The sequence below is a fragment of the Sporosarcina sp. So3-204 genome, assembly GCF_058068165.1.
In genome coordinates this window covers 1,614,801-1,672,471 of record NZ_CM176485.1, presented here as the reverse complement: position 1 = coordinate 1,672,471, position 57,671 = coordinate 1,614,801, and the positions used below count along the sequence as shown (strand labels likewise).

Below are 57,671 nucleotides of genomic sequence, written 5' to 3'. Positions count from 1 at the left end.
TTTGTAATCGCTACCACTTTGAACACTTGACCCTGACGGCGTTTTTGCTTCACCCTCATGATTATCCGATTCTCCGCCACATCCTGTTAATGCAATAACAAAAACACAAGCTATAAGAACACTAACCATTTTCTTCATTTTTGATTGTCCTCCAATTATCATATTCTTCATTTTTGATTGTTCTCCAATTATCATATTTATCGCCCATTTAAGATAGTATTAATTAACCATTATTTCAGAACAATGATGAATTTACATCAAAATAAAGCTATAAAATACAAATTCAATTACCAAACTAATAAAGTGGACAGTTTGCTTAACACCAATTATTACAAACCTATACAATTCAGGTAATCTTCTTTATTCCGGATAATGGACCAATTGTTGAAGACTCTTTATATTCAATACACTTATTGTCTTGTAGCGGATGATGGCCGACTCCAGAGGGCTTAACGTGAGCCCACTAATAACTCCCTTTACATAGCGGAACCTAGTTGATTGAAGTGGGAGACGGCGACTTCTGCGAGAAAAGCATGAGCTGAAAGCATATATCTGCAACGGAAACAACGTCGTTCGAATTCCACAGGCACCTATTTCTTAAAAATGATTCATGAGAAAAAATATTTTTAAAAGTAGACTTTGAAAGCCCCACTACTCAATCAACATACAATATTTTTCAATAATCGCATCTGTCAATATCCCTTCTTTATAAAAGCGATTGACATGAACACACAGCATCATTTCATTATCTTCATTCATTTCCATTTCCCACAATAAGCGATTGATAATGTCCGCAAACTCATTAGGATCAGCATACATTGTATTCCATGCACGAACTTGTAACTCTAAATCTTCACTTAATGCAGCAGCTTCAATGTCTTCTTTTGGAACAGGTTCATTAAAATGTGCGTATGGATTTTCATATACATCTGTATAAATAAAATTAATCGGATTGTATTCGCTTAACTTATATGAAAATCGTTCATTTTCTACCGTAACAACCATTTCATTCGGTCCAATTTCAATCGTTCCATTCTCAATTATAATCTCTTCTGATAACGATTGAATCCTGCATTTCACATGCGGTGTAATGAACCAATAACGATAATCTAAATCTAATGCTGCAATATATTCCGTAATTGACGTCTCTTCAGTTTTCGCTTCATCTCTTAACCTCGTATATTCTTTTGGACGGTAAAAATACTGAGCGTCAATACCCCTCGTTGTAATTGTCCACTCGGTTTCAGGACATTCAAACAATACACGAAACGCAAATCCGTCATCAATTTTCTGCAACTCGTCATATATAAGCCACTGGCCCACCTGGATTGGTAAATCAGTTTCCTCAGTTGTAACGCCTTTAAAAATGAGGTGAATAAGCGACATTTGAGAAAAACCACCATCGGTATTAACGTAAAGGTGCAGCGAATCCCCGTCTCTCTCCATTCTCTCAATCGTTGAATCATGGAAACTTTCTTGAAAAACGTCCTGAACAGCAGTTGATAAAAAAGGAATAGCTTGTTTTTTACATTCATATGCAGCATCTAAGATTAATTCAAATTTCTTATCTGCCTCCCGCATCCATTGCAAGTAATCTTCTCGTACTGTTTTAGGCAGTGACGGCTGATTTAATGTACCATTTTCTAGATACGGGATGAAACGATGAGGTAATACGTGGCGTAATTCACCCTTAACTGCATCAAGCTCCACTTTCAAACTTTCAAAAAGATCTTCCCCATCTTCCTGCGCTTCTCTTATTGCCATCTCCCATTCGTCGTCCGTTTCATGAATAGGAAGAAGATTATTTGTTAAAAATTGTTCTTTTGCTTCATTTGATACATTCCACATTAAATCACCATTTCCTATTTTCAGTCTCTTTACTTTCATAATTATCGATAATGTATCCTGTTTTTAAAATAAAAAAAGAGCGTTATTCTAAGTAACACAAACTTTGTATCTATCTTGAATGGATTTTTTTGTAATAACTTTAAATTCTTCTATCTCAGCAAGTCTAAAAGCTAAAGAATAAGCTATTTTATAATCCGGTGTGTCATAACCATCATACAATCTTGCATAAATTTCATTTGCCATCGAATCGGCCCATACATCTGCTTCGTATAAGCTATCGAATATAATGTTTTCTCTTTTCCATCTCAGTGTCATATTTTAACCTCCTACTTGGAAAATTGAAGTTCTGTTTGTGTTTTTGCTATTCGCTCAATAAAAAATCACTTTTTCCAACGACAGACGGATTTTCAAAAATTGGTGTGAAAAACAGAAATTAATCTCAATCATACTATATTTCTGCAGTTTGAAAAAACCTTGAAGTTGTCACAAGAGTTTACAACACAATCGTACCCAATTCTCTAATTAAACTCTATATTTCTTCTGGATAAATATAAAAATCCACTCCTATCGTTGTATCTGTCAGATAACAGAATTCAATGATTTCCTTATTAAAACTCATCTGAGGCTTTTCTCCACCATAAATACTGGGTACAATAATAATGAAAAATGTCACGTCGAATTGTTCTTTTATTTTCCTGAGGATTGGTATTTTGTATTTCAAGTTGCGAATCGTTTCTAAGCATTGTGCTTCAATGTCTAACCTGGCTACATCGGATTCTTCAGCACTCCAATTAGAAAACAAGTAGGTTGACCCATCTTTTCTCTTATCACCATAGGACCAACTGTTAGATGGTTGTATATCCAATATTTTTGTTATCTCAGTTGAATTAAAAATCCCTTTTTTTGTTGCTAAACCTCTTTTACCATTAATATTGTTGCTTTGTATAGAGAAGTAAGTATAGCTATTCGTTTTCTCCATTTTTTCACCTCTTGTATTTTTGATTACACAAAATCAATTACTTTAAATTGGCCCGATTAAAGCATAGATCAATTTATTTATTACACTTATTAGCTTAATAACTTTGTCTTTATATTAATTAAGGTCAGTTCTAAATACGCTCACCTTTTTCCTAATAAAACTGATAATCCAATAAAAATATACGGATATGATAAAAGCGTTAACTCAAGAAAACTAAACCCAAATAGCGAAGAATTTTCATCTACATAAGTACCACTCCCGAACATATATTTAGCGATAGACAAAATAATAAATAGTAGTCCAATGACATTAAATTTAAACTTGTAGATTGGAACATAAACTCCCGTAATATCACACCTCTTTAATAACATATCATTTTCAACAAAATGGCTCTATAACTGGAAAAGGTACAATTCTTCTTCAAGAATTGTACCTTTTCTAAATATCAACACAAAAGTTTATCAAAGTATTTGAAATAAATATTGTGCACTGTATATCAGAATCAAAATTATCAATAGATGCGTAAATGTGACTTTATGTTGATTGGAACTTTTAAGGTATTTCCATTCTAAAATAAATTGAAAACCAAAGTACACAATAAAATAAATGAGAATAAACCATTTTATAACAGGTGGGTCTGTTACTTCACCCAAAAAAAGAGCACATAAAAAAACGAATGTAATAATGCCTCTACCCCATCGATCGATTCTTTTACCCGGAGTTTCTGAAATATTCTTTTTTTCTACACCAAATAATTTATTTAAGAGAATTCCTGATAGAAAAATTAAAATTATTGGTACTATAAAAAGCCCGAAAAATTTCACGATATCACTCCTGATTTCATAACCTAATTTACTAGATAGAACTTTGGCCTAATTTTAGTACAATCCTTACGCAACAACTGCATGCTTTGGTGAAAAATCATTTGATTGTTAAAGTGAAATCTTTCCTATTTCTATTCCATTCTACTTTTATCACTAACTCTTCTTTTACACTTGTAGATGGACTATTAGAAACTGGTAATTTTTTTTGATATATACCTTCATTGTTTAAAGAAGCACCACTCTAACTAAAATTTATTAATTCGCTATTCTTTGTTTCAACTTTATAACTAAAACTCCCAATATTCAGTGTGCTATATTCTTTGTAATCAATTTAAATGTGATATGTTTCGTCCCCGTTACTATGATTGACAGTTACTTCAATCTACCTCTATTAGCATCTTTATTGAATTGGCTTGGCTTGTTTCAGCCCCAATGCGCCTTCAAAAATTGCACACGATTACAGATAAAGCATTCGAATCCAATTAACCTTCGATGCTTACTAGTTCTGCTTTTACAATATGATACTTGCTCAATACAACATTTTTTCCGTTGCCATCTTCCACAGCAATCATAGTTGCTGCAATACCGGAAAAGTTCCATTCAAGTGAACCTTTAATTCGAATGTTTTCGAGTAGTTCACCATTTGTTAATGTAACATGGTACAAATGAACCTTTTTATTCAAAATACATATACCTCCTTTTTTATTACCTATAATTTTAGATTTGTTTTTTTATCTTTGTATATACTACAACTTTATATTCAAGTCTTGTTTTATTCACTTTATTACCTTGTTCTCCAAAATAGAAAGTAAGAAGTTTTTTCGCTTCTTCTAAAGTATTAAAAACAAATTCTGTATCTATTATCTCGTATTTAAACCCCCGCTCTATCCACTTAGATACAGAGCTTGAAATATCATTTGGTGAAAAGCTACAAAACTCATCGTTACCGTAATTATCCACTATGATAATATGTCCTTCGTCTTTGACAATTCTTTCAATTTCATCTAATCCCTCATCAATGTCTGAAATTCCATCAAAAAAGAATGCCCAAGTAGAATACATCGCATCAAAGGTATTTGAATGAAATGGTATTGACTGAGCAACACCGTTAGACCAAGTCAAATTTTTACTTAGATCAATCATCTTTTCATCTGGTTCCATAGGAATGACGATACGATCTTCGCGTATTAACTTTTCCGCAGTATATCCATTTCCTGCCCCAACATCTAAAACAATACCATTAGGTAAGAACGAATCTAAAAACTGAATAACCTATCCATACATCTTCTTTCAATTTCAAATAAATCAGGTTTTATCCCACCATAAAAGGGAATTATTTTTTCCGTTTTATCATTTTTCATTGTTAGCCTCCTAATATTTAATTGTTTTCGGAAGGCTAAATTCCATAGTTTCTCCACTATCTTATACCTCCTTTAAATTTTTGGTGTGAAATATTTTTGCTTCGACATTATTTGTATATTGAGAATTACCTTGATAGCTTTTTAAGTATAATTATCTTCTAGTGTAGCATAAATTTTCTGAATTATAAGACACTCCTACAATTTTAGTTACGTTTTTTCTACACATTTTGGCACTGTTACTAAACAGGGTGCAAATTCTTCTGCAAGAATTGCACCCATTTGCTGAATATTATTCCTAGTTAAATTAATATTAAAAGAACAATCGTTGCCTGTGCACGCATAACTTCGACACTATTCAGAATTACATCAGAGTTGTGTTCTCCACAGGCAATAGTCACTTAAAAGATTTAAATCGTCAAGTGAAAAATATACTACGAGATCAATAATTGAGCTGTCAAACTACTTTTACTCGCCTGATAAATAAAGAACAAACAAAAGCAAGAATTGATATGATTGTTGCAAATATAAATGCATGCTGTACGCCTGAAATGATTGCTTCTGCTTGATGATCTGAAGTAATAAGATCACTTATATTACTTAAGAATTTAGTTTGCGTCATATTTAATATACTAATACCAATGGCTGTACCAATTGCTCCAGATGTTTGGATCATTGAATTAACAATCGCTGTGCCATCAGGATACCGGTCTAGCTGTAACGCGTTAATTCCGTTTGTCTGAGACGGTGTCGTAACCATTGACATACTCATCATTAATAACATAAAGAAGAATATGATTAAATAAAAGCTAGTCGTTGATGAAATTGTTGCAAAAAATAGCACAGCAATCGTACTCATAGCAAATCCAACTATAACCAATCCTCTTGGTCCATATCTATCAAAAATACGTCCACTGACCATAGACGAAATACCATTTAAAATACCGCCTGGCAACAGTAATAGACCAGCTTTTGAAGCAGATATCCCAAGCCCTGCCTGCATAAACAAAGGTAATAAAATATTAGAAGAAAATATAATTAGATTTGCAAACAAAGTTAATATAATCCCTAACATAAACATCGGATGCTTAAACACTTCCAAATGAAGCATAGGTTCCTTAATAGATAATTGACGAAAAATATAAATTATGAGAGCAAGTATTCCAACTATAAAAGCAACAAGAACAATTGGACTTGACCAACCTTCACCAGCATAGCTAAATCCAAATACAATACCGCCAAAACCAAGTGTAGAGAGAATGATTGATAAGACATCGATCTTTTTCTTCTGGACGGTGGTTAAATTCGGTAAAAAAAGAATCCCAAATATAAGAGCAAAAATAAGGATAGGTGCGATAATCCAAAAGATCATATGCCAATCGAGATAATCAATAATAACACCGGCTGAAATCGGGCCAATAGCTGGTGCAAACATCATCACAAGACCAACTAAACCCATTGCAGTTCCTCTTTTCCAAGGAGGAAATAGGATCAGAACCGTGTGGAATAATAAAGGAATTAATAACCCAGTTCCTATCGCTTGAATAATTCGTCCACTTAATAAAACGATGAAACTCGGAGATACTGCAGCAATCAGTACACCCACAATAGAAAAAATTAGACTCGTAATGAATAGATTCCTTGTTGGAAATTTTTTAATAAGTAATCCGGAAACTGGAATTATAATACCGAGCACGAGTAAATATCCCGTAGTTAACCACTGTGCTGTTGACGGAGAAATAGAAAATTCTTTGATTAGGTCATGCATCGCCATATTTAATGCCGTTTCACTAAATAAACCAATAAACCCACTAACAAGCAGGGCAATCATAATTGGTGCGACTTTCAACTCATTATTTTTTATTTTTTCTTGTATTAAATCTGCCACTAATTGACCTTCTTCCATTCCTGTTACTGATCGTAAAAAGCGAAATAACACCCAGCGACTGTCATCGCTAGATATTATTTCATATGTATTTTTTACTTACACTCAGAATATTTTTATATCCTATTTTATATGCAATCGTTGCTCTATAATAGGGTTGCCTCTTAAGATAAAGTATTACCAATTTTTTCCATCGAATAGAATTCCGTATTAAATACGACTGCAAAATCTATTTCTAACGTTGATCGTTCATTCCGTTCCATTGAAAACCCGGTGACTACCAATGCAGTCTCAGAAATAGGGAGATACGTCTTCACCATTAAAACGAACTTGTTGAACTTCAAGACTACCACCTTCAAATTCGTTCGCATTTGGCCAAACGTTGAAGTAGAGTTCCTCTAATGAATCCATGATATTATTTTCGAATATCACTTGCATATGGGCCTTTACTTGATGGCTCTCTACCTCGTATTCACCTTCAATTACATAATCAGGAGAAGTAGGACCATAATTAATAGAATCAGTAGATAATTCTCCAACCGAATAAGTTTCTTTATTAGATGGTTGTCCGGCCGAGTTCTATACACAGCCTGTTAGAACAAAAATAAGACTAAGTACAAGGATTACTAGTTTAATCATCAGTTTGGACACCCCTGTATCAAGAAGTTGGTCTATTTCTCGTAGCATGTCACTTCCAAAAAAGCACAATACCGATGGATCATTCATTCTAGTAAGCAGGCATTTAACTATGAAATTTCTAACAAACTTATTTTACTTATTTTATTCCTTTATTTTCACCTTTTCCTTTTACCAATAGGTTCGCTTGGTTTTGGGGCCGGATTGTAATTTTCCACATATAAACCTGAATACGTTTGGTACCAATTAAAAAGATGCTCAAAAATTACTTTTAACACCGCATACGCCGGGATCCCTAAAATCACTCCAGGTATACCAAATAATTTCCCTGCCGTCAGTAACACGACAATAATTGTTACTGGATGTATTTTTAAATTACTACCTAAAATTAATGGTTGAATTAATCGACCTTCAAGTAATTGTTCAATCGCAAATACAATAATTACTTTAACGAGCATTGCCGGTGAAGCAACCAATGCGATGATTAAAATTGGTATTATCGCCAAAAACGAACCCAAGTATGGGACTAAATTCAGTACGCCAGCCAATATTGCTAAAAGAACTGCGTATTCAAGACCAATTATTGCAAAACCAATCCAGAACATTAATCCGACAAAAAAAGCTACCAATAATTGGCCGCGGATATACTGACTAATTTGCGTATTGATTTCTTTCAATAAATTATATGTAACTAAACGCATCTTCGTCGGAATGAATTTCATTGCATGATACGGTAAATTGCGTCCATCTTTTAATAAAAAGAATAAAAGAATGGGCATTGTAACAAGTGCGATGACAACATTAGTAACGGTTCCTACTACACTGCCAATGCCAGAAAAAGTTGAATTCACGACGCTGTTCGCTTGCTCTGAAATTGATTTTAAAATACTTTGATTGATATCGGCCAATTGAACTTGTAATTGGGAAAATATATCATTTCTCAAGAAATTATCAAATTGAGTAATTACTTTGTTCCAATAAGTAGGCCAGTTTTCAATCAGACTCAATGTCTGCTCACGTATAATTGGAATAAGAATGATTATTCCCCACACAACTAATCCAATAATAACTACAAAAACGATTCCTATCCCCGCAACACGAGGTATTTTCTTTCTTTCCATCCAATCTATCAAAGGATTTACTAAATAAAATAAAATACCGGCCATTAAAACTGGTAATCCAATTACACTAAAAAATTCTTTAATTGGGTTAAATATATAAGTGATTTTCGAAAAAACTAGAAAATTCAATAAAATTAATAATGAAATCAATAAAATGGTCACAACTTTATTATTTAAAAACCATTTCCAGAACCAAGTAGCAATATTTTTTATATTTACTTTTTCCTGCTCCATATTCTGTACCCCGTTCCTATTTTATTGACTATCAATCAAAAACTAAAAGGGTATTTGAATGATTGTCCTTACTTTTCTAGCATACAGCTGTTTTATGGGTTTCACAACATTCAGAAATAAAGAACGGTCCTTACTGGCAAGCAAAGAATCAACAAGAAAATCATCCTATTTCTCCCTTTCCTCAATTAGATAATGAATAAATTCTATTAATGTATACCCAAAATAGTCACCTTTTTAAAGTCACTTTGAGCATGTACTTTTGGCATTTTATAAAAGACTAAATTGTTCAACTTCTTTTGGTGGCTTAGCGAATTTCTTCTATGTATAATAAAATATAACGCTACGAGGAGTGATAAAATGTGTACAACAATCGGTTTTTCATATTCAGAAGGGATCGTTTTCGGAAGAACCTTAGAAGTCGGCGTAAAATTGGACAATCATATTGTCTATGTACCAAAACATGCTGCGGGATTTATAAAAGATAAAGAAACCGCATACCCAACGAAGTATGCAGTTATCGGATCCGGCTTTTTTAAACAACCTTCCTTTGGTGATGGCATTAACGAGATGGGACTAATGGGTTCGAATAATCTGCTTCCAGGATACGCTTCCTTTTCAAAAAGTAATATAGAAGGAAAAGTTAACCTGACTACTTCCAACGCATTTTGTTATTTGCTAAGTAGATGCAAAAATGTAGAAGAAGTGCGTACAGAAGCGGAGAGTCTTGTTGTAATAGAACGCGGGGAAACGGAAGATGATGTTTCAACTAGCATGCATTTCTTCTTTATGGATGCCGACGGTAAAGGAATTGTCTTAGAACCAAAAGACGGTAAACTACTTGCCTATGACAACCCTTATGGTGTGTTAACGAATGCTCCAGAATTTCCATGGCATGTAACCAACCTGAAAAATTATATCCACCTCCAACCAGAAAACGTGCAACAAAGAATATTTAATGGCATATCGCTCTCTAAATTTGGAGAAGGTAGCGGAATGGTTGGATTACCTGGCGACTTTACGCCTCCCTCACGTTTTGTTAGAGCCGCTTCCTTCGTGTCAAACACACCAAAAAATCTTGACCGACAATCTGCAATCTTACAAGGTTTTCGTATTTTAGGTCAATCAGATATTCCAACAGGCGCAGTCATTGATGGACAAGAAGGACATACTGATGAAACCTTGTATACCGGGATGATGGATACAAAGGAAAAAGCATACTTCATCAAATATCATGACAATATTAACATCCAATCTTTTTATCTCGACAACTACAAAGATGAAAAAGAAATTGTCTATATCGATATTCAAAAGGGAATGGAACTTTAATTGTTCATTTAAAAGGTGTCTGTGCATCAAGCTCTCATGAATGTTTGGTGCATAGGCAGATATTTTAAAAATCAGATGACAACAGCGCATTCCTTCATCGCAATCGAATACAACTATTCCCCAACCAACAATAAGGAAACATCGCCGACTTCCGCGGACAATTCGACAGTTGGTCCACCTACTCCAATGGCTCCATTATTTATATTCGGCAAATTAATCGTTGTCGTTCCAATACTTGTCGAGCAATTCGTTTGAAGTGCTGGCGGTGGATTCACTACGTTTACGATGATATTCCCAACCTCTGCAATCGCCGTAATATTATTTAGTATTGACTCAAAATTCATCACAATATTCCCTACTTCGGCTTTCGCCTGAATAAATCCTTTCGTTTTATTCACCGTAATATTACCAACTTTTGTCGTCAAATAAAGTTGAGCGACATCAACTGCCCCTACTTCAATATTCGCGACGTTCGCAGTAACTTGTAAAGCTTCAAATTGCTTGTCTGGTAGCTCCACTGAAATGATAAAACCTTGTGAAAGTTTAGCTTTTGTCTTCACCTTAATCTCCACTTGATTTTTTTTCTCTTTAACCTTCAACTTATAATGCTTTGACAAAGTTCCACCTGATTTACTTAATAACTGAACGCGAATCTCTTTGCCTTCATAAGGCGATAGAATAACATCTCCGGTGTTCGTCGCAACACTTACATGTGTAATCCCTTCACTAGAAATCACTTTCTCAAAACTACCAGAGCCCGAACATTTATTAATTAAAAATAAAATCGCTAGCAACACAACAACACCGATAAGGATCTTAGGCATTTGTAAGTCGTTTTTTCTTTTCAAATAAATCCCCCCCATAATCCCACTGCTATATATATCCTATTCATCAAAACCTCCTATAATATCAATTAAAACCATTAAATAAAATAATTGCACTAGTAAATTAATGAAACTTTCCTCTCATTCAAACGTATTAAAACGATAATAATTATTTTCAATAAAGTTTTTATCCAGAATTCAAGCATTTTAAATGGGAAATAGAATGCTGTTTATTTATGTTATAATAGCAATATATTTATAGTCTAATGAGGAGGTATTATGCATGGGGTTATTCGGATTTTTTAAGAGTCAATTTATTGAAGTAATCGAATGGACAGATAGTAGTACAAATACGATGGTGTATCGTTTTCCCGTTCAAGGTAATGAAATAAAAATGGGCGCAGAATTAACCGTTCGAGAATCACAAGTCGCAATCTTCGTAAATGAAGGAGAAATTGCGGATGTCTTTGGACCAGGACGGCATCTTTTATTCACACAAAATATGCCCGTCTTAACGAAGTTGAAGTCTTGGAAGCACGGGTTTAATTCTCCATTTAAAGCAGAAGTTTATTTTATCAATACGAAGCAATTTATTAATCAAAAATGGGGTACGTCAAACCCGATTATGATGAGAGATGCTGAGTTTGGGATGATTCGACTTCGTGGATATGGGATTTATTCGTATAAAGTTTCTGAACCAACTGTTTTCTTAAAAGAACTATTTGGCACAAGCGCTTCATATGATACGAGTAATATCGAAGAGCAATTGAAGAAAATGATTTTGTCTGGCCTCACAGATTTATTAGCAGAATCAAAAATTCCAGCTTTGGATTTAGCGATGCATTATGACGAATTAAGCACACAAGGTAAAGAAAAAATGCAAGAGCGTTTTAGTAAGTTTGGTTTTGAAATCACTTCCCTATATATCGAAAACTTATCATTACCTAAAGAAGTCGAAGAAGCGATGGATAAAAGAACGTCGATGGGTGTACTTGGAAATATGGGTCAATACCAGCAATACCAGGCGGCAGAAGCATTACGTGATGCCGCACAAAATGAGTCAGGCGGTATGGCAGGTGCTGGAATCGGACTCGGTGCTGGTGCGGCACTAGGCGGTGTGATGGCGAATTCATTTACAGCCAATCAACAACAAGCAAATACTGCTGCCCCACTACACAGTCAATCAGATCAAATCAATTGTCCGCATTGTAATGAACTCAATTCAGCCAATGCAAAGTTTTGTAGAGAATGTGGGAAATCAGTTCAGTCGAAAAAAGTTCCTTGCATTAACTGCCAAGCAGAGATTAAGGAAGATGCGAAGTTTTGCGGTGAATGTGGCGCGCAACAAGTAAAAGAAAAAGTTTGCCCTAAATGCGACAAGAAAAACGCGCCTAACGCAAAGTTTTGTGGAGACTGCGGAGAAAGTCTATAGCATATAAAGAGGTGTTCTTGTGACTGAATTGGATAATGGTGCAGAAAATAAAATAGTTGAACAAACAGAAGTCAATCAATGTTCGTCCTGTGGAGGTAACACCATTTTCGATCCCAAAAGCGGAACTCTCAAATGTCCATTTTGCGGTACTGAAAATGAGATTGAAATAACACGAAAAAATGCAATTGAGCATGATTTTTTACATGCCCTAGAAAATGATGTGCACAGTTGGGATGATGAGAAACGTGTTTTCAAATGTGATAGTTGCGGCGCAGAAACGTTATTGGACAAAGATAAAGTAGCCGACTTTTGTTCATTTTGCGGTTCTTCTCATATTTCAACGAGTGAACATCACGCAGGCATTAAACCAGCGCTTGTCGTTCCTTTTCAAATCTCAAAAGATGAGGCAGTTGAAAAGTTTAAGGTTTGGATCAACAAGAAATATTTTGCACCTTCCAAACTAGCTCAGTCACATGAATTAGATAAGTTATCAGGTGCGTATATTCCCTACTGGACCTTTGATTCGGAAACCGCCTCTTCTTTCGTCGTGCAAATTGGAACGTATTATTACGTCACAGAAACGCGGACAGTAGTTGAAGATGGAAAGTCTAGGCAAGTCACTGAACAAGTACAGAAAATTCGATGGCATACAGAGAGTGGCCGTTATAGTGAGTTTTTCGATGATATATTAGTAAAAGCTTCTCGCAATGTTGCAAGTGGACTAATAGACAGAATTGAACCATTTCATTTAAATGCACTTGTTGATTATAAAATGGATTATTTATCCGGATTTTTAGCGGAAAGATATTCGATTCCTTTGAAAGAAGGATGGGATGATGCCAAAAACTTAATTGATAGCGGAATTGAAACCGGGATTCGAAGACAAGTGTATGGGGATGTCGTCAATATTATGTCAGTCTCTACAAATTATGAAGACATTACATACAAGCATATTTTATTGCCAATATGGATATCATCTTTTACTTTTAATCATAAAATTTACAGATTTTTGGTCAATGGCCAGACAGGAAAAGTAAGTGGGAAATCACCAATCAGTGCCTGGAAAGTTACGTTTACTATTTTAATCTTGATTGCGATAATTGGGATTGTCTTTTTATTCTTGAATTAATCTTAATTACCAAAAAGTATGTTGTTATCACCCTTTCAGTTTAGTAATAAAAATGTAAATTAAATAACGAATTAGGCCGCCAATTCACTTATAGAATAGCGGTCTTTTAAATACCTTTAAATGGCGTTGCTTAGACGTATTGCTCAACTTTTTACTCCTTAACCAAGTACGGACTTAAGTACGCGATTCCTAAACTAACCCCCAACGCGACTGAAAACGCCGTTAATACGTTGAGATCATCTTTAAAAATGAAATTAACCGTAATATTAATTACGAAAAGAATCGAAAAGTATTTCAAAAATTTAATATGGCGTTTCCTCAAACTCTTTCCTCCTAATTCAAATTCGTTCCATCGCGGTTTTTATAAAATTTCGGCTCTATTGAAGGTCAGCCTTTTGCGATAATTTATACCTGATGGTTTAAGAACCTGCGTAATTACTCACATTTTCATTTAAATAATTTCCTTATAAAATAATCAATAACCAATCCATATAATAATCACAGAAAAAAGTGTAATCAAAAACCAGGGAACAAGATTTCAAAGTTTTGATTGTCATAAACTAAGTCACCAAATGTCTTGAATAAAAAGCCCAATAAAAGATCTATTCCCAAAACAATATCCTTAAACGGATTAAAGCGTATTTCTTCGTTTTAATACATCCGCTTACTTCAAAAAGAATTTCTATTTCCACTCAACTAATGTTTTCCATTTTAAAATCTCATATCCATTTTTCTGTACAAAGTACTTTTTTTGCACCTGCATCTAACTTCACTTGTTTTCCAATAGCTAGTGGATGCATTGGGTGTGTGTGGCATGTATCGAATTCAGCTAAAATAGGAATAACCATTCCATCTAATTGTTCTATCAATAAGTCTAATGGTTTTTTGCCCGTACCTAAATCATCATACCCTTCATGTTTACCTAAAATAATGCCAGCAACTTTACCAAAAAAACCTTGCATTTTTAACATTGCAAAGTTTTTCTCAACAATCGAGGCATTTTTCAAACAGTCCTCGATTAATAAAATATCCCCTTGCTCAATTGTAGGGAAATAAGAAGAACCTATAAATCCATACATCGAATTTACATTACCACCTATTAATCGTCCTTCTGCAACACCACTATGACCAGTTACCCACGCATTACTAAAAAGCGTTTTCTCTGTTGTTTTTTCTAACCAGTTCACTGGCTCATCTGACCAGAATGGGGGCATAGGCACTTCATAAGGTAGATCTGTCTCTTGCATGAAGTATTGTTCGAAATATTGATAAGTATCATTTACTAGCGGTTCAAATTCACCAAACGAAGGAATTAAAGAAGGTCCATAATATGTTGTGATACCTGTTTTTGCATAAAGGGCGAGTAAAACAGCCGTTGCATCTGAATATCCAACAACTAGCTTTGGATTTTTCTTAAATGCTTCATAATCAATATATGGCAGTATACTATTTGAGTTTGTACCACCAATTGTGGACATTATCATCTTTATATTCGGGTCTCTTAGTAGCTCATTTAGTTCTTCTGCACGTGCTTTAGGGGATCCTGAACGATAAAAATCAGATTGTCCTGTCAATTTCCCTTCTACAATAACAAACTCTTTTGATTCTAAAAAAGCTTTCGCACGTTGAAAACGTTGCATCGAAGTAACCGTTTCGGGTGAAGATGGTGTGAAAATACCGATTGTATCTCCCTTTTCTAATCGTTTTATCATATATTATTTACCTTCTTTCCATTACTAAATAAACGCTAGCTTCCTGATAATTTGCTACATAATTTTACTTCAGACAAGCGTTAATACTCTTTGAACTTCAATAAAATAGCCCGAGAGAAAACGCAGCTCTTATGTGGAACTTGCACCCATTGGTTTAATAGAAATTATAATTTTAAAATAGATTAAAGTCCGCAAAACAATCAAAAAGCTATTAATGTTGCATTGTCATCATTTTCATCTGTAATATATTCAACTTGCTCGTACTTGGCAGCTATTGCTTGATTGTGAAGACTTTGAATCGTAGATTTGCTTTTTGAGTAGATGATTACATATGATGAATCCACAACAAGGAGTACAAACTGACAGTCGCTTTCTAAAAAATCTTCATATGTCTCAATTTTCAATCCTAATTCAACATTCTTATACGCTTTTAAATCTGTAAAAATTAAGTAATAGTCATCTTCGGAAATCCGTTTAAAAAACTCTTTACCTGTTAAACTAGGCATTCTATCAAATAGATTTTTACCAAGTGTACCATTTTCAATGATGTATGCTTCACCACTTCCAATTTGCCAATCCCATCTTGATACGTCAATTTCTTTTAGGATATCTAATAGCTGTTTACCATATTTATTCGGAATTTTAAAAGAAATACCTCGCATCCCTATCCCCATTTCACATATTCGACTTTTTATCTTAGTTGTAATTACTTCAAGTTTAACCCACTTGTTAACTTAAAAACGTAAAGGAAAAAATAGCCAGGCATCGTCAACATAGAGGACCATTAGGAATCCAATTAAAATGCCAATACACAAAAAAATACTACTGTGCATTTTGTTTTTTATCCAACCTAAGGAATGCCCAATTGCCAGAGTTAATGGGATAAAGGTTAAACCAACCGTTATCTGGCCTATTGAAAAACCTGCTAAAAAACTAAAGATATAAATCACAATAGCAGAAATCCAATAAAATTGGTGTTTACCTTTAATTGCAGCAAAAGTTGACACAACCGCTATAATCAAAGCTGAAAATGCAATTACAGAAAAAATTAGCACGCCTAACTCCCCCCTCTTCGTATTAACGTAGTTTTACTATTTCTTCAAATTACTGTTAAACAAAATGGCCTGAGTTTCAGGCACAGTGCTTCTTTCGGTACTGCCCATGATTGGTTAAGGTTGTTTATTAAAACTATAATTTAAATCTTTCTGAAACTATTTCAGCTACTTCTGTAGCACTTAAATAAGTGTTATTAATTTTTATGTAATTTTCATTCTTAATTTCGTCCCTATCAGAGTTTAATCTATGCTTTTTCATTGTTTCAGTTAGTTCTTTTTCTGACCATTCAACGTTTCTCTTGGTTGGCTTGTGCTGAAGTCGATGTGGGCTTTTATTACGTTCTATCCTTTCATCAATATCAGCTTCTAATTCCACAAAAATAATCGTGGCACCCTTAGACTTAAATATTTCACTTATATCGTCTACAAAGTCCCAGTCCTCTTGTTGGTCAAAAGCCCATACATAAGTAAAAATCATTCCTTCTTGATCACTCTCAGCTACTGACTTGAATATTTCTGTTCTAAATAAAGTTGACAATCTAAACATTTCTGGACTAAAACTGAATAAGGGCTCAAGTAATTCAATTGTCATATGGTTGTGAAATAATTTTAATCCAGTTACTTTCGCTAACTCTTGCCCAACTGTCATTTTACCAACTGCTTGCGGACCAAATATTAGCACAAATTTCATTAGTAATTACCCCCAACATATTTTATCTATTCGAACAATCTGCAGTGAAATGGCCCAAGTTTGCGATATAGACGAAATTGCTTATAACGTAAACGCCACCGATTTTAGTTGTCATACAAAATCAATATTTAGTTTTCTTTGAAACAAGATAAATTAGAAATGTGATGATTGCGGTATTTTGGATTGCTAAAACAACAACTCCTGATTCATCCCCTAAAATACCTCCTACAACCATAAAACTAATAATAGCTAAAGCAATTAGGCCAATAAATATCCAAACATATTTCATACAATCCCACCTCTTTTATTTTTCGCAACCATTTCACAATTTTTCCCGATTCACTAATAAGAAAAATCGGGAGGTTCTAAAGAAACTCTCCCGATCATTTATAAATATCAATTTATCCCATTTTAGAAGTCCTTTTAATTCATCTTGGCGAACGATACCAAAGTACCCTTATCACATGATTCGAACCCATTCTTTTCGTAAAAATGTCTTACATCAGGGGCTTCTTCTGTCATTAAAACCTTTTGAAGAACTTTATTATATTTATTCAGAACCTTTTGTATTAATTGAGTAGCAATTCCTTGATTTTGATAAGAATTTAACACAAGAATATCTTGAATATAGATAATTGTTAATCCATCACCAACAATACGAATTAGCCCAACTAATTCTTCATCATTCCAAACGGATATAACTTCTAAGGAATGTTCTAGTGCCTGTTGAAGAGCTTCTACATCATCTGTATAAGCATACCATCCCACGTCATTATACAATCTTTCTAATTGTTCCCTGCTTATCTTTTTACTATTATCAAAGTTTAACTTCATTCGCTTTCCCTCCCCAAAATGTATTATTTTGAAGGGTTGATCCTTAGTTTATCCACTGTCTTATACCTCCTTTAAATTTTTTCGGTATAGTTCTAATTTAACATTATTCGTATATTTTAACTTACCTCTATTATTTTTTAAGTATAAATTATCTTTTAGTATAGCATATGATTTCTGAATTCCAAGTTACTTTCCTGATTACAGTCATAGTTTCCCTCCTCTATTAAATGGCCCGATTGTAATTCAACCCTAATTCATTAAACGCCCCCGGTAGCATAACACCTCTTTATTCCATATCTTCTTGATTTTCAAAATCGCTCCATGTCCAATTAGACCAGTAAGTATTTGATTCACCCGATTTTATTAAATCCATATTATTCGACTCGATTGCTTCTGACAGACTTTGAAAAAAAATACTTTCGCTTGGTTTTTGTCCATCACTAATATTAGGGTGTTGCCATTCACTACTTTGATAAAATAGTGGTAATTCAATACTTTCATCTATCTCATCTAATAGAGATTCGATCGTTAACCATAATTTTTCTTCGCATTGTGAATTTAGATAACGTAGAAGCTTAGTTAAATTAAATGCTTCAGTATTAATTCCCAACTTTATGTATTCAGTCTTTTGAGGGGTTAATGTAACCCTTTCTCCCATGATAAGAAGTTCTAAATGAAACGGATTTACAATAAAGTTGCCTTCGTCATCATACCAGTATTCTTTATTTTCCAAGGTTACAATGTCCTCTATACCTGTTATTAATCCTCTCTGTCTAGTGACATTGCTATAAATATATATATCATTAGTTATCTCCTGATTTATGTCTATACCTACAACTTCAAATGCAATTAACCATTGTTCTTTATCACTAAAAACAGTTATCCTACACTGTGCCAAGTCAACATTATAATTATCTAGTATAGGGAAATTATAATCCTCAGTGTTTGCATCTAATTCTTGAAGAATTTCTTTTGCTTTCACACTGTCACTCCTTCCAACATTTATTTAATATAATGCAAGTAATGCCCCCGTTTAATGAATAATTGTATCTTTAAAACCATTTGAAGTCCATTTAGCATAATAGGTCTAAATTTATTAAGTACCCGTTTGAAGCACAAACCTTATCCTACCACTGCACCCAGATAGTTTAACAAGATTTTATTGATAATCTGACTTAGTTAATCCATATATATCTGAATCCTCAAACACACCTGATTTTATAGTGTCTCGTTTTAAAACCTCTTCGTTTTTTCATACCAATTGCACACAGACATAGAAAATTTAAGAAAATGTGCTATTAATCCAGAAGAGGTGTCTAAAAATGTCTAAAAGAGCTGTGGATTTTCAAAGCATTCTTGGTAAACGAATCGCAGGAATATTGAAGAGAAGAGAGCTGTAGGCTATAAATACAATAAAAGTTCTGCTCTTTTAAAGCAGTTTGATAAATTGGTTGTTAGTGAAAACTTAAGAAATCCATAATCCGTTTTATAATCGAATAATAGATTCTATTAGAATAAGTCTATGCAAACATTAATATATTAACAAATTACTAACGATTTAAATTTATCCGATTCTTTTCGCTCACTTCGCATACAGATACCGTAACGTCAGCTTCCAACGGCTACCTCCACTATTCCGTAAACTGGTAATCGCCATAAATAAACCACCTTTCAATGTGAAAGGTGGTTTGAATTTGTCGCAGCTTTTAAGGGTTTATTGAGTAAGTACAATAGATATCAACTTCTCAGTCCACGGCCTTTTTCAATCAGATACCAATTGATTCCATAAAGCACAATGACAAAGATAATCGAAATGAGAACAGAGAATAAAATCGGAACATCGATTACACCGAGAATCCCGAATCGGAATCCCGAAATCATATAAACAATCGGGTTGAACTTTGATACAACCTGCCAAAACGGAGGCAACATCGAGATTGCAAAAAACACGCCGCCTAAGTAGGTCAACGGCTGAAGAAGAAACGTAGGAACAATAGATACATCGTCAAATGATTTTGCAAAAATGCCGTTCAACAGTCCTGCTAAAGAGAACAAAATAGACGTCATCAAAAGCGTCAAGACGACAATGCTCCAAGAGTAGACTTGCAACGGAACAAAAAACAGAGAAATAATCGTGACCAGTATCCCCACCAGAATACTTCTTCCTAGTCCTCCAATCACAAAGCCCCAGATAATGATATGAGTCGGTACAGGGGCAACCAATAGTTCTTCAATGTTCTTTTGAAACTTTTGTGAGAAAAATGATGACGAGACATTTGAGTAGGAACTCGTGATGACCGACATCATAATTAATCCAGGGACTATAAACTCCATGTAGGAGAATCCTCCCATCTCGCCAATACGTTTACCAATCAAATTCCCGAAGATGACAAAGTACAAGGAAGTTGTGATGACTGGCGGGACCAGTGTTTGGACCCAGATTCTAAGATAGCGGTTCGTTTCTTTGACCGCCAAACCTTTTAATGCTGTAAAATATAGTTTAAACATGTACATCCTCCACTACGCAGTTTCTTCTGTAAGTTTTAAAAATAACTCTTCTAATCGATTGGACTTGTTGCGCATAGACAATACTTTAATCCCTTGTTCTGTCAATTGGGTGAACACTTCGTTGATCCCTTGATCACGCGCTACCTCCACAGAAAGGGATCCTTCGTCCATGAGTTCACTGTTATAGCCTTTGATCACCGGCACCCGTCCTGAAGATTCGATATCTAAAATAATTGTTTCAAACTGGAGCTTAGCCAGCAATGATTTCATACTGGTATCTTCAATCAGCTGCCCTTTTTGAATGATACCAATGTTGCGACACAACATCTCCGCTTCTTCTAAGTAATGTGTTGTCAGAATAATCGTCGTGCCGTTTGCATTCAACTCTTTCAGAAACGCCCACATCTCTCGTCTCAATTCGATGTCTACACCGGCCGTCGGCTCATCAAGTATAAGTAGACGCGGTTCATGCATCAAGGCGCGTGAAATCATCAGTCGACGTTTCATCCCTCCAGAAAGCATCTGTGCCTGAACATTTCTTTTCTCCCATAAATCAGACTGCTTCAAGTACTTTTCGCTGCGCTTCAATGCCTCTTTCCTTGACACGCCGTAATAACCCGCCTGGTTCAACACAATCTGCTGGACCGTTTCAAAAGGACTAAAGTTGAACTCTTGAGGGACCAGACCGATCTGCAGCTTGACCTGCATTAAATGTGTGTCCATATCATAGCCGAAGACATTGACTTTTCCTGATGTCTTATTGACGAGCGATGTCACAATCCCGATGGTCGTAGATTTGCCGGCACCGTTAGGACCTAAGAGAGCGTAGAAGTCTCCTTCTTCCACTTTCAAATCGATGCCACGCAAAGCCTCGACACCCCCAGTATAAACTTTTTTTAAGTCTGTTATTTCTAATGCGTATGTCATTCCTTTTATCTCCTTACTATCTTTTTAATCAGCTGCATTAAAATACCTATTTGCCAGTATGACACTAACTCTCCCATTATCAAAGCTTTATGTATACAATTTTTAAATATAATAATCTCTCTGGCTTATCAGGAAAGTTCATCCATGGTCCCCCCTATTCTGTTTGATACAGAACAATAAAAAAAGAAACCTTCTTAGCTGAATTATAACATTGAATTTCTAAATAAAATGTGTCTTTTTATTAAACTAAATGGAACGATTGTTGAACGGGTGCAAATCTTTTTCCCATAATCGCCCTGTTGGTTTAGTAAGCGAATCAATGTAAATCTTAAATAAATTGTACTAACTCTGGACTTAGTACGACTTTATGAATCCTCCAGCAATCAGAGTATTCTGTACCAATTTCGTGATCATGTAAACAAACCCTGTTCATTCCATCACAGCCGTCAAGACCACAACAACCATTTAATCTACTACTATCTGAATGGCGGTTTGAATTAATTAAATCCTTATTGTTTATAATGATAGAACCTTTTAATAGTTCGTAATCTGTTTCCCTTTGAATTAAATAAAACCCTCTAGGAATATAGTCTTGACCATCGTTTTTATTAATCAAATTCAAGTCTTTTAATTCCGTTAATTGTTCAGAAACTTCTAAATTACATGCTTTACAAATCAGTTTCAAATTGGCGTTTCCTCCTTTTATATGAAAAGGTGTTCCAGCTAATGCTACAAATCTGTTTTCATCAACTAAATTACCTGATTAAAGAAAGGACTAAAACTTACTTTTCGGATTAATCTTCAACCACATTAATTAAATCAGTATGAATGCTAATAAAGTATGTTTCTAATAAATTGTCTAACTTTCCATCAAGTTTGTGATATTCATCGTCTGCTTTTTCAATGACATTATAAAATTCATCCTCTTCCATCTCATTATTGTCTAAGGCAATGTGTAACCTCCACATTTCTTTCACATACTTCTTCTCAATAATTGCATAGTCGTGAGCATCAACTTTTTCAAGTATAGCTGTCAATTCTTTTAAATAACTATCAATGCTCATCTCTTCAATATACGATCCAAACCACGTGAGTAAGCTTTCGTGCCCTCCACTCTCCAGCTCAGAATAGTATTGAAACACAATAAATGCTTCATTCAAAACTATGTTTTTAGTTGGGAAATCACAATCACTTACGACTGTTACTACAGCGTTCCATATATTTTCCTTGTCCAATAAATCTTTTCTGTTCATCTTAGGTTTCATATTATTCCTCCTATTAACTATTTACTTGCAGGTATTTCAAAATAGCTGGTCTTTATTAGGCACAGGGCTTCTTCGGCAACTAAGCCCAATTATTGTTAAATACGTAAATTAACAAAAGTACAGTCAAAAATGGAAGATGGCAATATTTTAAATATCTTCAGATAATCTGGTGACTTCATTGAACAGTTCCATATTGACCATTGCGTCAACCACTATTTTATACAACTCTTGGTTATCTGGAAAGATATAATTGAGCTGAATGTCCCTAAGTAATGCAAGTCGTGAGGCAATTGGTGCGGAATCAAGGTATTCTTGCACCAACTTTAAATCAGGATTCATCTGCTCGTGAATTGGAAATAGTATGTGTTCTTCACCTTGAAGAAGTGGAGTAGTAACACCCAGTCTATCCTGTGTTTGAACACTTACATTTCTTTGTCGCTCTAGTTCCACGTTTTGAACATAACGATACGGATTGTCAATCATAGGTAGATCAATATTTTCAATCAAGAATTTTGCGGCTGTTTCTCTAACCAATTTTTCATTTTCAGATTCTTGATATGGAGCATCAGCGGCCTCTGCAGCCCATTGAACTCTAGCTTCTAGATAATTCTCTTCACTATCAAACTGGGTATAGATTAGTTCACTGTCCGTCAAATTAACCCTTAAAAATTCACGTAGATTCTTCGCAGCTATACGAGTAGGACGTTCAAAATCCATTGGCATAACGCAAACAACAGGTGCTGCCTCAAGATCCAGTACAGAACCATAGTCAGTTAGAAACCCATAATGAATACCGTCTACACCAATATATCCAAAGACGACTACATCACTTGGCGTGTTATAGTATCTGAAATCCTCAAGAGAAAGGTAAAAATTAAGACCAAGGTAAAATTGTTCATCATCACCAAGAACATTTTGTAAGTCAATTAATCTTTGGAGTGTAGGTGGTATTTCATATTTACCAAAATTGCTGCCCATTTATTTCCCCCCCAGTTTTGTTTTTATTATTTACATATCTACAACAACAAAACCGCCACTATTGCACTAAGTGACCCTATAAAGGCATCAGGCACAATCCTTACCCATAACTGCACCGGATTGCGAAATTTGAATAGTAATATGGAAAACTGACTTTACATAGCTTTGATTTCTGCAATAAGTAGCAAAAATATATAACCACCCACAAAAATAAAACCTATAATGAGACAAATTAATAACAGCCAACTCGTAGTCAAAAATATCTTTTCAACCCATCTACTATTAAGTATTTTCATTTTGCCTCCAAATTTGAAGCAGTATCAAATCCATTTTCTCCGCAATTAAATCACAGCACCTTGTCTTCTTATTAAGTAAAATTCCAACGTTGTTTATTCGCCTGTATTTCAGGTGATAATTAGCTATACATACGAAAGGATTGATTCTTTGAAAACTTTATTAGTTATTGCTAGCATTTCTTTTCCAATTATTATGTTTTATCTACAGAATAAAAATATGAAATTCCAAATTACTTTTAATATTATAGCTGTTATATCAGCTATTATTTTCGGGAATATTGCATCAACTTCCATATTCCAAATTCTAATCGACAATACTGTATTTATGACTGCAATTCATGGCATTTTTCTTAATCCCTTTTTCTTGATAACTGGAGCTTACCTTGGTGTATTCATCGTTTACAGACTACTTATTCTGACAATGGCTGAAAGATAGCATCTTACTCCATTTGCTTAAAACAGATATGTATAAACAATCACGCCGAATATGGCTACAGCAATCATAGAAAGACTTTTTGTTACGCTTTCTTCTTTTTTTATCAAGTTTACTACCCACATAACAATCCAGCCAAAGAACACTAAACCAATTCCTAAACCTTGAACTACTTTTAATCCTAAAGTAAAAACTGAACCAGTCACAAACATAAGAAACCGGATGAAAAGGGGTGCAATACTAAAAATGAATAATGGATTTTTAATCTCTTTTATGATTTCTTGGCGTTCATCTTCATTCATTTTTCTGAAAGAACGCCAAAAAAGCAGAACAGGCACTATCCATATAAAACCTAGAAATATCAATTGAAGCATTCTCATACAATAACCCTTTCGACTATATATCTTTATTTTAATACGGAACATTTTAGGCCGATTGTAGTACAGCCCTTTTGCATTTATCACACCCTGTCAGTGCTAATAACTATAATTGGTAAACCTAAATTTATTCCACGCTCTAATTCAAATTGAATATGTCCGAAATTATTTCATCACTACCAGGCGTAAACATAAATATTGAAAATGAAATACATAATAGTCCCACAAATACCAAGCCAAAATTTTTATTCTTAAATAGACCTTTAACTACTAAAAACATTCCTGCAAATAATATTAAGAAATACCAAAACCCCATAAATTCACCTCATTTCAAACTTAATAATATGACGTTGTAGTTTATTAAAGGTTCTCAATTTTCAGTTTAATGGAGGCGAGATATTTCTTTGAATGCAGAGTAAATCTATACTTATATTAAAGTTAATGGCCCGATTGAATAGCAGTCCATATACCACTACTGCCCACGAATGTTAAGGGGCAAGACATTTTTTTTAGCTTTCTTACTGGATTTGGTTATCCATTCCACAAAAATAAAAACAAAAAATGCAATGGCAGTAAGCCCAATATTGTCAACCAAACGAATTTCTGGTCGGAATAACCACTGTAATGCAGTTAGAAATACGATGAACATTAAACAATAAGCTAGTGCTCTTTTAAACATATATTCATCCCCCCTGTTTCAGAAACTGGCCCTATTATTGTAAAACACTATCGTGAATATCGCTTAAATAGCTTTATTAAATCTCCTTTTCTCTCCTTTTCTCTTCTTTTTATTTTAATTGATTAAATTTTTAAACCAGTTAGTCAATATAGGTATCTCATCATTATAAATTGTAGCAATGACATTTTTTCCATCTGTTATAATCAGGGAATCCAAAGGTACATTGTTTACCTCAACGACTTCAGATATTCCACTATCCGGCCAGTTAGTTCCACTTAAAAATGGTGGCTCTGCTCCAACTAAAAATCTTGAAGGGTCTTTTTCTAGCTGTGAAATCAGCTTGTGATTGAGATTATAACCTACAAATTCATACACTTGATTATTTACTTCTACGATAATTGTTAATTTATATAATGATGTTCTAAACAATCTTTTTTGTTCTTTAATGTTAGGTTTAATCTTAAAATTTACTTCTTTTAGTTTCAGTGGATTAGTTTTTTCTACATGAAAAGTTGCTTGGTCTAAATTCATAGGCACTTCCATAGTCTCATTCCTTTATTAACATTTTGTTGTTCAATAATCTAGCCCGAATATAGAAATAGGGTGTAAATCCTCGTTACAGAATTGCACCCATTTGTTGAATAATAGAAATGACGCATATTCCACAAGTGTTCACGTATGTAGAATAAATTTATCATCACTTCATTCATTAGGATAAAGGTTCTGATATTTTTCTACTGTATGTTTAATTAAATCTTTTAAAACATTGGTATCTATATCAGCTAATTTATTCACATAAATACAAGCCTTACTCTTCGTGTGTTTGCCGAAGTTTTCTAATAATTCTTCCCTTTCTTCACTTTCATAGTCCAAATAAAGACAAATCTTTGCCTTTCTTGGTGAAAAACCCACTAAAGGCGCATTTCCTTTGTGTCCTGATGCATATTTATAGTGATAGCAGCCAAAGCCTATAATACTAGGACCCCACATTTTTGCGTCGTAACCAGTCACCTCTTCAAAGATTTCTAATAACTGATAGGCATCTGCCTTCTTCTTCTCATTTTCCACACTTTCAATAAAGCCAGTTACACTATTGTCATTTTCTTTCATCTTCGGTTCATACATATATACCCTCTCCTCTTCTATTTTCTGTGAATATACCTGTTTACACTTCAGCATTATTAATGGCCCTATTGAAGCACAAACCTTCTGCATTAATATGCCCCCGATAATTGAACAAGAAACTAGACACTAATCTTGATATATTTTTTGTGCTTCATATTTAAATCCATAATATTTATAATTTTGTTTCTTGTACATTTCCCTAGGGGTATCTTCTCCGTCGGCCACTAATATTACAATTTTTTTCGAAAATGACTCCATTACAAATTTTTGTAACCGGCTGCCAATCCCCTTATTACGAGACGATTCGTCTACAGATAGATCATCGATTTCGACTGTTTCGTCGGAGATAATAACATCTACAGAGCCTGCCGGGAAACCCTTATAAAACGCTAAAACTTGCTGAATAGCTTGATCTTCAAATTGACGTTTTATAAGGTCAATCTTTTGCTTCGCAAATTCAGTTCCAATCTCTAAATCATTCTTATATCGTAGTTTAAGAAGTACTTCTAAATTTTTTTCTGTCACTAGTTGAATATCTATATCTGAGTTATTTCTTATCGGCGGAAAGTGTTCCGGTTCAATGGCATATAGCTCCAAATAACCTAATTCATAATCCATATCAGTTAGGTATTTGCTTAACTCTTCCGTTGGCTTTATATTTGCGGGTAAATAGAATTTCAAATGCTTTTGTCCTCTACTCAAATGATAATCGCTTAAGTAATTTTCCACCTCTTTAAATTCTTTTAAAGATGGTAATGTTTTAAATTCAATAAAATTACTATCATACCTGGTTAACATCTCAGGATAGTGAAAATGGGTATATTGAGTATTTTCAGCTGCTATGTTCCCAAGTGTATAAATGTCTTTAAATGTTATTTCTTTCATTTTTGTACTCCTAACTTTAAGGCTGATGCCCCTTTTTCTACCTGATTACTCAATTAAGTGGATCGATTGCTGAAGAATAATAAAAGTTTTCATGCTTTAGTATTAGTATACTAAAAATTCCATAAAAAACCTTTTAATAAATAAAAGCACCTATAAAGTTAATAAACCTACTTTATCATAATGACAATTCTCTTCTTACGATATGAGTTTCTAAATCCGCTAATCTTACTGGAATCGGTAGTCGACTTTTATCATTTATACAAGCCATCACGATTTTCGTACTTGTCGCTAAATTAATCCCGTTACCACAAGACACCAAAAAAGGATTTACGCCCGCATTTTTTTGTATGTCTTCTATTATAAAATGATTTTTCAAAATCACTTCAAGCAACAGTTCATCTTGGATACGCGTAAATTCTTTAATAAGCTCATTTGGCAACAGATTTTCATGAGTCATTTGTAAACCACTACCCTTTAACAATATTTACCCCATCAATTAGATAAAGTGTACCCTTCGTAATGGCATTATAAAAAAATGTCCTTTACAAAGAATACACTTTATTGGTAGTTCATTTTGGTTTCATTTCTTCATAAAGAAATTCCGTCCCACCCGTTCCACAAGTCCAGGTGCGATTGCATACAGTTTACTTGTAATGCCCATATACCAAGGTAAATTCACATCACGAACTGGTTTTTCTATGACGCGGATAATCGCTTCCACCACCGTGTCAATCTGAAGCAAATGCTTGCTTAATGCCTTCCGGTAATTCCCTGTATCATCAGCAAGATCAAGAAAAGGCGTGTCGATGGGTCCAGGATTTATCGTAGTCACGTTAATCCCATACGGCGCAACTTCCATCCGAAGCGCATTCGTATAGCCTAGAATGGCATGCTTAGACGCCGCATAAACAGAAGCCTTGGGTGTTGCGACTTTTCCAGCTTGAGAACCGAGATAAATTAGATGACCAGCTTTCCTTTGCATCATATTAGGTAACAACCGTTTTGTCAGTTGCATCGGTGCAATTACATTCACATCCATCATATTCTCCACTTGTGTATCAGCAAGTTCATGCGCCAATCCAAATGTACCGACACCAGCTGAGAAAATGATGATATCTGGTGTGCTTACTTGCGCAGCTAACTCTTCAAGGTCGCCCAGTTTCGATATATCAGCCTGAACAACGTTAGCACCTTCCTCTTTTAATTCAGCCAAGACGTCGACAGAACGCCCTGTTGCCCATATTTCATATTCCTCTTTTAATAACCGTTTTGTCAGTGCAAGACCAACGCCACTCGTTGCGCCAGTGATTAAAATCGACTTACGCTTTTGCATAATAAAGAATACCGCCTTCTTCTTTTTGTACTGAAATCATTTCTTTACTTAAAAGGTAATCGGTTTGACCAATCGTTTCAGACAAAGTAAGACCCAGTTCTTTTTCATACACTTTAGGAAATAATTCTGCCGTTAATTCAAAAACAGTTCTTGGACCGTTATCCATCATACCTAACACTTTCATCGCCCGTTCATGTTGTTTATGAAGTCGGCCTTCAATTAGCGCATGTGCATTGAATACTTCAGCACCATGTCCCGTGTATATAGTATCCACAGGTAATGTCAGAATCTTTTTTAGTGATTCATTATATTGCAGCAAAGATAGTGGTCGCGCATCATTTTGCTCCAACGGTGGTTCGATTAATGGATTAGACGATACATTCGCAAGTACATGGTCTCCGCCAATCATCGTTTTTGTCGATTCATTCCAAAAAACGATATGACTTTGTGCATGCCCTGCAGTTTCGAGCACTGTCCAACCTGGATGACCTGGTAATTCATCTCCTTCAGAAAGAACGATATCTAGTGGTTTTTCCCCCATGAACACGACAGCATTCTTCATTTTCTTAACCATATGTAAATACTGCTCAGGAACGCCTTCTTCTATAAAGCGCTGCATATAAAATGCATCATGGTAATCAAAAAAAGCTTGATCACGCTTTAGCCATAAATCATTATACGCGTGACCTAATAAACGCGCATTCTCAAAAGCTTCAATCCAGCCCGCGTGATCCGGATGATGATGCGTTAAAATAACTTGTTCAATATCGCTAAGTTTGTACCCCGCTTCTATAACACCATTTTTAATTGCTTCAAAAGCTTCTGGCGTTTTAGGACCGACATCAACAATTGAAAGTGCATCACCTTTCATGAGATACGCATTAACATCGCCTACAGCGAATGGAGTTGGAATAACTATTTTATGAATCATATTTTAATCTCCTTTATAATGAATGGCAATTCATTCCATTGTACCTGTTTAGCTGTTGGACGTCACTAATTTGTTCTTCAATAACGAAAATTCAGATGTTTGACTTTCCCCATACAGCATGTGATAATCGTATTAATTCATGATTACGTTGGCATTGATGAAGACGAGTAGTTGTGGTGATGGAGAAAAGAGAGTGTGGTCCTCGGCTGAAAACCACATCCCCCCTCCCACTTCGAACCTCCTTCTGAGCCGCTGTGGAAACACAGCCGTCCCCCTTCGCGATAAGTTGGGAACAAGTTGTACCGGATTTCCGGTAAATTTAGGTGGTACCGCGGAAACATACGTTTTCGTCCTCATTCACAGGGGCGATAGCGTATTTTTTTATGGACTAAAGGAGAGATATTATGAAAACAATCGTATTTGCAGGTGCCGGTACAATGGCAGAAGCAATGATAGGCAGCATTGTAAAACAAGGCACAATTAATCCTGAAAATATATACATTATGAATCGATCAAATAAAGCTAAACTCGTTAAATTAAAAGAAAAATACGGTGTCTCTATCGTCAGTGATGATCGTAAAATTTTAAAAGAAGCAGATCTTGTAGTCCTTGCGATGAAGCCAATAGACGTTCAAGGCGGAATGGAACTCATCAATCCTTATCTAGGTAACAACACGGCCATCCTTACAGTCATGGCAGGTGTTCCCATTAAAACAATCGCGTTAGGTCTCGGTTCACGTCCAATTGCGCGGGCGATGCCGAATACGTCAGCAACTATTGCAAAGTCAGCTACCGCAGTCTCTTGGAATGATGCGATGACTGACGATATTAAAAGACTCGTACTGGATTTACTTGAAGCCATCGGAATTGTAGAAGAAGTCGAAGAAGATAAATTGCATATTGTCACCGCGTTATCTGGAAGTGGTCCTGCGTATTTTTATTATTTAGCAGAAGCACTTGAAGAAGCAGCAATTAACAGAGGCCTTTCAAAAGACACAGCACGTGCACTTATCATTCAAACATTTGACGGTGCATCTGCTATGTTAAAAGAAACAGGTATAGAACCAGCATTACTTCGAAAAGGCGTTACAAGTCCTGGCGGCACAACAGAAGCAGGTATTAGTATTCTTGAAGAAAGATCTTTCAAAGAAATTGTCGTGGAATGTTTCGAACATGCAGAAATGCGTTCTTTTGAACTTGGAAATCCAGTTAAAATAGACTAAACTACGGAGGTTGTCGAATGGCTAAATTATTTGAACCGTATACACTACGTAATTGTACATTTAAAAATCGCATCGTGATGGCCCCAATGTGTATGTATTCTTGTGAAGCAGAAGATGGCATGATTACAGACTGGCATAAGACGCATTATACAACCCGCGCAGTAGGACAAGTAGGGCTCATTATTGTTGAAGCAACTGCTGTTCAGCCTGCGGGGCGTATTTCTGCTCAAGACCTTGGTATTTGGCATGACGACCATATTGAAGGTTTAACCGAGACTGTACGTTTAATGCAGCTATATGGTGCGAAAGCTGGCATTCAACTTGCACATGCAGGTAGAAAAGCTACAGTTGACGGGGATATCTCCGCACCATCGGCAATTGCTTTTGATCATCATTATAAAACACCCGTTGAAATGACGACTGAACAAATTAAAGAAACAGTTCAAGCTTTTAAAGACGGCGCAATTCGTGCACAAAAAGCTGGATTTGACTTAATCGAAATTCACGGCGCGCACGGCTATTTAATAAATGAGTTTTTGTCACCATTAACGAATAAAAGAACCGATGAATACGGCGGATCCGCAATTAATCGCTACCGTTTCCTACGCGAAATTATAGACGTAGTTCGAAGTGTTTGGAACGGTCCACTTTTCGTTCGTATTTCAGCACATGATTACACTGAAGGCGGTATGACTGCAGAAGCATACGTTGAAATGGCCAAATGGATGAAAGACCAAGACGTTGACCTAATCGATGTCAGTTCAGGCGCTGTCGTTCCAGCACAAATTGATGCATATCCAGGTTATCAAGTACCCTTTTCAGAAATAATTAAAAAAGGCGCGGATATCGCAACAGGCGCTGTCGGACTTATTACAACCGGCATACAAGCCGAAGAAGTATTGAAAAACAATCGTGCCGACGTCGTTTTACTAGCTCGCGAGTTATTACGCGATCCATACTGGGCATATACAGCTGCAAAAGAACTCGGCGTATCTATTGAAGCTCCTAAACAATATGAACGCGGTTGGACTAAATAAAAAAAGAGTACATTTACTTATAACCCGTTCCGTTTACTGGTACAAATACTAAATTAACCACGAAAAAAAGTCCAATTCAAAATTGGACTCTTTTTATTGCCTACATCCCAACCTTTATGGCTAAGTCATAGCAATGATTATGATTATTATTATTTATGTATTTTGTACTTCAATCATACAACGAATATAAAATAAACCAAAAAGAAACTCCTGCAGAAATAGAAGCAAGAAAAGTATAAATCGTAAAATTATGTTTATGTTTTTCATCTAAAATTGCTCGAATTGCGTATATGGTAAAGAAGATTGTAAAAAATCCAAGTAATGAATATAAGAAAAGCATCTTAAATCCCCCTTCAAAACCAACTTCTATAACTTATCCTATTAAACTAAGTCTAACCCTATTAATAAACAGGGCAAATTCTTCTAGAATCGCAACCATTAATTTTTGATGAATACTAAAATCTTTTTCATTTTTTAAGATTCAATATTTTAATTACACCATAGTAAATAAGCCAAAATATTAGCGGTATAAAAACAATATAGTTTTTTTGGGTGTCAGGTAATAAAATTAGAGTTATTATAGATATGATAATACTGGGAATAAGTAATATCCAATATAATTTTCTTTTAGTCAATTTATTTTCTAGTGAATGATTAGACATATCTATTACTCCTCTCTAACCTTATCCCAATATGGCCGATTGAAGCGCGATTATTGGTAACAAAAAAGCAATTCATAAAGATGCTTATTAACTAATTGTACTTAGATATAAGTCAAGGGAGTCTTCAACTTCACGTTCTACTAATGCTATAAAATCACTATAATCTTCTGTCGTATGTGCTTTATCAAGCGCTTCATAATAGGCCAATCGATTTTCCACTTTAATAATGACTGGAGGGAATCCATCTTTCATTACTTCTAAATTCAGCAAAAGCCTTGAAGCGCGTCCATTTCCGTCTATAAATGGATGAATGCCAACAAAAATAGCATGCAACATAGCTCCACGCTCAACAGGATGGAGGTAGATTCCTTCTTTTTGATACCAACTCATCATTTTCTCCATTTTTTCTTGAATCAAATAATGCGCTGGTGGTATATGTGTAGCGCCAGAAATAAAGACCTGTTCTTTACGATATACACCTGCATACTCGTCAATAATTCCTTTTAGAATTAAACGATGCAGGTTTTTTATTTGCCATTCAGAAAGCGATTCTTTCATTTGGACAATTTCTTCAACATAAGAAATGGCATCACGATGATTTATTACCTCTAAATGTTCTCTCAATGTCTTACCACCGATTGTAATTCCCTCAAGAACCACTTTCGTTTCGTTCATGGTTAAAGTGTTTCCTTCAATCGCATTCGAATTATATGTCCACTCTAGAAATAACTTATCACGTAAACTTTTCAATGTATATTTTGGTAAAGGACGTGCAGCATCTAATTTCGCCTTCTTTTTATTAATAATTTCAAACAAATGATTAACCTCCCAAGTATACAAGTAGAGTATTTCTATTATTGTAACGCATATTGGAAAGTTTCTATACCTAATTGATATTCATCTTACTATTAAAAATAGACTATGTGATTATAGCTAAAGATTTATTTAGCACCTGTTTTGTCGTTATCACGTAAGCGCCCCCGATTAGTAAAACATGCAAAACAAGAAAGTAATTAGATAAAGTGCAACTCCGACAATTAACATCTCGGCAAAAATATAGTAAATACATTTAAGTATAAATTCAAAGAAATCATGGATAGCTCCACCTAAGTCATCCATAAATCTCGCCATTTATATCCCTACATATTTTGGACTGTTTATTGTATGGAATTTTGAATAATAAAAAAGCACCGCTAAATGCGATGCCAATTGACGTTTTAATTCGATGTTAATTTACTTGTTATATTAACTTTTGTACCACTCAACTAAACAAGTTAATCTCACGGTGTAGGTTATTTTATCATTCACAAATATACTTCTAAACACGCATCACTTTTCCATCTTTCCATTCAAAAACAGCAAAATCCTCAGCAATAAATAGTTCAGGAAATATCGCCTGCCCTTGTTGTTTCAATTGCGTAATATCACTTGGTAAAAAACGCGCACTAATATGATTGGCAATCAGCGCTTTTGCACCCGCTTGTTCAGCGGTTCTTGCCGCACCCGATATCGTTGAATGGCCATACTCTTTCGCTAAATCTTCAGTCGTTGAATCAAAAGTCGCTTCATGAACAAGAATATCTGCATCAATTGCTAACTCGACTGCAGCAAGACAATAACTCGTATCCCCTAAAATCGTCACTGTAAATCCATTCTGAGGCGGTCCTGTAACATCCTCACTTCTTACAATCCGACCATCTGGTAATGAAACATCTTCCCCATCTTTCAGTAACTTCAACAATGGCCCTTTCGGAACGCCGGCCTTCGTTACTTCCTCAATTAACAGTTTCCCTAATAATGGTTTTTGTTCAATGCGAAAACCGAAACAAGGGACACCATGTTTGAGACTTTTTGTTACTACCCGAAAACGTTCATTTTCAAAAACAAGACCTTCTTCAATCTCATGCACGACAAGTTCATAATTCAAATGACTTTTCGTAATTCGTAACGTTGTTATAAGCCACTCTTCAAGTCCGACTGGACCGTAAATATCTAATCTTTCATCTCCACCGAGAAATGCACGTGAACTGATAAGGCCAGGCAAGCCGAAAATATGATCCCCATGTAAATGTGTTATGAAAATTTTAGCGATTCTACGCGGCTTAAGCGAAGTATGTAATATTTGGTGTTGTGTCGCTTCGCCGCAATCAAAAAGCCATAAACCTTCCCCTTCTGCATTTAAATTAAGAACTGCCGATGACGTATTCCGTAATTTCGACGGCATGCCTGCGCCTGTTCCTAGAAATTGCAATTCCATGCCCTTCGTCCACCTTTCTAGTACTGCCTAATATTATTTTCCTCGTTTAATGGAACCTTCACCAAACTTCTGCTCAATTTCAGTGACAATTGATTCCATTTTGTCCTCTTTTGCATGCTTCTCATAATTGTAAATAGATAATTGCTCATGTAGTTCATTCATTGGGATTACATTGGTAACCGTTATTCCAAGTAGTCTAATCGGCTCTTCATCCCAATGTTTTTTAAATAAATCTGCCGCTTCTTGATAAATCTTTTCTTCATTATATAAAGGGTTAAGCACAGTGCGACTTCTTGATTGATTTTGCCAATCCGCCGTACGAATTTGAATCATCACAACAGTGCCGCCAAGTTGCTGTCGGTCAAGTCTTTGTGCAACCTTATTTGCAAGCCACTTTAAAACTTTCAGGCATTCATCCAGATCTGTTTCGTCAATTGGTAATGTTGTAGAGCTTCCGACACTTTTACGCTCTGCAGCCGCTTCTGGATCTACTGGGCGATTATCTATTCCTAGTGCCCGTAATCTTAATCTACTCCCATTTTTACCAAGCGAAGTTCGAATGAGAAGTTCCTCTGCTCGTGCAAGATCACCGATTGTTTTAAGGCCATGTGTATTCATCTTCATTTCAGTACTTTTCCCAATTCCATGCATCTCTATAAGCGGAAGTGGCCACAACACGCGTTCTACTTCACGCTTTCTTAAAATCGTAATGCCCATTGGTTTTTTCATATCTGAGGCGGTTTTTGCTAAGAACTTATTGGGTGCGATACCTATTGAACAAGGTAGATCTAACTCCAGAAGTATACGATTTTGGATACCTTCAGCAATTGAGACTGCATTCGTCAGGCCTCCTATTGCAGTTATATCAATATAAGCCTCGTCAATCGACACAGGCTCTACGAGATCCGTGTAGGTACGGAGTAAATTAAACAAGGCAGCTGAAGCAACGCGATACTTTTCGAAATCAGGTGGTACGATTACTAAGTCAGGACAAAGTCGTCTCGCTTCTCCAACCGTCATTGTTGTGTAAATACCTAGCGCCCGTGCTTCATAAGAGCAAGTGACAAGGATTCCCCTACGCAATTTCGGATTCCCAGCAACAGCCATAGGAATCCCTTTTAAAGAAGGATCATGCGCCTGCTCTACTGATGCAAAAAAGCTATTCATATCAAGATGAAGAATGACCTTTGCCCGTGTTTCACCGACATTTGACATCATCCATCAGCCATCCTTTTTATTCAATAGTATAACGCAAAAACCGAGCAAATAACACTGCTCGGCTAACAACTTATAATTATTTTGCGACTTGTGCTTCTACATAGTCATTTATTTCATTAATTCCTGGCAAAGACCTAGATAATATCTCAGTATCTACAATTGTAATCATTCGATTTTCTAGATTTGCAACAGCAGTGAAATAAGGCGTTTTCGAATTAGCCAAAAATGCCGATGTAGTTAATGTACTTACAGGTATATCAAGTATTTCCTTCGCATCTAGTACGAGTAATCCTATAAAAAAGTCTTTAATTTGCACAACAACTATGCGTGATTCCTCATTGTCCAATGCGCTTTTATTGTATAATATTTGTTCAAAATCAAGAATTGGAACAAGCTCGCCACGAATGCGCATGAGTCCGAGCATATACGCCGGTAAATGCGGTATCGGATTTACTTGCTCGAGTTTTTCAATAGAAACAGTCGAATCAATGGAAATGGCATACTCTTCATTCCCACACCTTACAATAACCGCTTTTAAGACACTCATCTATTTGACCTCCCAATCATTTGGTCGTTGTTACACTAATAATTGCAATGAGCAATTCTGTTAATTTATTTAGTTCTTCAACAGGCATTCGCTCACTCTTCGTGTGAATCTCTTCGTAACCAACTGATAACGTGAGCGTCGGGATGCCGGCTCCATTAAATACATTACCGTCACTTCCGCCTCCACTTGTTAAAAGTTCGGGTGTTCTACCTACAAGTTTAACTGCGGACATTGCAGTTTGCACTGCCTCAGACTCTTCTCCAAAACGGAAACCTGGATACATTTTTTCAACTTTGGTCTCAGCAGTCCCACCCTTTTCTACTGCAACTTGTTCAAAAGTAGTAATCATGTGTTCCAGTTGCTTGTTTAATTTATCTGGATCGATAGAACGTGCTTCAGCTAAAATTTCCACTTCATCACAGACAATATTTGTTGCTTGTCCACCAACAAAACGGCCAATATTCGCAGTCGTTTCAGAATCTATACGTCCTAATGTCATCGCTGATATACATTTTGCGGCAATATTAATTGCAGAGACACCTTTCTCCGGCGCAACTCCTGCATGTGCTGTCTTGCCGTAGATGTTCGTCCAAAGCTTCGCTTGATAGGGTGCACTCGTCACGATTCCTCCAACTTTACCATCACTATCGACCGCATAACCATACTTCGCTTTAATAAGCCTGGCATCCATCTCTTTTGCTCCGACAAGACCGCTTTCTTCACCAGCAGTAATGACAAATTGAATATCACCATGAGGCAATTTTTCCTCTTTCAAGACACGCGCCATTTCAAAGAGTGCGGCAATTCCCGCCTTGTCATCCGCTCCCAAAATCGTAGTACCATCAGAATAAACATAGCCATCTTCTCTAAGTTCTGGTTTTATCCCAATGCCCGGGACAACGGTATCCATATGGCAGGTGAAATAAATCGCGTCTACATTGTCAGTATTACCTTTCATAGAAGCAATCAAGTTCCCCGCACCATGCCCAGTACGTGCTGCAGAATCATCTTCTATAACATCAAATCCAAGTTCTTCCATTTTTTGTATTAAAAGATCTGCAATTGCACGTTCATCTTTTGTTTCCGAATCAATTTGAACAAGTTCAAAAAACTCGTTTAATAATCTCTGTTCATTCATAAAAATACAGCCCCTTACAATGGTATATTACCGTGTTTCTTCTTCGGTCTTGACTCTTTTTTGTTACGCATCATTTCAAGCGCTTGAATGAGTTTAATGCGTGTTTCTCTTGGATCAATAACATCATCAATCATGCCGTGTGATGCTGCGACATACGGATTAGCAAATTTCTCACGGTATTCCGCAATTTTTTCTGCACGCATTGCATCAGGATTATCTGAATTGGCAATTTCACGTGCAAAAATAACGTTTGCAGCCCCTTCAGGACCCATCACCGCAACTTCTGCATTTGGCCATGCAAATACGATATCTGCACCGATTGATTTAGAATTAAGTGCCACATACGCACCACCAAAAGCTTTACGTAAAATAACAGTCATTTTTGGAACAGTTGCCTCTGAATAGGCATATAAGATTTTAGCTCCGTGACGAATAATTCCACCGTGCTCCTGTTTAACGCCAGGGAAAAATCCTGTTACATCTTCAAAAGTAATAATTGGAATATTAAAAGCATCACAAGTACGGATAAAACGCGCCGCCTTATCAGATGAATCAATATCAAGGCCACCAGCCATTACACGGGGCTGATTACAAACAAGTCCAACAGATTCACCCTTAATGCGAGCAAATCCAATAACTATATTACGTGCAAACTCAGCTTGAACTTCCATAAATGAATCCGCATCTACTACTTGCTCAATCACTCTACGAATATCATATGGACGAATTGCTTCAAACGGAACGACATCCGCTAACTCAATACGGTAATCATCCTCATCGGCCGTTTCAATAATTGGTGCTTTTTCTTCATTGTTTTATGGTAAATAAGAAAGTAATTTCCGTACATTTTCAAGAACTGTTTGCTCATCTGATCCGCGGAAATGTGCATTTCCACTAATTGTATTATGGACTTTAGAACCGCCAAGTTCCTCTGAAGAAATCTTCTCACCAGTTACTGTTTCAATTACTTTAGGTCCCGTAATGAACATTTGACTCGTTTCATCCGTCATAAATACGAAATCTGTAATAGCAGGCGAATAAACAGCACCACCCGCACAAGGTCCTAAGATAACTGAAATTTGCGGAATGACACCAGAATAGATTGCATTTCTATAGAAGATTTCACCATAGCCATCAAGTGAGAGAACGCCTTCTTGAATACGCGCACCGCCAGAGTCATTTAATCCGATAAACGGCGTACCATTCTTAGCAGCTAAATCCATCACATTTGCAATTTTCATTGCATGCATTTCACCAAGCGCGCCACCGAAAACAGTGAAATCTTGCGAGAATAAATAAATCGGATTACCGTTCACTTTTCCGTAACCTGTCACAACGCCGTCCCCAGGACCTGCAAGTTTGTCCATACCAAAATCTTGATTACGATGTTTCACAAAAGGATTTAGTTCTACAAAAGTGTCCGCATCAAGCAATAATTCAATACGTTCTCTTGCCGTAAGTTTACCTTTTTCATGCTGACGATCAATTCGAGCCTCGCCGCCACCTAGTTCGATTTCTCTTTTTCTATCATAAAGTTCATTAATTTTATCGTAAATATCCATTTTATTAGCCCCCTTTATTTTTTTCGCACAGTTCAAATAAAACACCAAATGATGATTTAGGATGAAGGAAAGCCACTTCGGCGCCCCCCGCACCTTGTTTAGGTTCATCACTTAACAACTGAACACCTTTATCATGTAATTCAGCCATCCGTGTGCGAATATCCTTCACACCGAATGCAATGTGATGAACACCTTCGCCCCTCTTAGCGATAAACTTCGCTACAGGACCATCTTCACTCATTGATTCTAAAAGTTCTAGCTTCACATTACCTGCATTAATAAAAGCGACGCGGACTTGTTGACTCTCAACTTCTTCAATCGCCAACAGCTCCAAGCCTAAAGTATGTATATAATAGTCTAGTGTTTCATCGATATTTTTTACTGCAATACCAATATGGTCAACATTGTCCATAAGAACCACCCCTTTCCTCTATTGTACATTCTTACCCATTAATTCGCTACATCTTGTAGAATCTTAAATATCTGTTAAAATAGAGTTAAGTTCTTAATTGAAGGAGCAATGTCAAATGAGTAATAAAAAAGTACGAAAAGCGCTCGTATTAATAATGGTTGTTGCAATGTTTATTTCAGGTTTAGGTATGGGTCTTAGCATGTTAGTCTCTAACTAAAAAACTGTCCTTCTAGGCAATCGCCTGGAAGAACAGTTTTTTAAATTCAGTTAAATTTCTTCACAATGCGCATCAAATTGACCTTGAAGATTTGCTACTACTGACATTGGATCATGTCCTTCAATTTCATAACGCCCAACTTCAGAAACAAGTTTTCCGTCTTTTAATAACACAAAAGCCGGTGATGATGGTAAATAATCTTCCCCGAAATGCATACGCGCTTGTGCAGTCGCTTCTTTATCTTGTCCAGCGAATACAGTTACAAGATGATCCGGACGCTTATCATAGTGAACAGAATGTTGCGCTGCAGGACGTGCAATGCCTCCCGCACAACCACAAACTGAATTCACCATAACGAGTGTTGTTCCTGGACGCTTAAAAGCATCCTCAACTTGTTCAGGTGTTTGAAGCTGCTCATAACCACTTGCATCCATTTCAGAACGTGCGCGCATTATTGTATCATTCATTAATAAATTAAAATCCATAGCCATCTTCAAAACCCCTTTCTATTTACATTTTCATCATATCAGCCTAAACAACGACTTGCAAAGGACTTGCATAAGCAATTGACTAGAATTTAATCATCCACCCATGTGGAAATAATGAAATATTTCGTAATCTATTTCCCGGGCAAGCGCAGAATCTGACATGATGTGAATAAAATACGTCTAAATTCAGACAAATTCAGACAATTCAAACGTTTAAATATGAACTTTATTTAAGTAAACCTATTTCTTTAAACGGGTAATAACGGAAAATAACTTTACCAAACAGCGCATCATCCGATACAAAACCGAAATAACGACTGTCTTTACTAAATAAGCGATTATCACCCATAACGAACAAATAACCTGCTGGTACTTGTTGTTCCCCCGTCAATTCTTCAAGTGAAAAATCACCCGTTAATTTATTGACCAACAAAGCTTTTTTCTTTTCAGCCAAATAAGGTTCTGGAACAACAACGCCATTTATTAATAACTCGTCATCTTTCATCTCAATCCGATCACCTGGAAGTCCAATTACTCTTTTAATATATTTTTCATTCGAATCAGGTGCATCAAAAACGACCATATCAAATCGTTCAACATCACTTATTTTACTTACAATAATACGATTACCATTCTCAAAAGTTGGTGACATAGATTCTCCCATTACAATTGTTGGGGAGAAAATAAATTTATGACAAATGAGTACAAAAGCAACTGCAAATACAATTGCCTTCACCCAAGAAAAGATTTCTTTTTTGACACCCTCACTCACTTTCAGCCCTCCCTATATAAATCAATACGCATCTCAATGATGCTTTATGTCTATTTGAAATCTATATTCTTGGTGATCAATTTTATGTTCCCTCAAACAACCGATCCACAGCACTCGTCACAGTCAGTTCACCATGAAGAAGGGCTTTCTCTAATAAAGCCACTTCTTCTTTCTTCCCTTTTTCTGCAAAGAAAGTATCAATCAGGCGATCATTTATCATCGAACGGAACCAATCCTTCGTTTGTGCATTCCTTCGTGTTTCCCAGTGCTGAATGCTTTCCATCGTCTCTTTAAACGTCAACACCATCGACCAGACATCTTCTAGTCCCGTTTTTTTAATCGATGACACAGGTAATGCAGTGGACATCCATCCAGGTGAAGCAGGCTGTAGGAAATGAAGCAGCTGACGATACTCTCTTACCGTCTTTTTAGCTAACCGTAAATTATCTCCGTCTGCTTTATGGACTACAATCGCATCTGCCAACTCCATAATGCCTTTTTTCATCCCTTGTAATTCATCCCCAGCACCTGTTAAAACGAGCAGCATGAAAAAGTCTACCATGCCGCGGACTACCGTTTCACTTTGTCCAACACCAACTGTTTCAATTAAAATAATATCGTAACCCGAAGCTTCACATAACAACATCGTCTCACGTGACTTTTTATGCACGCCACCGAGCGTACCTGAGGTTGGCGACGGTCGAATAAAAGCATTTGGGTGTCTCGCCAGCTCTTCCATTCGCGTTTTGTCCCCTAAAATACTACCGCCTGTAATTGACGAACTTGGATCAATCGCAAGGACAGCCACTTTATGCCCGGCATTACAAAGCATCAAACCAAATTCTTCGATAAATGTACTCTTACCAGCACCAGGAACACCCGTAATACCAAGTCGAATACTATTACCCGTTTTCGGCAACAAATTGAGCAATAACTTTTGCCCGACATGTTTGTCTTCCATTGTAGTACTCTCTAGCAGCGTAATGCCTTTCGCCAAATGAAGCCGTGAGCCTTCTAAAATATTATCCGTCAACTCATCAACTGAAACAGTTCGATTCTTTTTAACAAAACGCTTCCTCGGTGCCGCGGTCATCCCGTCATGTGAAGAATTAATGCCGTCCATCACGTGCATTGCACTATCTAAACGTACATCATCTTTATTCTCCATTATTCCGCCACTTCCTCATAACCGAGTCTGCGGTAAATTTCTTCAATAACTTTTTCAGCGGCAACAGGAATAACTGTTCCAGGACCAAAAATTGCAGCAGCACCGTTTTCACGTAGGAAAGCATAATCTTGTGCTGGAATAACGCCGCCCACAACGATTAGAATATCTGCACGTCCAATTTCAGTTAACTCAGCAAGTAATTCTGGTACAAGTGTTTTATGACCTGCAGCAAGCGAACTTACCCCGATAACATGCACATCATTTTCAACTGCTTGTAACGCTGTTTCTTTAGGTGTTTGGAATAAAGGACCAATATCAACGTCAAATCCTAAATCGGCAAAGGATGATGCAATTACTTTTGCTCCGCGGTCATGACCGTCTTGCCCCATTTTAGCAATCAGAATCCTTGGACGACGACCTTCATTTTCTAAAAAGTCATTGGACATCGCTTTGACGGCTTCAATTTCCTCTTCATTAGAAAAATTGGAACTATATACGCCACTCACAGAACGAATTACAGCCTTATGTCGGCCTGCCACAGATTCTATGGCATCCGAAATTTCACCAATTGTCGCACGTGCACGCGCAGCATCAACAGCACAAGCAAGCAAGTTGCCTTCTCCAGATCGAGCCGTTTCGGTAATGACTTGAAGAAGATTCGTAACTTCAACTTCATCACGTTTTGCTTTCATATCATTAATACGGTCAATCTGTTTCTGTCTAACGACTGTATTATCTATGTCCAAAATATCAATTGGGTCTTCAATGTCCAGTCGATATTTATTCACGCCTATAATTGACTCAGCCTTCGAATCGATTTGAGCCTGTCGTTTTGCAGCTGCTTCTTCAATCTTCATCTTAGGTAGTCCAGTTTCAATCGCTTTTGCCATACCACCAAGTTCTTCAATTTCCGCGATTAATTCCCACGCTTTTTCCATCAGCTCTTCTGTTAATTTCTCAACATAAAATGAGCCACCCCAAGGATCCGCAATTTTCGTCATCGTCGTTTCTTCTTGCAGGAACAACTGTGTATTACGCGCAATACGCGCAGAAAAGTCTGTTGGTAAAGCAATTGCTTCGTCAAGTGCGTTCGTATGAAGGGATTGTGTGTGTCCCATCGCCGCCGCATTCGCCTCAATGAGTGTACGCGTAACATTATTAAATGGATCTTGCTCCGTTAAACTCCAGCCTGACGTTTGTGAATGTGTGCGCAGTGCAAGTGACTTTGCATTCTTCGGTTCGAACGACTGAATCATTTGTGCCCACATTTTACGTGCCGCGCGCATTTTCGCAATTTCCATAAAATAATTCTTTCCAATGGCCCAGAAAAACGACAATCTTGGTGCAAATAAATCAATATCTATACCTGCTTTTAACCCAGTCCGAACATATTCCAATCCATCTGCAAGCGTATATGCTAGTTCAATATCCGCCGTCGCACCCGCTTCTTGCATATGATAACCAGAAATCGAAATCGAATTAAACTTCGGCATACTTTTAGAAGTATATTCGAAGATATCCGCAATTATTTTCATCGACATTTCTGGTGGGAAAATATACGTGTTTCTAACCATATATTCTTTCAAAATATCATTCTGAATTGTTCCTGCTAACTTATCGGGTGTTACACCTTGTTCCTCAGCTGCAACGATATAGAATGCCAATACAGGGAGTACTGCGCCGTTCATCGTCATCGACACAGACATTTGATCTAGCGGAATACCGTCAAATAAAATCTTCATATCTTCTACAGAATCAATCGCAACACCGGCTTTTCCGACATCACCGGTAACACGAGGATGGTCTGAGTCATAGCCGCGGTGCGTTGCCAAGTCAAACGCAACGGAAAGGCCTTTTTGCCCCATCGCAAGATTTCGTCTATAAAATGCATTACTTTCTTCTGCAGTTGAAAACCCGGCATATTGACGAACTGTCCACGGTCTAGTTACGTACATTGTCGGATAAGGCCCTCTCGTATTCGGTGCAATACCTGGATAATCTTTTAAGTGCGCTACATCTTGCACATCTTCTTCTGTATAAACAGTTTGAATATCAATGCCTTCATTTGTCGGGAAAGGCTTATCAGTTATAGGAGCGCCTTGGATAAGTGATTCTGCACCCTCTAATGGATTTACATCCTTAAATTCAGGTTTTTTCATCGTGCATCCACCTCTTTCCAACCATTCTTAATTTCCAATAATTTCTCGATACGGTCAAGACCGCTATATATAAAACCATTCAGCCCAGCAGTCAACCACTTAGCAGAAAGTTCTGAATCGAATTTACCAGCAATATCAATCTTTATCCCTTGAGGCAACCCTGCTAATAAAGCAGACATAACTTCTTCGGTTTTATCAGTTGTACCACAAACAATAGCATAATCCGGTTTTTCATTTGCAAGCCACTCCAGCGCTTCTAAAGCCGTAGTAAATTCTGGACTTTTATCAGCTTGAATGCCACCCGTTGCTAGAAAACCACTAACAAAATCAGCACGTGATTTAAATTCTTTTAATGGACCAAATGTACATAACACTGTTTTGGGTTGCTTAATCGCAAAATGAGCACGCAACACTTCAAAAGGTTCAGCTAAACGCCCTTCAATAGTAAGACCGTTCGTCCCTTCTAATGTAGCTGCATCAATATCCGCATAAACATTCGTTCCAATAAGTGCTGTTTTGCCCGTAGCAACGTCCTTTAAACGCGTTTCCTGACAGGTTTTTAATCGCTCAGCCAATGCGCCACTTTCAACAAACGCCTTATACCCACCTTGCGCTTCTATGTCCAAAAATAATTGCCAAGCCTTCTCCACAAGTTCTCTCGTCAATGTTTCAATAAAATAAGATCCCCCTGAAGGATCGATTACTTTATCAACAAGCGCTTCCTCTTTAATGACGAGTTGGACATTTCTTGCAATACGGATAGATGCAGGTGTTGTCCTGGTTAAAACATTATGTGGTTGTACTGTAATCACATCTGCTCCTCCGAGAACGGCAGACAAAGTCTCGTTTCCAGCACGTAGCAAATTGACATATGGATCTAACTTCGAATACGTTCGTAAAGAAGTTTCAGCTAATAAAGGGATATGCTTCGCGTCTTCACCGAAAGCCGTTCCCAATGCCTTCCACAAAACGCGATAAGCACGGATTTTTGCAATCTCCATAAAGAAATGTGTATCTACTGCAAATCGAATACAAAACTTTTCACTAAATTCATTGAACGACTCATAATCAGATGCCAATTCAGCAGCTTCTGAAAGAGCGACCGCCAATTCAGTTACCGCATCCGCACCGTCGTAATGCGCATCACGTAAATCCGCAATGATTGAACGAACGTTTGTAAATCCTTCTGGTAAACTAGTCGTAATAAGCGAAACAACACCTTGAACTTTATATCGTTCTTCCACAGGCACTAGATTAAATATAGCTATAATTGGATCGTTTTCTTTAATATTTGATAAAAAGATTGGATAACTTGTTAAAAGACTCGCTAATTCTGAAAGTGATTCATTGTCCCAAACTAGAGGTTGATTCCCATCATAAAAAATCGCCTCATTACCGCGGCCAATTGAAATAATCAATTCTGCAACAAAACTTTTCCCGTTGCTTGCATATTGCTGTTGAGCGACAATCCAACCAGTAGTCGTCTTTGCTTCTCTTATAGTAGGTATAGTATTATTTAATGCTTCATCTTCAATATAGAGCGGTTGAAGATCAATGCCTTCAGGTGTTTTAGTAATGAGCTTTTCAAAAGGTTGCCCTCTCATCGACTTTAGCGCAATTTCCTGCCATTCCTCATAATTAGCTTCTTCAAAAGTTGCTGTTTTCATCGTATGTATTGTCATTTAGCAATCGTACCTCCCCAAATAATCAATCTACCTTTATTTTACATGAGCTAGAACTATTTTGTAAGTATCAATACATCAGTTGTGTTTAAATTAAACTCTAATTAACAGAAATTTCTTTGTATAAAAAAACCTAGAACCACTAAAGCGGGTCCTAGGTTCGTTATATTAATAAATAACAGTGTCTTTAGCAGAAATATTTTCTAAAATTTCTTTCACTCTTGCTAAGAATCGCCCACAAACTAGACCATCTAATACACGGTGGTCAAGGGACAGACAAAGGTTTACCATATCCCGCGCTGCAAACATATTACCTTCCATAATTACAGGGCGTTTCACAATTGATTCCACTTGAAGAATGGCAGCCTGTGGATAATTGATAATCCCCATTGATTGGATTGAACCAAATGAACCAGTATTGTTCACAGTGAATGTACCATCTTGCATATCAGCAGACGTTATTTTTCCTGAACGCGCTTTTGTTGCGAGACCATGAATCTCTCGGCCGAGTCCTTTAATTGTTTTTTCATCTGCCTGTTTAATGACAGGAACAAATAGGGAATCTTCATTCGCAACTGCAATCGAGATATTAATATCTTTTTTCTGAATAATTTTGTCGCCTGCCCACATCGAATTCATCATCGGGAATTCTTTAAGTGCTTGAGAAACGGCATCTACAAAAAATGCAAAATAAGTTAAATTAAAGCCTTCTTTTTTCTTAAAGTCTTCTTTTACTGAATCTCGGTATTGCACCAGATTAGTCACATCAACTTCAATCATCATCCAAGCATGTGGCACTTCCTGTGAGGCACGGACCATATTATTCGCAATGGCACGACGTACACCCGTAACAGGTATTTCCGTATCCCCGACAGCAACAGGATGATTCACTTGAACTTTAACCTTTTCCGGTTCTGGTTTAGAAGGGGCAACAACAGGTGTGTCTGCTTTTTGAACTCCGCCACTTTCAATGAGTGCCAGCAAATCCTTCCGCGTAATACGTCCACCAAGACCAGTTCCTTTAACAGTTTTCAAATCAATATTATTGTCCTGCGAAAGGCGGAGCACTGCTGGAGAATAGCGTCCACTTGCATCATTTCCCTTAGAATCATTTGCCATTGGTACAGCTTTTACAGCTTGAGTTTCTGATGCAGAAGCTTTTTCACCTTCATCAGTTCCCTCAGTTTCAATGACACAAACAAGGGCACCAACATCTAAAGTTTCGCCTTCTTTGGCAATTAAATCCTTTATCGTTCCCGTAAATAATGAAGGAATTTCAGCATTTACTTTATCTGTATTTACTTCTGCAATTGGATCATACTTCGTAATTTTATCGCCTGGTTTCACTAACCACTTTTCAATTGTTCCTTCAGTTACGCTTTCACCGAGTTTCGGCATTAAAATATTTTCGATAGCCAAAAAACTTCACCTCCGTTTCGTTAAAATTCAGCAAGTTCCCGTGCCGCTTTTTCGACTTTATCTGGATTCATCATAAAAAATCTTTCCATTGTTGGTGAATAAGGCATCGAAGGCACATCAGGCCCAGCAATTCTTTTAATCGGTGCATCTAGGTCAAATAAGCAGTTTTCCGAGATAATAGCTGCAACCTCACCCATAATGCTACCTTCCATATTGTCCTCTGTAACGAGTAGTACTTTACCCGTCTTAGAAGCCGCTTCAATAATTGCTTCCTTATCAAGTGGATAAATCGTACGTAAATCCAGGACATGTGCTGATATGCCATCATCTACAAGTCTTTCCGCAGCCTGTAGAGCAAAATGAACACATAATCCGTAAGTAATAATTGTGATACCGTCGCCTTCTCTTTTGACATCTGCTTTCCCAATCGGAATTACATAATCGTCATCAGGAACCTGACCTTTAATTAAACGATAAGCGCGTTTATGTTCAAAAAACAATACGGGATCATCATCACGAATCGCTGCTTTAAGTAAACCTTTTGCGTCATACGGTGTAGACGGCATCACAATTTTCAAACCAGGTTGGTTAGCAAACATCGCTTCTACTGATTGAGAATGATAAAGCGCGCCGTGAACGCCGCCTCCGTATGGTGCACGAATAACAATTGGACAAGACCAATCATTATTTGAACGATATCGAATTTTCGCCGCTTCAGAAACAATCTGGTTTACAGCAGGCATGATAAAGTCTGCAAATTGCATTTCCGCGACAGGTCGTAATCCATACATTGCTGCACCGATTGCAACACCAGCAATTGCTGATTCAGCAAGCGGAGCATCAATTACACGGTCTTCACCAAACTCGTCATATAACCCTTGTGTCGCTTTAAAAACGCCACCCTTTAAGCCAACATCTTCACCAATAATAAACACACGATCATCATTAGCCATTTCTTCTTTCATCGCAAGTGTAATCGCATCGATATAAGACATAATCGTCATGATTGGTCCCCCCTTGCTTCAGCATAAACATGAAGAAGTGCTGATTCAGCATCCGCATACTCAGCATTTTCAGCGTAATCAGTCGCATCGTTAATTTCTTGTAAAATTTTAGCTTCTAATTCCTGCTCCAACTCTTCAGTTAAAATGCCGACTTCTTTTAAATAATTAGCAAATGCCAAGTTCGGATCATCGCGCTTCTCATTATCAAGTTCTTCTGCAGCACGGTATTGTCTATGGTCATCATCAGAAGAATGAGATGTTAGACGATAACAAATTGCTTCTATTAGACTCGGCCCTTCTCCGCGACGTGCACGGTCTGCGGCTTCCTTCGTAACACGGTAAACTTCAAGCGGATCTGTTCCGTCGACTGTTACACCTGGCATACCATATCCAATTGCACGGTCAGAAATATTTTCACAAGCAACTTGCTTCTCAATAGGTACAGAAATCGCATATTTATTATTTTGAACCATAACAATCGTAGGTAGTTTATGAACTGCAGCAAAGTTCATACCTTCATGGAAATCTCCCTGATTTGTAGATCCTTCACCAAGCGTCGTAAAAGTAATAAAATCTTCTTTTTTCATCTTACCAGCTAGTGCAACACCAACCGCATGCGGCAACTGAGTTGCAACTGGAGAAGAGCCTGTTAAAATACGATTTTTACGCTGACCGAAATGACCTGGCATTTGTCGACCACCCGAGTTAGGATCTTCCGCTTTAGCAAAAGCTGAAAGCATCAACTCTCTTGTCGTCATACCAAAATGGAGTACAACAGCCATATCACGATAATATGGTGCAATCCAATCCTTTTTATTATCGAGTGCAAAAGCCGCACCAGCTTGCGCAGCCTCTTGCCCTTGACATGAGATTACAAAAGGTATTTTTCCTGCACGATTTAACAGCCACATTCTTTCATCGATTCGACGAGCACGAAGCATTGTTTCATATATATTCAGAACATCTTCATTCGTCAGCCCAAGCTGATCATGACGATTTTCACTCATATTTATAATCCCCCTTTTACATATGAATTGCTTTTCCATCTACTGCAAGCGCGGCTTCACCCATTACTTCGGCAAGTGCTGGATGTGGATGAATTACACTTGATATCTCCCAAGGTGTTGCATTCAATACCATAGCTAGACCTGCTTCTGAAATAAGTTCTGTAACATGTGAGCCTATCATATGAACACCGAGTATATCATCAGTCTTTTTATCTACTATTATTTTCACGAAACCATCAGAATTACCATTGACAAGCGCTTTTCCAATAGCTGCAAAAGGAAACTTTCCGATTTTATAGTCGTATCCCTCTGCCTTTGCCTGTTGCTCAGTAATGCCAACACTAGCAGCCTCAGGACTTGAATAAATACAACGTGCTATTTTAGTGTAATCAATCGGTTCATTCGTTAGACCAGCAATATGTTCAACCGCCGCAATACCTTCATGTGCAGCGACATGAGCCAATTGTAGGCCACCAATCACATCACCAATCGCATATATATGATGTTCTTTCGTTTGAAAAGTTTTTCTTGTTTGGATAAAGCCGTCTACTACTTCAATTTCAGTATTTGCAAGGCCAATACCTTCAGAGTTTGCTTTACGCCCAACTGAAACAAGAATCTTTTCCGCAGTAAACAATTCTGTTTCGCCGTTTACTTCCGCAGAAATCTTAACTAAACCTTCACCTTTAACAAGTGTTTCAGGTAGAACCTTAGCATTTGTAATAAATTTGATTCCATTTTTAGTCAGTAGTTTTTTCATTTCTTTAGATATATCTTCATCTTCACTTGGTATAATGCGGTCTGCATACTCAATGACAGTCACTTCAACACCAAAATCATTCAGCATAGACGCCCACTCAATACCAATTACACCGCCACCAATAATAACAATACTTTGCGGTAGTGCTTCCAGCTTTAATGCACCATCAGATGAGAGAATATTTACTTCATCAATTTCCAACCCAGGCAAAGTACGCGGGCTTGAACCTGTCGCAAGTACTAAATGCTTTAAAATCAGCATTTCATTCTCATCGCCGTTTGTCATCTCAACAGAAATCGTCCCCGGCATTGGAGAGAATATTGAAGGCCCAAGCATTCTACCTAACCCTTCAAATACATCAATCTTACCTTTTTTCATAAGTGAAGTTACACCTTGATGAAGCTGTTTAACAATCTGCTCTTTTCTTGCTTGAACGCGACTGAAATCAAGCGTTACATCATTCGTTGTAACACCATACTCAGATGCCTTATTTTTTGCTAAATCATACACTTCAGCACTTTTCAAGAGCGCTTTACTCGGGATACAACCTTTATGTAAACAGGTTCCTCCGAGTAATTCTTTTTCTACTAGCGCTGTTTTCAAACCTAATTGCGCAGCGCGAATTGCAGCGACATAGCCACCTGTTCCGCCACCCAATATGACAACATCATATTCTCGTCCCAATAAAATTACCTCCTTTAAAACAAAACTTCACATTTTGTTTTTGCTATCTAGCATAAATCAGGGACAACAGACTGTCTGTTGAAAAATACTGCATGTAAAGCACCGTAAGATCTCCAAAAGCTAAGTCAGTTAACTAACTATATCAATCACCAAGGAGATCCTTACAGACCTTATTTCATTCTTTATTTATTCTATATACATTTTCTAGATGAAAAAATCCTTAACGTCTTGAATAAACACTTTTTTCTGTTTGTAAAAATGTGCTACGTGTTTTTGCAACGCGTGCAATACGCTCTTCCGCCAGGTGGTCTGCTGCTTGATAAGTCGGAATACTATCGCGACGTGAAATTGCAAAAATATCACCAAGTATGTCGTAAATACCACCAACACGCTTCAACGCACGTTCATAATTATAACCAACAAGTTCATCTGCAACATTAATAACGCCACCTGAATTAATTACATAATCAGGTGCATACACAATGCCCATTTCATGAATTTTATCGCCGTGAATATCTTCTTTTAATTGGTTATTTGCAGATCCTGCAATTACTTTAAATTTAAATTGTGGAATCGTTTCATCATTGATAATTGCGCCCAGTGCACAAGGTGCAAATATGTCTGCGTCCACCGAATAGATCTCATTCGGTTCAACAGCAACCGCATCAAACTTGTCAACAGCACGTTGAACGGCTTCCTTATTAATATCAGTGACGATTAACTTCGCACCTTCTTCATGCAAATGCTCGCATAAAGTAAATGCAACGTTCCCCACACCTTGTACAGCAATCGTTTTATCCGCTAACGAATCGCTACCAAATGCTTCTTTAGCCGCTGCTTTAATTCCTTGGTATATTCCGTAAGCTGTCATAGGCGATGGATTTCCTGAAGAACCATTACCAGCACTTACCCCAGTTACATAATCAGTTTCCAAATTAATATAATCCATATCCTCTTCTGTCGTGCCAACATCTTCTGCAGTTATGTATCGTCCACCTAATCCTTCAATATAACGTCCTAGTGCACGGAATAATTCTTCGCTCTTATCTTTTCTAGGATCTCCGATAATGACCGTCTTACCGCCACCTAAATTCAAACCTGCTGCCGCATTTTTATATGTCATACCACGCGCAAGGCGAAGTGCATCTTCAATCGCTTCTTCATCAGTATCATAAGTCCACATCCGCGTACCACCAAGTGCAGGTCCTAGTGTTGTATCATGAATTGCTATAATTGCTTTTAATCCAGAAGTTTGATCGTGGCAAAATACTACTTGCTCAAAGCCGTTTTTTTCTAATTTACTAAAGATTGTCATTAAAATTTCCTCCTTTATTGATTACCATTTAATTTTGAAGTCTTATGAAGAAAATTGCAAGCACAAGTGTGCAATTATACGAGATCAAACTTTTCAAGTTTATAATATAATGAACGAAGTGAAATTCCTAATCTGTTTGCAGTGACTGATTTATTATTATTATTTTCTTGTAATGAATTTAATAAAATTGTTTTTTCATAGTCATCCATTATTGTAGCAAGCGTATTCTTTGACTGGAGTAAGTAATTATCTACTCCCTTTTCAGGTTCTGCTAAAGATTTATTAACATCATCAAACTCCAATACAGTCTTGCTTGAATCCATATAAATCAACGCACGACTTAAAACATTTTCAAGTTCTCTAACATTGCCAGGCCATTCGTAACTTTGTAACTTTTCCTCGGCCTCTTTTGAAATTTCTTCTATATTCATACCTAGTTCTTTATTAAGTTTAATCAAAAGATGATTAGAAATTTCTAATATATCCTCTTGCCTTACGCGTAATGAAGGTATTTGAATCGCCATTCTACTCAGCATATAGTAAAGCTCTTCTATAAATGAGCCATCAAGCATCGCTTTTTCAAGGTTTTTTGAACTTGCAGTTATAAAACGAACTGCAACAGACTCATTATTGTCTGTAGAATTTGAATAAACCATTCCCTCTTTCAAGTAAACAAGTAATTTACTTTGAATTGCATGTGGTAAGTCTGCTATTTCGTCAAGAAAAAGTGTGCCATTTGCCGTTTCTCTAAACAGGCCTTTCTCTTCACTCAAATCACCACTACCGAATAGTTTCGCCTCCAAAATAACAGGATCAATAGCCGAACAATTCACACGTATAAACTTATTCGATTTCCTATCACTCTCACTATGGATTGCATGCGCAAATAATTCTTTCCCACTACCAATCTCGCCCCGCAATAAAACCGGCACATCATTTCCAGAAGCTAAACGAGCCATCTCAATGGAAATATTGATTTCCTTAGAACTCCCGTAAACATCCGCAAATGTATATGTAGACTCAAGTTTTCTAATAATAGACAACGCTTGGTCAAGTTCACTCATAAGACTACGAATTTCAGTCATGTCATGAATAACGCCAACGCTTCCCTTTATTTCTTGGTCTACAATTATTGGCGCAACATTCACAATCACTTCTTTGTTTTGATCGCCAACACGCATATTTACGCCTCGAACTGCTTTTTGCGTTCGCAACACTAGCATATGAATACTTTCACCTTCACTAATATCCGCAGTTGCCGGCCTGCCAATGACCTCTTCTTCTGTTAATCCCGTTAAACGCGTGTAAGCAGGGTTAACAAGAATGCCATTACCATTTTCATCCACTACGGAAATGGCATCGTCACTAGAATGAATAATCGCTTGAAGCATCGTTTGTACTTTTTTAAGATCAGTAATTTCTTCAGCAAGCGTAACAACTTCTGTAATATCTTTAAAAATAGCGAATGCCCCAACCGTATTTCCTTGCTGGTCAAAGAGCGCATAGCGGGAAGTCACTATTTTCAAACCATTGGCTAACGTTTGTTTTCGATTCGTTTCTGATTTTCCTGTATGAAAAACATGTGGAAGCTCCGTCGTAGGAATAATATCCAATATATTTTTTCCAATCGCTTCTTTTATAGGAATCCCGATCATAGTGGCAGCGCTTTCATTGAAAAAGTCTACTTCGCCTTTTTGATTCATCCCTATCATGCCTTCTTCAATCGAATCAAAAATCATTCTTTGTTTGTAAACTTCCGAATACATTCGCTTGTTGACTGTTGTTTCCTCTTGAAGTAATTGAATAAATAACTTTATAAATGAAGCATTCATTAATGTTGTTTCCGCATTTTTACTTTTTTGTATATCATCGTAAAGTTCGCTGTTTCCAGTCGTTTCAATAATTAAGCTTAAATCCGCAGACAAATATTCCTTCCAATCACGCCCAATTACATAATTACTCGAAAGGGTACGCTCTTGATTTTTTTGATCCATGTCAATTACAGCAATCACTGTAATGAATTTATAACTTTGCAGAAGCTCAAATATTTCAACACCATCTGGACCTGCTCCGATTATTAGGATATTTTGCAAATACATTCATACCTCTCTTTGTTAAATGCAATATATTGCAAGCATAAATTCATCATACATCATTGCCATGTTCTTGACAATATATATTCAACAGGTAAAATTATATTTAGCGATATATGTTTAACAGAAAAACGCCTGAATAATTGACGTCTTTCTATAATTAAGGAGTTGTTTAAATGGCACGTCTTGCTGCTTTTATTGTATTACTCATTCCTGGGATTTTTGCCGCTGGTGGCATTAAGCTTATGAGGGATTCTTTATATGGTGTTTTATTTAATCCATTTACAGTAAGCTGGTTGCAGTTTGTAGTAGGATTTATATTATTTGCTGCCGGAATTTCTTTCTTTGCAGGCTTTCTTCTAAACCGTGATCGAAGAAATGGCAGAGTTCAGAAACGTTTTGCAAAAAAAGAAAGTTTGTGACGACTAACGTCACAAACTTTCTTTTTTCCATTACTAGATATTCAGTACCCCATCAGTCAATTTAAATAGTCCATTTGTTTTGTTATGAATAAGTTTGTAAGACTTTCCAATTTGAATAATCGTTCCAGGAAATGCTTCTTTTGTTACTTCAATTTGTGCTGGCACAGCATTTTTAATTCGAACTAACAGCTTCTGAATTTCAAAATCTAGTGCCTTTATCGTTTCTTTATTTCCATTAATTGCATCGCTAATCTTTGTAAGAGCTTCATTTTGATCATAAGATAAGTTATTTTCAAATTTAGAAAACTGTTCCATATGTAGTTCGAGCTGTGCAACAACTTCATGGCGATTCTTTAAATCAAGCGCCATTTCCTGTATTTCTATTTGCAATGCCGATTTATCGACACCAGATGCATGTAAAAGAGTTTTTCTTTCATGTTCATTTCCTACAATGGCACACTCAATACTATCAACCGCTTTCAGTGTACCACCAATGATCCTACCTCTATCTTTATCCACAACTATTCGCTTTGCTTCAATATCGCTACTGAATAAATAAAGCCCTGCATGTACTTCTTCAGCATAAAGTTTGCAGTTATTTGCATGCTTTAAATAAATATTACCTTTTGCTTCAATAATTGTATCTCCTCCACCAAAGACACCGCCTTTTATAAATATATCGCCTTTCGAAGAGTAGATACTCTCTGCATTAGTGACGCCTTCAATACTATCAATCGAAATATCACCCGTTGCATTCACTGAATAACCAGCATAGATTGTACCAAGAATTTCTACTGAACCATCAAAAGTGACGGCACCCGTCTCCGGTCCAATATCGCCTTGTATCACCAAGTGTTTGCCAACGCCTACTATGTTGTTGGAAAATTCCAGTGCACCACCGTATTTAGCGCGTAGGATAACTTTATCGCCTTCAGTTTCTTCAGTAACTGACTTTCTGTCGTATTTAAATACTGCATCTTTACCTCTTGTAGCGACAATTTTATTTCCTAATATATCCGTGCCATTTATTCCATCTTGTGGTGGTATTTTTTCCCCAAGCCAATCTCCTTCATTAACAGGGTACACAAAATTCATTTCATAATAATTGGCAGATCCATCTTCCCTAATAACTGGTTTGCGTTCTGGGCGTTCTATGTATGTAATAACTGCGTCAGCGCCTTTAGTTGGCTCAGTTCCTTTTGCGCCAATAATCGGTTTACCAGTTTGAATTTGGTTTTTCGACAAGTCGCATAGACCAAAAATCACGCCAGCTTCATTAAGACATCTTTCCATTTTTAAAATAATTTCGGATTTCTTCGTCGCAATTTCAATTGCCGTTTCATTGACAACTAATTCAACAAACATATTGTTTGGTGCTATTGTCAATTCAATAAGTGGTAACCATTTCCCTATAACTTTCCCGTCACCGATTCCATTCAAAGCATCTTTTAAAGTAGTAAAAGAAATTAATTTTATGCGAGGTAATTCTTTTGTAATGTCATCAAAGTTTTTCAATGAATAACCTTCACTTTTTAAATTCAAGATAACTACATCATTTTCTAAAAACAAATCAAAAAAGTCATTTTGTAATAACAAACCCTCGTCACCTAACCTTTCACATTAACTAGTATAAAGCATTCTTTTGAGATTGGTTACTACTTTTACGATTTAAAAATAAAAATCCGACAAATAGGGATAATCCCCTACCGTCGGATTTGGTTAACTTGCCATATGCTCAAGTCGAATCTTATCAGCAATCATTGCGATAAATTCGCTATTCGTTGGTTTACTTTTTAAATGATGGACTGTGTAGCCAAACATTTTTGATATAACTTCATAATTCCCACGGTTCCATGCAACTTCAATCGCATGGCGTATGGCACGTTCTACTCGCGAAGGGGTCGTATTAAATTTGGTAGCAATATCAGGGTAAAGTACTTTGGTTACTGCGCCTAGTAGCTCTACATCTGTATAAACCATCTGAATTGCCTCTCGTAAAAAAGCATAGCCTTTAATGTGCGCAGGTACGCCAATCTCTTTTATAATGCCTGTAATTGTTGTATCCAACACTTTTTGACTAACCACGCCAGTTGTCGAGCCTCCACCTGGCTGTGAGATAGGAATAGATTGCTTTCGTAATCCTTTTATTTGAAGTATCTGATTTGCTAACCTTTCAAATTCAAAGGGCTTTAACATAAAATATGATGCTCCTAGGCTGGCAGCTTGTGTCATAACATCTTCTTGTCCAAATGCCGTTAGCATAATCACATTAACATCAGCGTAGGATGGATTTTCTGCGATCGTCTCTAATACTGCAATTCCATCCAAATGCGGCATAATAATATCTAATAACAGCACATCAGGTTTTTTTTCCTCAAGTAAAGATAAACAAACCTTCCCGTTTGGCGCTGTCCAAATAATTTCAATTTCAGCATGCCTTTCAAAATAAGTTCCCATCATTCTTACAAGTTCTTTGTTGTCATCAACAATAGCCAATTTCAGGTTTTCCAATTCTTATCCCCCTTAGAAAAGTATCGACACAATTAGCACTATATAAATACTTTGTATAAGAAAGTTTCGACAAACAAAGTATTAACCCTTTTATTTATTTAAGAATGATTCGTCCGACATATGATTTCATCATTAATCGACTAATTTCGCGCGTATTTCTTGACGAATAATATGTACTGGAGTGTAGACTTGGACTGAGAAAGTATTGAGTGAACGATATATGTAAAAATTAAAAAGCCAACCGTTTAAAGGTTGGCTACTTCTTTACTTTTCACCAGTGCGCATTGTT

General features: G+C 36.6%; 62 protein-coding genes and 1 pseudogene (2 of these 63 cut by a window edge). 8 read left to right on the top strand and 55 right to left on the bottom strand.

What is annotated here, in order from left to right; genetic code table 11:
• The 11 genes from AC3RV6_RS08185 to AC3RV6_RS08135 all read right to left on the bottom strand — a co-directional run.
• A protein-coding gene (locus tag AC3RV6_RS08185; RefSeq protein WP_489748954.1) for a DUF4839 domain-containing protein crosses the window boundary here: on the bottom strand, positions 1–171 show its start. Its footprint begins 666 nt before the window's first position; the window shows 171 of its 837 coding nt (coding positions 1–171); it begins with the start codon at positions 169–171; its stop codon lies beyond the left edge, outside the window.
• Between the two features lie 480 nt (positions 172–651).
• Entirely contained in the window at positions 652–1,848 is a 1,197-nt protein-coding gene (locus AC3RV6_RS08180) for a DUF4085 family protein (RefSeq protein ID WP_489748953.1), read from the bottom strand.
• An 87-nt stretch (positions 1,849–1,935) separates the two neighbouring features.
• Positions 1,936–2,157: a hypothetical protein gene (locus AC3RV6_RS08175; RefSeq protein WP_489749218.1), complete on the bottom strand. Its 222-nt coding sequence runs from the start codon at positions 2,155–2,157 to the stop codon at positions 1,936–1,938.
• Between the two features lie 220 nt (positions 2,158–2,377).
• The gene (locus tag AC3RV6_RS08170; RefSeq protein ID WP_489748952.1) at positions 2,378–2,827 is read right to left on the bottom strand and encodes a DUF4279 domain-containing protein; all 450 of its coding nucleotides are present in this window, start codon (positions 2,825–2,827) and stop codon (positions 2,378–2,380) included.
• Positions 2,828–3,288: 461 nt separating this feature from the next.
• Complete coding sequence (locus AC3RV6_RS08165) at positions 3,289–3,651, bottom strand: DUF4181 domain-containing protein (protein ID WP_489748951.1); 363 nt, start codon at positions 3,649–3,651, stop codon at positions 3,289–3,291.
• 482 nt (positions 3,652–4,133) lie between these two features.
• Entirely contained in the window at positions 4,134–4,334 is a 201-nt protein-coding gene (locus AC3RV6_RS08160) for a hypothetical protein (RefSeq protein ID WP_489748950.1), read from the bottom strand.
• A gap of 34 nt (positions 4,335–4,368) precedes the next feature.
• On the bottom strand, positions 4,369–4,887 hold the full coding sequence (locus tag AC3RV6_RS08155) for a class I SAM-dependent methyltransferase (protein WP_489749217.1): 519 nt from the start codon (positions 4,885–4,887) through the stop codon (positions 4,369–4,371).
• Between the two features lie 20 nt (positions 4,888–4,907).
• Positions 4,908–5,069: a hypothetical protein gene (locus AC3RV6_RS08150; protein ID WP_489748949.1), complete on the bottom strand. Its 162-nt coding sequence runs from the start codon at positions 5,067–5,069 to the stop codon at positions 4,908–4,910.
• A 397-nt stretch (positions 5,070–5,466) separates the two neighbouring features.
• Positions 5,467–6,840: a DHA2 family efflux MFS transporter permease subunit gene (locus AC3RV6_RS08145; protein ID WP_489749216.1), complete on the bottom strand. Its 1,374-nt coding sequence runs from the start codon at positions 6,838–6,840 to the stop codon at positions 5,467–5,469.
• Between the two features lie 218 nt (positions 6,841–7,058).
• Entirely contained in the window at positions 7,059–7,238 is a 180-nt protein-coding gene (locus tag AC3RV6_RS08140) for a hypothetical protein (protein ID WP_489748948.1), read from the bottom strand.
• Positions 7,239–7,688: 450 nt separating this feature from the next.
• Positions 7,689–8,885: an AI-2E family transporter gene (locus AC3RV6_RS08135; protein WP_489748947.1), complete on the bottom strand. Its 1,197-nt coding sequence runs from the start codon at positions 8,883–8,885 to the stop codon at positions 7,689–7,691.
• A 357-nt stretch (positions 8,886–9,242) separates the two neighbouring features.
• Here AC3RV6_RS08135 and AC3RV6_RS08130 point away from each other — a divergent pair, with 357 nt between their 5' ends.
• A complete protein-coding gene (locus tag AC3RV6_RS08130) occupies positions 9,243–10,211 on the top strand; it encodes a linear amide C-N hydrolase (protein WP_489748946.1) in 969 nt (322 codons plus the stop codon).
• Between the two features lie 113 nt (positions 10,212–10,324).
• Here AC3RV6_RS08130 and AC3RV6_RS08125 read toward each other — a convergent pair whose 3' ends face one another.
• Positions 10,325–11,059 (bottom strand): DUF4097 family beta strand repeat-containing protein, encoded by a 735-nt coding sequence (locus tag AC3RV6_RS08125; protein ID WP_489748945.1) that lies wholly within the window; start codon positions 11,057–11,059, stop codon positions 10,325–10,327.
• Positions 11,060–11,318: 259 nt separating this feature from the next.
• Between AC3RV6_RS08125 and AC3RV6_RS08120 the strand changes: the two genes are divergently transcribed.
• Both AC3RV6_RS08120 and AC3RV6_RS08115 read left to right on the top strand, forming a co-directional pair.
• Positions 11,319–12,467 carry an SPFH domain-containing protein gene (locus AC3RV6_RS08120; protein WP_489748944.1) on the top strand — a complete coding sequence of 383 codons (1,149 nt, stop codon included), beginning with the start codon at positions 11,319–11,321 and terminating at the stop codon, positions 12,465–12,467.
• Between the two features lie 19 nt (positions 12,468–12,486).
• The gene (locus AC3RV6_RS08115) at positions 12,487–13,596 is read left to right on the top strand and encodes a TFIIB-type zinc ribbon-containing protein (protein WP_489748943.1); all 1,110 of its coding nucleotides are present in this window, start codon (positions 12,487–12,489) and stop codon (positions 13,594–13,596) included.
• Positions 13,597–14,315: 719 nt separating this feature from the next.
• Here AC3RV6_RS08115 and AC3RV6_RS08110 read toward each other — a convergent pair.
• The 12 genes from AC3RV6_RS08110 to AC3RV6_RS08055 all read right to left on the bottom strand — a co-directional run bounded on the left by AC3RV6_RS08110 (position 14,316) and on the right by AC3RV6_RS08055 (position 23,566).
• Positions 14,316–15,308, bottom strand: coding sequence for a S66 family peptidase (locus tag AC3RV6_RS08110; RefSeq protein ID WP_489748942.1), 993 nt, complete (start codon positions 15,306–15,308; stop codon positions 14,316–14,318).
• A gap of 200 nt (positions 15,309–15,508) precedes the next feature.
• Positions 15,509–15,970: a DUF2691 family protein gene (locus AC3RV6_RS08105; protein ID WP_489748941.1), complete on the bottom strand. Its 462-nt coding sequence runs from the start codon at positions 15,968–15,970 to the stop codon at positions 15,509–15,511.
• Positions 15,971–16,042: 72 nt separating this feature from the next.
• Positions 16,043–16,363 (bottom strand): hypothetical protein, encoded by a 321-nt coding sequence (locus tag AC3RV6_RS08100; RefSeq protein WP_489748940.1) that lies wholly within the window; start codon positions 16,361–16,363, stop codon positions 16,043–16,045.
• Between the two features lie 133 nt (positions 16,364–16,496).
• The gene (locus AC3RV6_RS08095; RefSeq protein ID WP_489748939.1) at positions 16,497–17,054 is read right to left on the bottom strand and encodes a DEAD/DEAH box helicase family protein; all 558 of its coding nucleotides are present in this window, start codon (positions 17,052–17,054) and stop codon (positions 16,497–16,499) included.
• Between the two features lie 121 nt (positions 17,055–17,175).
• Positions 17,176–17,343 (bottom strand): hypothetical protein, encoded by a 168-nt coding sequence (locus AC3RV6_RS08090; protein ID WP_489748938.1) that lies wholly within the window; start codon positions 17,341–17,343, stop codon positions 17,176–17,178.
• 134 nt (positions 17,344–17,477) lie between these two features.
• Positions 17,478–17,888, bottom strand: coding sequence for a GNAT family N-acetyltransferase (locus tag AC3RV6_RS08085; protein WP_489748937.1), 411 nt, complete (start codon positions 17,886–17,888; stop codon positions 17,478–17,480).
• A 286-nt stretch (positions 17,889–18,174) separates the two neighbouring features.
• On the bottom strand, positions 18,175–18,870 hold the full coding sequence (locus AC3RV6_RS08080; protein WP_489748936.1) for a DUF7003 family protein: 696 nt from the start codon (positions 18,868–18,870) through the stop codon (positions 18,175–18,177).
• Positions 18,871–19,625: 755 nt separating this feature from the next.
• Positions 19,626–20,396 (bottom strand): ABC transporter permease, encoded by a 771-nt coding sequence (locus AC3RV6_RS08075; RefSeq protein WP_489748935.1) that lies wholly within the window; start codon positions 20,394–20,396, stop codon positions 19,626–19,628.
• 12 nt (positions 20,397–20,408) lie between these two features.
• The gene (locus AC3RV6_RS08070) at positions 20,409–21,323 is read right to left on the bottom strand and encodes an ABC transporter ATP-binding protein (protein ID WP_489748934.1); all 915 of its coding nucleotides are present in this window, start codon (positions 21,321–21,323) and stop codon (positions 20,409–20,411) included.
• Between the two features lie 328 nt (positions 21,324–21,651).
• The gene (locus tag AC3RV6_RS08065) at positions 21,652–22,008 is read right to left on the bottom strand and encodes a hypothetical protein (RefSeq protein WP_489748933.1); all 357 of its coding nucleotides are present in this window, start codon (positions 22,006–22,008) and stop codon (positions 21,652–21,654) included.
• Positions 22,009–22,117: 109 nt separating this feature from the next.
• Positions 22,118–22,588 (bottom strand): DMP19 family protein, encoded by a 471-nt coding sequence (locus AC3RV6_RS08060; RefSeq protein ID WP_489748932.1) that lies wholly within the window; start codon positions 22,586–22,588, stop codon positions 22,118–22,120.
• A 147-nt stretch (positions 22,589–22,735) separates the two neighbouring features.
• Positions 22,736–23,566 carry a hypothetical protein gene (locus AC3RV6_RS08055; protein WP_489748931.1) on the bottom strand — a complete coding sequence of 277 codons (831 nt, stop codon included), beginning with the start codon at positions 23,564–23,566 and terminating at the stop codon, positions 22,736–22,738.
• Positions 23,567–24,010: 444 nt separating this feature from the next.
• Here AC3RV6_RS08055 and AC3RV6_RS08050 point away from each other — a divergent pair, with 444 nt between their 5' ends.
• Complete coding sequence (locus AC3RV6_RS08050) at positions 24,011–24,298, top strand: transposase (protein ID WP_489748930.1); 288 nt, start codon at positions 24,011–24,013, stop codon at positions 24,296–24,298.
• A gap of 17 nt (positions 24,299–24,315) precedes the next feature.
• On the opposite strand, the gene AC3RV6_RS08045 is transcribed toward AC3RV6_RS08050, so the two are convergent.
• The 8 genes from AC3RV6_RS08045 to AC3RV6_RS08010 form a co-directional block, all read right to left on the bottom strand.
• Positions 24,316–24,675 carry a hypothetical protein gene (locus tag AC3RV6_RS08045; RefSeq protein WP_489748929.1) on the bottom strand — a complete coding sequence of 120 codons (360 nt, stop codon included), beginning with the start codon at positions 24,673–24,675 and terminating at the stop codon, positions 24,316–24,318.
• Positions 24,676–25,144: 469 nt separating this feature from the next.
• A complete protein-coding gene (locus AC3RV6_RS08040; protein WP_489748928.1) occupies positions 25,145–25,351 on the bottom strand; it encodes a hypothetical protein in 207 nt (68 codons plus the stop codon).
• Positions 25,352–25,465: 114 nt separating this feature from the next.
• Entirely contained in the window at positions 25,466–25,894 is a 429-nt protein-coding gene (locus AC3RV6_RS08035) for a hypothetical protein (protein ID WP_489748927.1), read from the bottom strand.
• Positions 25,895–26,053: 159 nt separating this feature from the next.
• Positions 26,054–26,476 (bottom strand): DUF1801 domain-containing protein, encoded by a 423-nt coding sequence (locus AC3RV6_RS08030; protein WP_489748926.1) that lies wholly within the window; start codon positions 26,474–26,476, stop codon positions 26,054–26,056.
• A 126-nt stretch (positions 26,477–26,602) separates the two neighbouring features.
• Complete coding sequence (locus tag AC3RV6_RS08025; protein WP_489748925.1) at positions 26,603–27,361, bottom strand: GNAT family N-acetyltransferase; 759 nt, start codon at positions 27,359–27,361, stop codon at positions 26,603–26,605.
• Between the two features lie 175 nt (positions 27,362–27,536).
• Complete coding sequence (locus tag AC3RV6_RS08020; RefSeq protein WP_489748924.1) at positions 27,537–27,818, bottom strand: endonuclease V; 282 nt, start codon at positions 27,816–27,818, stop codon at positions 27,537–27,539.
• 123 nt (positions 27,819–27,941) lie between these two features.
• Positions 27,942–28,694 (bottom strand): SDR family NAD(P)-dependent oxidoreductase, encoded by a 753-nt coding sequence (locus AC3RV6_RS08015; RefSeq protein ID WP_489748923.1) that lies wholly within the window; start codon positions 28,692–28,694, stop codon positions 27,942–27,944.
• A complete protein-coding gene (locus AC3RV6_RS08010) occupies positions 28,681–29,625 on the bottom strand; it encodes an MBL fold metallo-hydrolase (RefSeq protein ID WP_489748922.1) in 945 nt (314 codons plus the stop codon). Before AC3RV6_RS08010 ends, AC3RV6_RS08015 begins: the two co-directional genes overlap by 14 nt.
• A gap of 404 nt (positions 29,626–30,029) precedes the next feature.
• On the opposite strand from AC3RV6_RS08010, the gene proC reads away from it, so the two are divergent.
• Together proC and namA are read left to right on the top strand one after the other, a co-directional pair.
• Positions 30,030–30,848, top strand: coding sequence for a pyrroline-5-carboxylate reductase (gene proC, locus AC3RV6_RS08005; RefSeq protein ID WP_489748921.1), 819 nt, complete (start codon positions 30,030–30,032; stop codon positions 30,846–30,848).
• 17 nt (positions 30,849–30,865) lie between these two features.
• The gene (gene namA / locus AC3RV6_RS08000) at positions 30,866–31,885 is read left to right on the top strand and encodes an NADPH dehydrogenase NamA (RefSeq protein ID WP_489748920.1); all 1,020 of its coding nucleotides are present in this window, start codon (positions 30,866–30,868) and stop codon (positions 31,883–31,885) included.
• 169 nt (positions 31,886–32,054) lie between these two features.
• Here namA and AC3RV6_RS07995 read toward each other — a convergent pair whose 3' ends face one another.
• The 9 genes and pseudogenes from AC3RV6_RS07995 to mce all read right to left on the bottom strand — a co-directional run bounded on the left by AC3RV6_RS07995 (position 32,055) and on the right by mce (position 39,681).
• On the bottom strand, positions 32,055–32,225 hold the full coding sequence (locus tag AC3RV6_RS07995; protein WP_489748919.1) for a hypothetical protein: 171 nt from the start codon (positions 32,223–32,225) through the stop codon (positions 32,055–32,057).
• A 409-nt stretch (positions 32,226–32,634) separates the two neighbouring features.
• Entirely contained in the window at positions 32,635–33,363 is a 729-nt protein-coding gene (locus AC3RV6_RS07990; protein ID WP_489748918.1) for a Fic family protein, read from the bottom strand.
• Between the two features lie 168 nt (positions 33,364–33,531).
• The gene (locus AC3RV6_RS07985) at positions 33,532–33,678 is read right to left on the bottom strand and encodes a hypothetical protein (protein WP_489748917.1); all 147 of its coding nucleotides are present in this window, start codon (positions 33,676–33,678) and stop codon (positions 33,532–33,534) included.
• A 187-nt stretch (positions 33,679–33,865) separates the two neighbouring features.
• Entirely contained in the window at positions 33,866–34,804 is a 939-nt protein-coding gene (gene rnz, locus AC3RV6_RS07980) for a ribonuclease Z (protein WP_489748916.1), read from the bottom strand.
• Positions 34,805–34,837: 33 nt separating this feature from the next.
• The gene (locus AC3RV6_RS07975; protein ID WP_489748915.1) at positions 34,838–36,022 is read right to left on the bottom strand and encodes a DNA polymerase IV; all 1,185 of its coding nucleotides are present in this window, start codon (positions 36,020–36,022) and stop codon (positions 34,838–34,840) included.
• 76 nt (positions 36,023–36,098) lie between these two features.
• On the bottom strand, positions 36,099–36,569 hold the full coding sequence (locus AC3RV6_RS07970; protein WP_489748914.1) for a chemotaxis protein CheW: 471 nt from the start codon (positions 36,567–36,569) through the stop codon (positions 36,099–36,101).
• A 16-nt stretch (positions 36,570–36,585) separates the two neighbouring features.
• Complete coding sequence (locus AC3RV6_RS07965; RefSeq protein ID WP_489748913.1) at positions 36,586–37,707, bottom strand: M20/M25/M40 family metallo-hydrolase; 1,122 nt, start codon at positions 37,705–37,707, stop codon at positions 36,586–36,588.
• A 14-nt stretch (positions 37,708–37,721) separates the two neighbouring features.
• Positions 37,722–39,269, bottom strand: a pseudogene (locus AC3RV6_RS07960) (acyl-CoA carboxylase subunit beta).
• A gap of 4 nt (positions 39,270–39,273) precedes the next feature.
• Positions 39,274–39,681 carry a methylmalonyl-CoA epimerase gene (gene mce, locus AC3RV6_RS07955; RefSeq protein ID WP_489748912.1) on the bottom strand — a complete coding sequence of 136 codons (408 nt, stop codon included), beginning with the start codon at positions 39,679–39,681 and terminating at the stop codon, positions 39,274–39,276.
• A gap of 115 nt (positions 39,682–39,796) precedes the next feature.
• On the opposite strand from mce, the gene prli42 reads away from it, so the two are divergent.
• A complete protein-coding gene (gene prli42, locus AC3RV6_RS07950; RefSeq protein ID WP_489748911.1) occupies positions 39,797–39,898 on the top strand; it encodes a stressosome-associated protein Prli42 in 102 nt (33 codons plus the stop codon).
• A gap of 50 nt (positions 39,899–39,948) precedes the next feature.
• Here prli42 and AC3RV6_RS07945 read toward each other — a convergent pair whose 3' ends face one another.
• The 11 genes from AC3RV6_RS07945 to AC3RV6_RS07895 all read right to left on the bottom strand — a co-directional run bounded on the left by AC3RV6_RS07945 (position 39,949) and on the right by AC3RV6_RS07895 (position 54,455).
• A complete protein-coding gene (locus tag AC3RV6_RS07945; RefSeq protein ID WP_489748910.1) occupies positions 39,949–40,389 on the bottom strand; it encodes a BrxA/BrxB family bacilliredoxin in 441 nt (146 codons plus the stop codon).
• Positions 40,390–40,612: 223 nt separating this feature from the next.
• Complete coding sequence (gene lepB / locus AC3RV6_RS07940) at positions 40,613–41,158, bottom strand: signal peptidase I (RefSeq protein ID WP_489748909.1); 546 nt, start codon at positions 41,156–41,158, stop codon at positions 40,613–40,615.
• An 82-nt stretch (positions 41,159–41,240) separates the two neighbouring features.
• The gene (gene meaB / locus AC3RV6_RS07935) at positions 41,241–42,326 is read right to left on the bottom strand and encodes a methylmalonyl Co-A mutase-associated GTPase MeaB (protein WP_489748908.1); all 1,086 of its coding nucleotides are present in this window, start codon (positions 42,324–42,326) and stop codon (positions 41,241–41,243) included.
• Positions 42,326–44,485, bottom strand: a complete 2,160-nt coding sequence (scpA, locus tag AC3RV6_RS07930) for a methylmalonyl-CoA mutase (protein ID WP_489748907.1) — start codon at positions 44,483–44,485, stop codon at positions 42,326–42,328. The genes meaB and scpA overlap by 1 nt, the downstream gene beginning before the upstream one ends.
• Entirely contained in the window at positions 44,482–46,167 is a 1,686-nt protein-coding gene (locus AC3RV6_RS07925) for a methylmalonyl-CoA mutase family protein (RefSeq protein WP_489748906.1), read from the bottom strand. Before AC3RV6_RS07925 ends, scpA begins: the two co-directional genes overlap by 4 nt.
• Positions 46,168–46,335: 168 nt before the next feature.
• Complete coding sequence (locus AC3RV6_RS07920) at positions 46,336–47,586, bottom strand: dihydrolipoamide acetyltransferase family protein (protein WP_489748905.1); 1,251 nt, start codon at positions 47,584–47,586, stop codon at positions 46,336–46,338.
• Positions 47,587–47,606: 20 nt separating this feature from the next.
• On the bottom strand, positions 47,607–48,590 hold the full coding sequence (locus AC3RV6_RS07915; RefSeq protein ID WP_489748904.1) for an alpha-ketoacid dehydrogenase subunit beta: 984 nt from the start codon (positions 48,588–48,590) through the stop codon (positions 47,607–47,609).
• Positions 48,587–49,597, bottom strand: coding sequence for a thiamine pyrophosphate-dependent dehydrogenase E1 component subunit alpha (locus AC3RV6_RS07910; RefSeq protein ID WP_489748903.1), 1,011 nt, complete (start codon positions 49,595–49,597; stop codon positions 48,587–48,589). The genes AC3RV6_RS07915 and AC3RV6_RS07910 overlap by 4 nt, the downstream gene beginning before the upstream one ends.
• Positions 49,598–49,613: 16 nt before the next feature.
• On the bottom strand, positions 49,614–51,041 hold the full coding sequence (gene lpdA / locus AC3RV6_RS07905; RefSeq protein WP_489748902.1) for a dihydrolipoyl dehydrogenase: 1,428 nt from the start codon (positions 51,039–51,041) through the stop codon (positions 49,614–49,616).
• Between the two features lie 220 nt (positions 51,042–51,261).
• Entirely contained in the window at positions 51,262–52,362 is a 1,101-nt protein-coding gene (locus AC3RV6_RS07900; protein WP_489749215.1) for a Leu/Phe/Val dehydrogenase, read from the bottom strand.
• Positions 52,363–52,430: 68 nt separating this feature from the next.
• Entirely contained in the window at positions 52,431–54,455 is a 2,025-nt protein-coding gene (locus AC3RV6_RS07895) for a sigma-54 interaction domain-containing protein (RefSeq protein ID WP_489748901.1), read from the bottom strand.
• A 170-nt stretch (positions 54,456–54,625) separates the two neighbouring features.
• Here AC3RV6_RS07895 and AC3RV6_RS07890 point away from each other — a divergent pair, with 170 nt between their 5' ends.
• Positions 54,626–54,871, top strand: a complete 246-nt coding sequence (locus AC3RV6_RS07890) for a DUF2627 domain-containing protein (protein WP_489748900.1) — start codon at positions 54,626–54,628, stop codon at positions 54,869–54,871.
• Positions 54,872–54,904: 33 nt separating this feature from the next.
• Here the strand turns inward: AC3RV6_RS07890 and AC3RV6_RS07885 are convergent, their stop codons facing one another.
• The 3 genes from AC3RV6_RS07885 to AC3RV6_RS07875 form a co-directional block, all read right to left on the bottom strand.
• Positions 54,905–56,467, bottom strand: a complete 1,563-nt coding sequence (locus tag AC3RV6_RS07885) for a flagellar assembly protein A (RefSeq protein WP_489748899.1) — start codon at positions 56,465–56,467, stop codon at positions 54,905–54,907.
• Between the two features lie 123 nt (positions 56,468–56,590).
• Positions 56,591–57,382 carry a sporulation transcription factor Spo0A gene (spo0A, locus tag AC3RV6_RS07880; protein ID WP_489748898.1) on the bottom strand — a complete coding sequence of 264 codons (792 nt, stop codon included), beginning with the start codon at positions 57,380–57,382 and terminating at the stop codon, positions 56,591–56,593.
• 264 nt (positions 57,383–57,646) lie between these two features.
• Positions 57,647–57,671: the 3' portion of a SpoIVB peptidase S55 domain-containing protein gene (locus tag AC3RV6_RS07875; RefSeq protein ID WP_489748897.1), read on the bottom strand. The gene runs 944 nt beyond the window's last position; 25 of the gene's 969 nt are visible here — the last part of the coding sequence; its start codon lies off the right edge, out of view; its stop codon occupies positions 57,647–57,649.

Coding starts and splice junctions, on each gene's coding strand:
- AC3RV6_RS08180 (WP_489748953.1), bottom strand. CDS start 1,848: ATGTGGAATGTATCAAATGAAGCAAAAGAACAATTTTTAACAAATAAT.
- AC3RV6_RS08145 (WP_489749216.1), bottom strand. CDS start 6,840: ATGATTGCCCTGCTTGTTAGTGGGTTTATTGGTTTATTTAGTGAAACG.
- AC3RV6_RS08040 (WP_489748928.1), bottom strand. CDS start 25,351: ATGTTTAAAAGAGCACTAGCTTATTGTTTAATGTTCATCGTATTTCTA.
- meaB (WP_489748908.1), bottom strand. CDS start 42,326: ATGGAGAATAAAGATGATGTACGTTTAGATAGTGCAATGCACGTGATG.
- AC3RV6_RS07890 (WP_489748900.1), top strand. CDS start 54,626: ATGGCACGTCTTGCTGCTTTTATTGTATTACTCATTCCTGGGATTTTT.
- rnz (WP_489748916.1), bottom strand. CDS start 34,804: ATGGAATTGCAATTTCTAGGAACAGGCGCAGGCATGCCGTCGAAATTA.
- AC3RV6_RS07995 (WP_489748919.1), bottom strand. CDS start 32,225: ATGCTTTTCTTATATTCATTACTTGGATTTTTTACAATCTTCTTTACC.
- AC3RV6_RS08105 (WP_489748941.1), bottom strand. CDS start 15,970: ATGCGAGGTATTTCTTTTAAAATTCCGAATAAATATGGTAAACAGCTA.
- AC3RV6_RS07925 (WP_489748906.1), bottom strand. CDS start 46,167: ATGACAATACATACGATGAAAACAGCAACTTTTGAAGAAGCTAATTAT.
- AC3RV6_RS08070 (WP_489748934.1), bottom strand. CDS start 21,323: ATGACATACGCATTAGAAATAACAGACTTAAAAAAAGTTTATACTGGG.
- AC3RV6_RS08075 (WP_489748935.1), bottom strand. CDS start 20,396: ATGTTTAAACTATATTTTACAGCATTAAAAGGTTTGGCGGTCAAAGAA.
- AC3RV6_RS08030 (WP_489748926.1), bottom strand. CDS start 26,476: ATGTATGAACCGAAGATGAAAGAAAATGACAATAGTGTAACTGGCTTT.
- prli42 (WP_489748911.1), top strand. CDS start 39,797: ATGAGTAATAAAAAAGTACGAAAAGCGCTCGTATTAATAATGGTTGTT.
- AC3RV6_RS08110 (WP_489748942.1), bottom strand. CDS start 15,308: ATGATAAAACGATTAGAAAAGGGAGATACAATCGGTATTTTCACACCA.
- AC3RV6_RS08045 (WP_489748929.1), bottom strand. CDS start 24,675: ATGAGAATGCTTCAATTGATATTTCTAGGTTTTATATGGATAGTGCCT.
- AC3RV6_RS07945 (WP_489748910.1), bottom strand. CDS start 40,389: ATGGCTATGGATTTTAATTTATTAATGAATGATACAATAATGCGCGCA.
- AC3RV6_RS07910 (WP_489748903.1), bottom strand. CDS start 49,597: ATGAGTGAAAATCGTCATGATCAGCTTGGGCTGACGAATGAAGATGTT.
- AC3RV6_RS08120 (WP_489748944.1), top strand. CDS start 11,319: ATGGGGTTATTCGGATTTTTTAAGAGTCAATTTATTGAAGTAATCGAA.
- AC3RV6_RS07970 (WP_489748914.1), bottom strand. CDS start 36,569: ATGAGTGTCTTAAAAGCGGTTATTGTAAGGTGTGGGAATGAAGAGTAT.
- AC3RV6_RS08090 (WP_489748938.1), bottom strand. CDS start 17,343: ATGAAATATGTTTGGATATTTATTGGCCTAATTGCTTTAGCTATTATT.
- AC3RV6_RS07895 (WP_489748901.1), bottom strand. CDS start 54,455: ATGTATTTGCAAAATATCCTAATAATCGGAGCAGGTCCAGATGGTGTT.
- AC3RV6_RS07915 (WP_489748904.1), bottom strand. CDS start 48,590: ATGACGATTATGTCTTATATCGATGCGATTACACTTGCGATGAAAGAA.
- scpA (WP_489748907.1), bottom strand. CDS start 44,485: ATGAAAAAACCTGAATTTAAGGATGTAAATCCATTAGAGGGTGCAGAA.
- AC3RV6_RS08135 (WP_489748947.1), bottom strand. CDS start 8,885: ATGGAGCAGGAAAAAGTAAATATAAAAAATATTGCTACTTGGTTCTGG.
- AC3RV6_RS07965 (WP_489748913.1), bottom strand. CDS start 37,707: ATGAATGAACAGAGATTATTAAACGAGTTTTTTGAACTTGTTCAAATT.
- AC3RV6_RS08010 (WP_489748922.1), bottom strand. CDS start 29,625: ATGATTCATAAAATAGTTATTCCAACTCCATTCGCTGTAGGCGATGTT.
- AC3RV6_RS08035 (WP_489748927.1), bottom strand. CDS start 25,894: ATGGAAGTGCCTATGAATTTAGACCAAGCAACTTTTCATGTAGAAAAA.
- proC (WP_489748921.1), top strand. CDS start 30,030: ATGAAAACAATCGTATTTGCAGGTGCCGGTACAATGGCAGAAGCAATG.
- AC3RV6_RS08170 (WP_489748952.1), bottom strand. CDS start 2,827: ATGGAGAAAACGAATAGCTATACTTACTTCTCTATACAAAGCAACAAT.
- AC3RV6_RS08085 (WP_489748937.1), bottom strand. CDS start 17,888: ATGAAGTTAAACTTTGATAATAGTAAAAAGATAAGCAGGGAACAATTA.
- AC3RV6_RS08130 (WP_489748946.1), top strand. CDS start 9,243: ATGTGTACAACAATCGGTTTTTCATATTCAGAAGGGATCGTTTTCGGA.
- mce (WP_489748912.1), bottom strand. CDS start 39,681: ATGGACAATGTTGACCATATTGGTATTGCAGTAAAAAATATCGATGAA.
- AC3RV6_RS08055 (WP_489748931.1), bottom strand. CDS start 23,566: ATGGGCAGCAATTTTGGTAAATATGAAATACCACCTACACTCCAAAGA.
- AC3RV6_RS08025 (WP_489748925.1), bottom strand. CDS start 27,361: ATGAAAGAAATAACATTTAAAGACATTTATACACTTGGGAACATAGCA.
- AC3RV6_RS08060 (WP_489748932.1), bottom strand. CDS start 22,588: ATGAAACCTAAGATGAACAGAAAAGATTTATTGGACAAGGAAAATATA.
- AC3RV6_RS08015 (WP_489748923.1), bottom strand. CDS start 28,694: ATGCAAAAGCGTAAGTCGATTTTAATCACTGGCGCAACGAGTGGCGTT.
- AC3RV6_RS08095 (WP_489748939.1), bottom strand. CDS start 17,054: ATGAAATTTGTGCTAATATTTGGTCCGCAAGCAGTTGGTAAAATGACA.
- AC3RV6_RS08020 (WP_489748924.1), bottom strand. CDS start 27,818: ATGACTCATGAAAATCTGTTGCCAAATGAGCTTATTAAAGAATTTACG.
- namA (WP_489748920.1), top strand. CDS start 30,866: ATGGCTAAATTATTTGAACCGTATACACTACGTAATTGTACATTTAAA.
- AC3RV6_RS07985 (WP_489748917.1), bottom strand. CDS start 33,678: ATGGCGAGATTTATGGATGACTTAGGTGGAGCTATCCATGATTTCTTT.
- AC3RV6_RS07975 (WP_489748915.1), bottom strand. CDS start 36,022: ATGATGTCAAATGTCGGTGAAACACGGGCAAAGGTCATTCTTCATCTT.